Genomic DNA, 57,671 nt, shown 5'->3' with positions numbered 1-57,671 from the left:
ACATTACCGTTACTGCTAGCATTCTGTGCCTGTACATTCTTCCTGAGTAACTCTTTGCCTTCAGGATTTATTCCGGCTGAAGATCAGGGAATGATCTATGCTATTATCCAGACTCCTCCGGGATCTACATTAGAAAGAACCAATCAGATTGCTAAAGAACTTTTAAGAGAATCTGAAGATATTGACGGCGTGCAGTCTGTTTCATCTCTGGCAGGATATGAGATTTTGACAGAAGGTACCGGATCCAACTCTGGAACTTGTCTGATCAACCTTAAAAGCTGGGAAGAACGTAAAGAATCCGCCGCTGAAATCATAGAAAAACTTGAGGAAAAAGCGAAGAATATCCCAGGTGCCAATATAGAATTTTTCCAACCGCCTTCCGTTCCGGGATATGGAGCTGCCGGTGGGTTTGAACTTCGTCTGCTTGATAAAGCAGGAAGCGGAGACTATCATAAAATGGAGCAGGTGAGTAATGACTTTGTGAAGGAGCTTAAAAAACGTCCGGAACTTGGATCGGCATTTACATTCTATTCCGCGAGTTTCCCACAATATATGCTCAAGATTGATAATGATCTTGCAGAACAAAAAGGAGTAACCATTGAAAAAGCAATGGACAACTTATCTACATTGATCGGGTCCAACTATGAGACGAGTTTCATCCGTTTTGACAGACCTTATAAGGTAATTGTTCAGGCAGGACCTCAATACCGTGCTCTGCCAACAGATCTGTTGAAACTGTATGTTAAAAATGATAAAGATCAAATGGTTCCTTACTCAGACTTCATGCGATTGGAAAAGGTATATGGACTGTCTGAGATCACAAGACATAATATGTATAACTCTGCAGAGGTGAGTGGAACTCCGGCACCCGGATATAGTAGTGGACAAGCGATTAAGGCTATTCAGGAAGTCGCAGATAAAACACTTCCAAGAGGTTTTGGTATCGACTGGGCGGGTATTTCAAAAGATGAAGTAAGCCGTGGAAATGAAGCTGTATTTATCTTCCTGGTATGTTTAGGATTTGTTTATCTGATTCTTTCTGCACAATATGAGAGTTTTATCCTTCCGCTTCCGGTAATTTTATCCCTTCCGGTAGGTATTTTCGGAGCGTTTTTATGCTTAAAACTTTTAGGATTGGAAAATAACATTTATGCACAGGTGGCCATGGTCATGCTCATCGGGCTCTTGGGTAAAAATGCGGTGTTGATTGTTGAGTTTGCCGTACAGAAAAAAGCAGAAGAAGGAATTCCTGTAGCAAAAGCGGCTATTGAAGGTGCAGCCATTCGTTTCCGTCCGATTCTGATGACATCGTTTGCATTCATTGCCGGTTTGATTCCATTGGTTATTGCAACAGGGCCGGGAGCAGTTGGTAACAGGACAATTGGTACTGCAGCGGCAGGAGGGATGTTGATCGGAACCATTTTCGGATTGATGATTATCCCAGGATTATATTACATCTTCGGAACGATTGCAGACAAGTCCAGGCTGGCGAAATATGAAGAAGAGAATCCTTTAACAGAACAAACTGAACCTTATGAACATGATGGAAAATTTGAAGACTAAAAATATAATCACAGCCATTGCCTTATCACTTGTTCTTGCAAGTTGTAAGGCACCCATGGCGACTGTCATAAAAGACGAAGTAAAAGAAAATATTCCTCAGAACTTTAATCAGGAAGAGCAGCAGGATGCCAATAACAATAGTGGAACAACTCCATGGAGACAATTCTTTACGGATCCAAACCTGGTAACCCTGATTGAAACTGCTTTAAAAAATAATCAGGAACTATTAATTACCCTTCAGGAGATTGAAATTGCGAAAAGTGGTGTTTTAGCTAAAAAAGGAAGGCTTACTCCTACTGTTTCTGCGGGAATAGGTGCCGGGCTAAAAAAAGCTGGCCGCTATACCAGTGAAGGGGCTGGCGATGCTACTACAGAAATAGAGCCTGGGAAAGAAATGCCAGATCCACTTGGGAATTTTGAAGCGGGATTAAATGCAAGCTGGGAAATTGATATCTGGAAAAAACTCAGAACTGAAAAGGAATCTGCAGTAGCTCATTATCTTTCTACAGTAGAAGGGAAAAACTTTGTTCTGTCTAATCTTATTGAAGAAGTTGCAGACAATTATTATGAATTACTGGCTCTTGATAATCAGTTGGATATCATACAGCAGTATATCAAACTTCAGCAAAGAGCATTGGAAATTTCCAAAATTCAGAAAGAAGCTGCAGCTGCAACAGAGCTGGCAGTGAAAAAATTTGAAGCAGAATTGGCGAAATCTAAGGCTGCAGAATATACAATCCGCCAACAGATCACTGAGAAGGAAAACGGAATTAATGCGCTTTTGGGAAGATATCCACAGCCCATTGTGAGAACAAAGGAAAACTTTATGTCTACGATTCCTCCGACAGTCTATACCGGAATTCCATCACAGCTATTGGCAAACCGTCCTGATATCAAGCGGGCAGAACTGGAATTAAAAGCATCAAAGCTGGATGTGGAAGCAGCAAGAAAAGAGTTTTATCCTTCTCTGGAAATTTCTGCAACATTAGGGTTGGAGGCTTTCAAACCATCTTATCTTGTTAAATTACCTGAATCCATTGCTTATAATCTGGCAGGTGAATTGGCAGGACCACTTATTAACAAAAGTGCCATAAAAGCGAATTTCCAGACAGCAGATGCAAAACAGGTTCAGGCGTTGTACGAATATGATAAAACCATTTTGAATGCTTATCTGGATGTTGCCAATCTGATGTCAAAGGTTAAAAATATAGATCAGTATTATCAGTTGAAATCACAGGAAACCAAAGCCCTGGATCAGTCTATTGATATTGCCAATCAGTTATTCCGTAATTCCAGAGCAGATTATCTTGAAGTTCTTTTGAATCAAAGAGATGCTTTGGATGCTAAAATGGAACTTATTGAGGCAAAACAGAAACAGCTCAGCACAGTAGTTGACATCTATAAAAGTTTAGGTGGAGGCTGGAAATAAAACATCATAATTCTATCAATAAACAGTTAATGTTTTTTGGAAGGGTCAATTCTTTTGAGTTGGCCCTTTTTTGTTTTTAATGCGACAGGTTTTGTCGCAATGTTAAGATAGTTTTGTAATAGAATAAGACAAGTTTAATATGTTTTAAAGAGGATTTAACAATAAATAGTATGATTTACAGCATACCACATTAAAATAATTTTCATGTCTTAAAAAGTGTTAAATTCGCGCAGTTTTAAGAAACTAATTACTAACTCAAAAAACAACAATACGGGAATGAAAAAAATCTACCTCGGTGCATTCATCTTATGCACGGTCCTGAGTATCTCTGCCCAGGAAGTGGTATGGCAAAAAGATATCAAATCCTCTACTCAGGATTTTCTTAGCCAGGTCACCACAACTATTGATCAGCAGTATCTGATAACGGGAAGCTCGATTCAGAGCGACAAATTACAGCAAACGAGCAAACAAAACAATGGTTATGATTTCCATCTGGTAAAATTGAATCAGCAGGGAGAAGAAGCCTGGGAGAAATACTTCTTGGGATCAAATCATGATTATTTATCAGCAACAGTAACCACACAAGATGGTGGATTTTTATTAGCCGGAACTTCCTATTCAGGAAAGGGATTGGATAAAAAAGAGGACTCGAAAGGCGGGTCAGATATCTGGTTGATCAGAATCAATGAATTTGGAGATGAATTGTGGCAGAAAACTTTAGGAAGCTCCTCAGACGAAGAAGCAAGAGCTGTGATTCAAACTACAGATTTAGGATTCTTTGTTGCAGGGAATGTTCAAAACTCTTCAAAAGGTTATGGTTCCAAAGACGTCTTAATTACCAGAATCGATAAAAACGGAAAAGAACTCTCCCAATTAGTCTTAGGCGGAAAAGGCTTAGACGAAGTAGAAACGATGATTCCAACGAAAGATGGAGGAGCATTGTTAGGGATCTATTCGAGGAGTTCCGAGGTTCGTATTTCGGGATCTGAAAAGGGTTCTGAGATGCGAGGTGTGGGTTCTGTGTCAAACGTTCAAAACTCGAATCCCGTATCCCGAAACTCGAAACAAACTGAAAACTTCGGAGAAGGTGATTACTGGATCGTAAAACTCGATAAAAATGGAAAAGTAGAATGGGAAAAGAACTTTGGAGGGAAAGGAGATGATCACATCAGAACGCTAGCTCTAACTTCAAATGGCTTCATCATTGGTGGAGAATCCAGATCAGAAAGATCAGGAAATAAAACTGTAGGTATTGAAGAAGGAACAGATCTTTGGCTGATTTCTTTAAATGAAAGAGGAGAGGAGCAGTGGCAGAAATCTTACAACTTCAAAAATAGGGATATTTTGATGGGAATCAGCGTTCTTCATTCAGCAGATGATAAGTCTTCCAAAGGAATCCTATTAGGAGGCTATACTCAGGCAGAAGGAAGAATACAAGCCGATGATGAAACTTTCTGGATGCTGTATTTGGATCAGAATGGCAATGAACAGTGGAGAAAGCATGTAAAAGGAGAATCCAGACAAAAAGAAGAAAGACTTTCTGATTTAAAACTGAACAGAGATGGTTCTATTGTTCTGGCAGGAACAAGTGCAGAAGAATTAGGCAAAGAGAACTGGAAGATTGTAAAGCTGGGAGACAAGCAGGTTGATCAGTTGATGGAAAAATACGATATCAAGATCTATCCAAATCCTGTGTCTGATTATGCTTATGTAGAAATCGGCTTTGATTTTAAGGATGCTGATATTCTGTTGTATGACATGAGTGGAAGACAGCTTCAGAACCTGAAAACTAAAAATAAAGTAACTAAGATTAATACTCAGGCTTTGGTGCAGGGAGCTTATCTGATTACTATAAAAACAAATGAAAATAAAACTGCTAACGCGAAGTTGATCAAATTATGAGAAAATTAGTATTAATAAGTATATTCTTTGTGTCATTATTTAATGTTCAAGGACAATCATCACAATACGTTCCAAAGCCTATTGATATAAAATCACCGCAAACCTACGAAATGGAGAGGTTCGGAAACACCCCCGTAAATCTTTATTCGGGCAGTGTTGATGTTGGTGTCCCACTATACAGCACAGAAATACCTGGAACTGGAGAAAGCTTTGCTCTTAATTTAGCATATAATTCCTCAGGGTTTATTCCTGCTAAGCAATCTAATTATGTCGGGCAAGACTGGTTTCTAAATTATGGAGGAGCAATTACCAGAACTATTAACAATGTTCCTGATGATGTTAAGCATAGTCCAGTTACAGACGGGGATCACACAGGTGGAGGGTATCTTTTAGGTGCAAGAACAGTCGAATCTCTAGGGCTCACAAATCAGGATGTTTTCGATATACAATATCCTCGCTCCTCAGTTTTTACAAGTCCACCATATTATCATTTTCCATATTTAAGTCCAGAACAGAAAATAGGAAAGTTTTATGAACTAGAGCCCGATAAATTTAATTTTAATTTCATGGGAATTTCTGGTTATTTTTACATTGGTATTGATCTAAAGCCTGTAGCAGTATCCAACGATCCTAATCTAAAAATAGATATATCTGGAATTACTATTCAAAATGATCCCAACGCTTTCTGTAAGCCCGATCCTTCTCAGATTATTATTACTGATGGAAAAGGAAACAAATATTATTTTGGAGGTGATATTGATAATCTAGAAGTTTCCTATGATTTAGGAATTTTAAACGAAACTCCAGAATACACACCTTCCTATAATATGAAAATAATGTCGTGGTATTTATCCAAAATTGAATACGTTAACAGTCGCAATGTTATTATTGAAAACAAAAAATATGGCTCTAATTGGACTACGTTTTGTCATGGTAATTATTTTCCTCCCCAAGATTATAGTGAAAATACGTTCAAAGGATTAAATCAGAGTTTTTTTGACCTGACCTTTTATGTATCAGGTAGAAGAGATATTAGACCTGGTAAAACTGAGACCAACTATTATATGGGACCTGAAGGTAATTTTAAAGGTGCGCTGAGTATGAATTTGGTTAAAAAGGTATTCCCTGCGAAAATAATCATTGATAATGTGGCAACGATCACGTTTGATTATACAGAGTTTCCTGCTTACACTTCATATATTGATCATTATGGGGCTCCATATGCTTATGGATATAAATCTTTTAAATTAAATAAAGTATCTGTATTCAATAATCAAAATAAAGAAATAAAAGCTATTAACTTTAACTACAATAGGATAAAAGATTATTTTTTCCTTTCTTCTGTGATGGATGGTGATAAAAAATATTCATTTGATTATTATAAAACTTCCAATCTGCCCAACCATGCTACTTTTGGTATTGATTTTTGGGGGTATTGGAATGGTAAACCAGAAAATAACCAATTAACTCCTGATTATGTATTTAATAATTCTTTATTAAGTTCTGATATTGTTGGGGATCAAAGGAATCCAAATCCTGAATTATGTGACGTAGGACTACTAAGAAAAATTGAATATCCTACAGGGGGACACTCTTCTTTTTATTATGAGCCTCATATATATTCAAAAACAATCTGGAGAGATACAAATTCTCATTTCTTACAGTACATGAGAAACCAAACAGGTATTGTTGGAGGTGCAAGGATAAAAAAAATAATTGATTTTGATGGAAAAGAACAAAATATCAGAGATTTTACTTATGAGAGGGATGCTGATAACGGTTCGCTTTCAGCTAAAAGCAGTGGTATTAATAACTCTTTCTTTACTTATGTTTATTTGGATCACCCCCAGATATATATGTTTCTTAATCCTGTTCTTGATATTACAAGGCCAAATGAATCAATAAATAGCATAAATACTAATACATATACGAATAATCCTGTTAATTATTCACAGGTAAATGAATGGGTCAATAATAAACTCTATAAAAAAAATTATTTTTCAGATTTAGAGAATATTCCTGATGGAATGCCAGATAAAGATATTAAAAAAGATTATGTTATTCCAGATGTTCAGGATAGTTATAAAAATTTAACACTTAGATATGTAGATTATGGTTATTACAGAGGGAAATTGCTAAAAACGAACTATATGGGGGAGCAAGGAATCCCTGTGAAAAAAGTTGAAAATCAATATAGTATTATCAAATTACAAAATAAGGATCAATTTGTAACATGGGGAGCTTTTGAGCATCTAGTATATAACAGGTATTACAAGATCAATCTTAATCAGCAACTTCTGACTTCTACAACGACTACAGATTTTCTAAGCGGAAATATAATAAGTACAAAAACTGACTATAACTATGATACTAACCTAACCAATAACTTAAAATCAGAAGAATCTATTTTTGCAGATCAGACAAAATCAAAAACAACTTATAAATATGCTAATGATATTTCAGGTTCTGCAGATCTTATTCAGAAAAACATGTTAAGTATTCCTTTGGAAACAACAATTTATAAAAATAATGTTCCACTCGCTAAAACCAAACTAAGTTATAGTACAAACTGGAATGGACATACTAAACTTTTACCTAAACAGACGCAATCTATACTATTAAATACAATTGATACTTCTTCTGAAACATCAGAAAATGAGATTATATATGACCAATATGATACAAAAGGAAATCTTTTGCAATATCATACAAAATCAGGAACCAATACAAGTATTATATGGGGATATGATCAAACCTTGCCTCTAGCGAAAATAGAAGGTCTTGACTATAATTCGTTATTAGCAATATCTGGAATGTCTAATATCATAACTGATTTGCAAACTAAATCTGTTGCAGATGTGGATGATTTAACGGAACAAACTCTCAATAATGCTTTGAATGATTTTAGAAAAAATCAATATTTGACCAACTATCAAATAACCACTTACACTCATAATCCGTTAATAGGAGTTAGTAGTATTACTCCTGCTAATGGAATCAGGGAAATATATAAGTACAATACTAATACTAATAGACTTGATAAAATTATTTCAGCAGATAATCAGGTACTAAAAGAATACCAATATAAATTTAAACAACCTGTCAGTGGGCTGTTCTATAATGATGAAGTATCAAACTACTTTATTAAAAAAAATTGTACTAGTGGTTTAGTTGGTGAACGCTATTTATATATCGTTCCAGAGAAAAAATACAGTTCTACTATTAGTAAAGATGATGCAAATCTACAAGCTTTAGCTGATTTAAAGAATAATGGACAATCGCAGGCAAATTTATATGGTAATTGCGTAGCCGCTACTTGTACTTTTAGCTCTTCAGATGCCATTCCTTATTGGTCTGTAGGTGTGTCTAAAATTTCTCCTGTTACCGTTCAGTTGACTTTTGATGGCATATTTATAGACGATGATATTGTGATAAAAAATCTTTTATCACAAGGTGTAAAAGTTGGAAAAATTAATGGAAACTGCGTACCTGCTGTAAAGCGTTATGGAGAAATCACAAGTAGAAACAGGGTGTGGTCGATTTCTGTTGAATCTAATGGTGATGTCATGTTGAAGTTTTTATACGAAACAGCCGCATATACCCCTTCTTCAATTGTTAATTTTACATTTACATACGATTTATATTATTATAATGCGGAACAGAAACAAAACTTCACCAAGAATAACTGTACAGTTGGAACTTTTGCTAATCCTTACACTTATGTAGTTCCTGCTAAAACATATATGTCTGAAATAGCTCCATGGGATGCAGATCAGAAGGCTCTGGATGATATCAGCGCTAATGGGCAGAATGTAGCTAACGCAAATTCTGTCTGTTTATATTTTAATATAGAAAAAAGCCAAACCTTCACTAAGAACTGTCCACCAGGAGGTATTGCAAGCTATACTTATATTGTACCTGCAAAAAAATATTCCTCTGATATAAGCCAGGCAGACGCAAATCAAAAAGCGTTAGATGAAATCAATACTAATGGACAAAATCAGGCTAATGCTGTGCCATGCTTTTATAATGTAGAAAAAAGTAAAGTATTTACAAAAAATTGTTCTGCAGATGCAGAATCAAATACCTATTTCTATGTAGTGCCTGCAAAAAAATACTCTTCTGATATTAGCCAGGAAGATGCTGATCAAAAAGCAATGGATGATATCAATACCAATGGTCAAAATGAAGCCAACAACAGTCCATGTACTTATATTGGATGTGATATAATGTCACAGAACGGGATTACACTTGGAGCTAGTTCTTTTGTAACCCAACCAAGTTCGGGGCATTTTAAAGCAAATTTGAGTATAATTGCTCCAAACAATACCTATTGGTATAATAGTACAATGGCAAGTATTCCAGCTTCTTGTAGACCCAATTCCACAAAAGTCATCAATAATGTTATAGAATATGGTACACATACTTTATGGAAAGTTACAATAAATACAAACGGAAGTATTGTTTTAACTCCAAGTGTAACTGATCCTGGTCCTAACCATGGCGGAATGGCAATTGCGGGTAAAGGAGCTTCTTTTGTTTTTGAATATGATAAAAATTAAAAACTGATGAAAAAAATAATAATTCTGATAAACATTTTGTTTATTACAGGAAAAGTGCAGGCACAATTGAACCCGACAGATAACTATATTCAAGCCAAAACTTATCTTGATTATAATGGAACTTCAGTTACAAAATCCTCAGAAACAGTTCAGTATTTTGATGGTTTAGGAAGGCCCAAGCAGATTGTTAATGTAAAAGCTTCCCCATTAGGACGAGATGTGGTTACCCCCATTAAATATGATTCGTTCGGAAGACAGGTTCAGGATTACTTACCTGTTCCCCAGGGAGGAACTTTGAATGGGGCAATTACCCCTGATCCTTTAAGCAATGTAAGCAGTACCCCCTATGGCTCAGAAAAGATTTATTCAGAAAAGGTTTTAGAAAACTCACCTTTGGGTAGAGTGCTAGAACAAAAGCAAGTAGGTAATGATTGGAACGGAAAATCTATTAAGTTCGGATATGAAGCCAATTCTACCTTAGACAAGGTCAAAAAGTTTACTGCTCTTACAAAGTGGGTAAATAATGCTACAGAGTCAGATATCGTTGATAGTGGAATGTATGCAAATGCCCAGTTGTATAAAAATACAATAACGGATGAAGACGAAAACAAAACCATAGAATTTAAAAATGGTAAAGGACAGGTTGTATTGGTAAGGAAGGTTATCAGTGCTACCGAAAATGCAGATACATTTTATGTTTATAATGAGTTTGATCAATTAGCATTTGTTGTCCCCCCACTATTATCTAAATTAGACACTTGGACAACAGCACAGCGTGATGACTTAGCATATCAGTACCGATATGATACAAGGGGCAGACTAGTTGAAAAGAAGCTTCCCGGCAAAGGCTGGGAATATATGGTGTATAATAAAGCGGATCAGCTTATCCTGACCCAGGATACAGTGCTCAAAGGAAAAGGGCAATGGCTTTTTACCAAATATGACCAGTTTGGAAGAACTGTTTACACTGGGATCACAAATAATACTGCCAGCAGAGCATCAATGCAAAACAGTGTTAATGCCAATGCGAATTTATATGAAACTAGGACTGCGACAGCGGGGCTGACCTTAAATGGCATGCCGGTATATTATACTAAGCTTTCGACCCCTACCAGTGTTACTCAGATCTTAAGCGTTAATTATTATGATACCTATCCTGGATACAGCTTTAATCCTGCACTACCAGCGAATATACCTGATATGACCGTCTTAACGGAAACCCCTACCCCTGACGGTAGAAGTACCAAAGGCTTACCTGTGATGAGTTTTGTAAAAAATATTGAAGATGATAACTGGACAAAGAACTATACTTATTACGATCAAAAGGGGAGGGTTATTGGAACTCATTCCATCAATCATTTAGGAGGTTATACCAGAACAGAATCCGAGTTGGATTTTACCGGAATACCAAAGAAAACGGTTACTCTTCATAAGAGATTAGCGAATGAACCTGGAGTTACCATCACAGAACGTTTTGAATATGATAATCAGAACAGATTACTGGTTCATAAGCATCAGGTAGATGATAAACCGGAACAAATCCTGACACAAAACAGCTATAACGAGATCTCACAGCTTACAAACAAAAAAGTAGGCAATAATCTTCAAAGTATTGATTATAATTATAATATCAGAGGCTGGCTGACTCATATTAATAAAGGTCAGATGACAGTTCCTGATTTAGGAGGAAAGCTATTTTCCTACGAAATCAAATACAATCAGATGAATGGAATAGAGAATCCTGATCCGGCATTATTTTCCGGGAAAAATGTAAAGGCGAAATACAATGGTAATACAGCAGAAGTAGACTGGAGAGCCGTAGAATCTATAGGAGCCAATCCTCCTATACAACCTAAGAGATACGGTTATGCCTATGATGCGTTGAACAGACTGTCAGCAGGGTATTATCAAAATCCTGTGAACCCTTACAGCAAAGAACATACAGAATCCTTAGCGTATGACCTGAATGGGAATATAAAAAGCCTTTACCGTACTGCTGCTTTGGAAGGAAATAATACAACCGCTACAGTCATTGATGAATTGGAATATATTTACGGATCCAATAATCTGACCAATCAGGTATCCATCATTAAAGACCACAAGAATAATCCATCAGGATATGAAGGCGGAGGTGGTACTATCCAGTATGACCTTAATGGAAACATGTGGCAGATGCCGGATAAAAACATCAGCAAAATCACCTACAACCATCTGAACCTTCCCAATAAAATAGAATACGGGAATATGGGACTTTCGGGGATGCATAATTATCTTTACAGGGCTGATGGTATTAAGGTTCAGAAAAAGCTTCCTATGTTTGAATGTGGAATTATCAACTGTTATACTGTAACCCAAATCACAGATTATCTCGATGGATTTCAGTATTATCACAGTGAGTCCGATAACAATGGCGGAGGTGGTATTGAAGGACTCCGTATGATGTCCGAAAAGTTGAAATATGCCCATGAACAGCAGGCTTACAGTGTAGAAAGTGGAATTGTCACCGCAGAGAACCAGCAATTGAATACTCCTTTAGGAATAACAACAGTTAAGACTCCCCAACTCATGTTTTTTCCTACAGCAGAAGGATTTTATGATTACGGAAAAGATCAGTATATTTACCAGTATGAGGATCATCTTGGAAATGCAAGGATAAGTTTCGCAAGAAATAGCGCAGGCGCTCTTGAAATCACAGATGCTAATGATTATTACCCATTTGGGATGAACCATCTGAAGACTGGAAACGCATTCTATGGACCGGGAAGTTATAAGAATTATAAGTACAACGGAAAGGAACTTCAGGAGACAGGGATGTATGATTATGGGGCAAGATTCTATATGCCGGATTTGGGAAGATGGGGAGTAACGGATCCTTTGGCAGAAATGTATAGACGATATTCACCTTATAACTATACCCTAGATAACCCAATAAATTATACAGACCCCGATGGTAGGTGGGTTAGAGGAGCAGGTTTTTTTAATAATCTTTTCAAATCAGATGCTAGAATTCATGCTGAGCAGTGGGCTGATAAATTAGGTTCAGGTTCTTATGGTATAGCTGTTAATAAAGGAAGTAATGGAACATGGAATGTAAGTTCTCATACTACTAACTTAAGTATTACAGATATTTTTAATTCAAAAGGTCATGTTAGTACATTTTATGTTGGAAGTGCTGGAGGAGGGGGTATAGGTACCCCACCATCATCTGGTGATCCTTGGGGATCTACATTTGGTTCTGTTCCTGAATCACGTGGTAAAACGGAACTACAGATGCAGGTTTCTGAGAATCCATTAGTACAAGGTGCAGCTATTGATTTGCTTACTGGAGGTACAGGAGCCGCTATATCTTCACTACGAACTGCTAATAGGATCAGGAGATTGAGCTCTCGAGTTGAAAGGACAGCATCTGATATCTATGCTTCTGGAAGTGCACCATCGGCAGTGGTGGGAGCAGAACTAAATGGACAAACAGTAATTGGAATTAGTGCAGATGCTCCGACTGAAATTGCACCACAATTACAAGATGTAGTAGAAATGCTAGGTGGAGCTGGAACAAAAAATATTCATAAAACATCAGTAGCATGTTGTGCGGAATTTCATGCTGGAAATGAATTGCTCCTAAAAAATCCACAAGCCTTTCCATCACAAATTAATTTTACAGGAGCAATACGACCTAGAACAGGAAAAGTTGTTCAAATGTGTGGTAATTGCAAAGCAACTTTTGGAAAATAAATATTTTTTATGTATACAGAGATAGAACAACAAGCATTAGACATCGATTGGTTTTTTACAGATGGTAAATATATAGGTTTTGTTGCATCTGGTGGAGGAAAATTGCCTAAAACGGTTGCTAATTCATCAGTAAACAATAAAAAACTATTATCTTATTTTAAGGGTTTATCAACAATATCTGATCCAATAGTAAATCCTTTGTTAGATGAATTATTAACTAAAATATTTGGAAGTGGTGTTGATGAAAGATATTTAAGAGATTTTATCTATTTTACTCAAAGAGGTCTTTATTCTTTTGATAAGACTAATTTAAATGATTTTATAGATAATCAGTATCATTTGGTTGCTACTCCAATAAAACCCTTAGAAATAATTGATTTACCTCCGGATATTTTAGATATTTTGATGCAAACTAAAATTGAAGGTGATATAAATTTGATAAGCGATTTGGATGTTAGTAAAATAACATAAGCAAAATATCCCCACTGGCGCGAGCATCTCGCTCGCCCACAAAGAATAAAACCACTGCAAAAGCAGTGGTTTTTGTTTTAAAAAGTCCTCGTACATCCTATCAAAATACCATAAACCACTTTATAAACACCCGTTAGCCACCTGGAAAGTACCTCTAGCCACTATAGTAAGTATCTTCAGCCCCTTTATAAAGTGGCTGGACCCCCTTCGGAACAGCCTCCAACTACTTCATTAACGGTCTCCAGACCGTTCTATAAGTACCTTTACCCACTTATCAAAGTGGCTGGAGACCGTTAATGAACCCCCTCTACCCCCTTACCCAAGGGGGTAGAGGGGGTAGAAGGATATTAAAGTACCTGATAATTTCATTTTTCGATACATGAACTTTTGGAATTAAAACAAATCATCTCAGAATATTTTAATTTCCTAACTTTGTAGTTCTCAATAACAATCAAAACAAAACTATGTCAATCACGACCGAAGATCAGATGATCGGAATGCAAAAAGTAAGTGAAGCCGTTGCCTATACTTTGAAAAAGATGATGGAATATGCTGAACCCGGCATGACCACAAAAGATCTTGATGAATACGGAGCCAAAATACTGGAAGGGTTCGGGGCAAAATCTGCTCCTTATCTAACGTATGGATTCCCAGGCTGGACATGCATCAGCGTGGATAATGAATTCTGCCATGGTATTCCGACTGATCAAAGGATTTTGAAAGAAGGTGATCTCATCAATATTGACGTTTCTGCTGAACTTGGTGGATATTGGGCTGATAACGGAGGCTCTTTTGTCATTGGAAAAGATATTCATGGGCATCAGAAATTGGTGGAAGCATCTAAAGAGATTTTAAAGAAAGCTATTGACAATATAAAAGGCGGAGTGAAAATTGCTGACATAGGGCATTTAATGGAAACAGAAGCGAAGAAAAGAGGTCTTAAGGTCATTAAAAATCTTGCCGGACATGGAGTAGGAAGAAGCTTACACGAGCAACCCGATGAATTGCTGAACTATAAAAACCGTTTTGATTCCAGACGTTTTAAGAAAAACTCTGTGGTGGCTATTGAAACTTTTATTTCCACTGATTCCAATCTTGCAGTAGAATTGAAAGACGGATGGACAATGGTAGGAAATAAAGGCGGCTATATGGCTCAGCACGAACATACCATTGTAATAACCGATGGAAAACCCATCATTCTCACCGAAATGAACGAAATCCTGAATTAAACTAAGATTGTTTATCTCATAGTAAGTAAATCGCAAAGGCACCAAGGTTTTATCACAAATTCCTTGCTGAAAATCTTTGATTTTCTAGCACCTTAAAAACGTATCAGGATAAAAACTTGGTGCCTTTGCGTTAAAAGCAAAATGATAAGCATCATTAAAACCACAAAGCTTCATCCAATCAACTTGTTGATTCCTTCTTTGCTTCCTAATATTAAGTATTACCAATAGAAACCTTTGCGTTTAAAAAAATCTACTTTATACAGTTCATTTACAGAGTTATAAATCTTTCAAAATACCTTCATAATCCGCTGTAAAACCATTTTCCATAGTCCCTTCAATACGATAGGTTTCCACATCTGTAATTCCTGTATAACTTCTGAAAACATCTTTGAGATAAGCCGAAATATAATCAGTAGCCCCATTAATACTTCTTCCGCCAGAAGCAATCGCAAGATATACTTTTTTATCTTTAAACTGTCCCACACGATTCCATTGTTCATCAAAAACATAAGTAACCCCTGCCCGGATCAGCTGATCCAGCCACGCCTTCAAAGGAGTTGAGATTCCCAGGTTAAACATAGGCGTTCCAATGACGATAATGTCTGCCTCACGTACTTCATCCACAATTGTATTCGCATAGGAAAGAAGATGCTTACTGTGTTCATCATATAGCTCAGGATGTTTATAGAACTCATGAATAGATACTTCATCAGCATGAGGTGGCGTTTCCTTAATCAGATCCCGTACAGTGATCTTTTTGATATTTCCCTGTTGTAAAAGTTTTTCCACAATGGCCGAACTCAGATTAGTACTATAAGATTGTTCTCCTCTTGCGCTGGAAATAATGTGCAGAATATTCTTCATACTTTTTTATTCTAATGACGATTAAACTTTCATTATGGGGACATGATGTTTCATTTTTGTCAGGTTAAAATTTTAAACAGCAGTATTCAATACTTTCTTTGATTGAAAAAGCCTGGTTTTAAATTGTTAGGCACCAAATACTTTGCTATATTTATAGGATCAAACCACCTCACAAAACTTTCTGCTATGAAAAAAGTTCTTTTAATCCTTCTGGGAATCATTGTCATTCTGGCCGCTGTAGTATTGATTAAAACATATACTTATCCCTTTAAAAAAAATAATATCGGAACAGGGGAAGGATGGAAACCTGTCAGAAATGATTCTGCAGTTATGAGGCTTTCAGGAGGGATAAAAGTTCCAACCGTTTCTACAGGTAGTTTAGGGGAATTTGACTACGCACCGTTTGATCAGTTTAAAACTTATTTAAAAACATCCTATCCATTAGTCTATCAGAATACGGAAAATGTTGAGGTGAACCAATATGGGCTGGTGTTCAGACTTAAAGGAAGCAATCCTGCCCTGGAACCCATTTTATTTCTTTCCCATATGGATGTTGTTCCTCCGGGAGAAGCTGATATCAAAAATAATGAAGAAATTATATTCCGGCCGGATGATAAACCGCTGGAACCTGTTTCAAAAGTAGCGGAAGACTGGGATTTTGCTCCTTTTTCCGGAGCTGTTGCCAATGGAAGAATCTATGGAAGAGGAGCAATAGATATGAAAGGAATGCTGTTCTCCCTAATGGAATCTATGAATTCTATGATTAAAAACAAACAGATTCCGCAGCGTGATATTTATCTTGCTTTTGGTTTTGATGAAGAAGTAGGTGGGCAAAAAGGAGCTATTCAGATTGCGGATTATTTTAAGAAAAAAGGATTAAAGTTCGATGCTGTTTATGACGAAGGCGGATTGATTATGCGAAAAGGAAACGTTGCAGGGATAGATACTGATGTCGCTGTCGTTGGATGTGCTGAAAAAGGCTTTCTTTCCGCAAAAATAAAAGTAAAAGGACTTGGCGGGCATTCTTCTATGCCTCCTATGGAAAGTGCCATCGGGAAAGCCGCGGTTATTATGCAGCGTTTGGAAGATGATCAGATGAAACCTGTGATCACTCCGTTGATCAAAGAATTTTTTAATAATATAGGAGGTGAAATGCCTTTTACGACAAGAATGGCCCTGGCCAATCAATGGCTTTTAAAACCTGTGTTGATTTCACAGCTTACCAAAAACAATACAACCAATGCTTTGGTAAGAACTACCACAGCTCTGACGATGATGAAGGGCAGCGACGGAACCAATGTGCTTTCTCCTGAAGTTGAATTTGTTGTTAATTTCAGATTACTTCCCGGAAATTCTGTAAAAGATGTGCGTGATCATATTGCCAAAGCGACTGAAGGTTTTGATGTTGAAGTAGAAGAAATTGATAATACAAGAGAAGCCTCTGCGATTTCTCCTACCAATACAAAAGCCTTTAAGATGATAGAAGCCGGAGTGAAAGAAATACATCCCGCAGCGATTGTTACTCCATATCTTACCATGGCAGGAACAGATGCCGGGAAATATGAGATCGTAAGTAAAAATGTTTACAGATTCATGCCGATCAAAATCAACAGTGCGGAACAACAGAGTATCCATAGCACCAATGAATATCTCAGTATTGAAAACTACCTGAAGATGATTCATTATTTTGAATACATCATGAAGAATTATGACAAATAAACGTCAATGATGAATGGTCAATTCGCTACGCTTGTGATTTAATGCGTATAACTAAATTTTTATATAAAGTGAGCATATTCTTAAACGCAGTGTTCGCAAAGCTTTCTATGATGTTTATTTTTTTTTGATAGCAGAGGTGTTTCACTCAGCAATGTATACACTAAGGTCCTGGCTGAACGAAGTGCCTTTGCGAACAAAATATAAAACGTTATCCAACAAACCTTGCGATCCTTAGCATTAAAATCATATTCACTATTGACTTTGCGAAGCAAAAATTGACTATTGATCAAAAATCTTTTTACAAAAAAATATATTGCGTCAAGTTTTGACGCATTACAGATATAGCTTTGTCATATCAAAATTACAGAGCTATGGAATTGCCATTTTACTTAAACTTTAACGACTTTGAAAGTAATTATTATGATAACCTTGAAAAATGGTTTGAAGAGTATCATAACACCAGCGAAACAGATTATCTGAATGCTCTTGCTGAGCTTTACCGTCCGTATGTTTATTATAATTTTACTGATGACATGCTAAAGCCGGATGCTTCCATTGAAGTGAAAGACTGCTTTTTTCCTTATCATGAAAAAATCGGGATTTCTTTCTGTATTGATTGTGAAAACGGAGCTTTACCAGCCAATGGCATGAATCAGGTTTTTGAATTTAAAAATATTTCCATGATGGAGTATGCCCAGCATATTCTGGATAAGATCAATAAGTTCTGTTCAAAAAATGCACATGCTTTGGACGGTACCAGAAATATTCAGGATTATATTAACAACTATACTATTATTACCTCAATGGAAGGAGTAGGGTATTGTATCAGCTACAACCGTCATCAGAAAGCAATTCCTTTTTTAAAAGCTTATCTTCCGTATTATGGCCAGACAGTCAATATGGCAATATACAGAGATTTTCTTTTTTCTGTTGTCCAGATTGCTGAATTCATAGATCAGAAACTGAAAACGGTACATGCTTTTAAACAGACCATTTACGCCCGTTCAAAAGCAGAAGCGAAATTCAATGTGCAGTTGAGCCGGCAGTTTTTGACGTTGTGCAACTAAAATTTTACACCAAACATTCATACTTAATTATATTGCGGAAAAACTTATGTTTTTCAATCAAAAATCCCGGTCAGCAATGATCGGGATTTTGTATTTAAATTCATTTAAGAATATTGTCTACCTATTTTTATAAGGAATATTCCAGATCAGATCCGCTGCCAGATAATGAACACCACCATGATGAATACTTCTGCTGTCTCGGATAAGATCATCCATATATCCTACATCTACGGTAAAAGGTGAATTAGGGATTGTAAACATATAGTAGGCTGCAATCCGCATTTCACGATACCCGAACGAACCCCACTCGGAATTTGGTTCATTGAGATGACTTATAGAAAACAGTGCTTCTGCGCTAAATGCCAGTTTCTGATTGTTTTTAGAAGATAAATTATAGGTCAGCTGGCTTTTGATACGGGTTCTCAATTGAAAATCTTCTTCTACCTTATGAAAGTCTGCATCGAAAAACTTTCTGAATTCCTGTCGTACTGTATTTTTTAGTTTCCAATTTTTTCCAAGATCAAAAGTATAGGCATATCTTCCGTAAATTCTGAATTCCTGTTCCGTATTTTCCTTATCATAAGGAGCCGTATTTTCGTATTGTGGCTGCCGACGGTAACTCAAGGCATAGCTATACTGCTGGTGCGGAGCAAAGGAATGGTAAACTTCATGATTCAAGACAATAATAGCCTGTTTTGAAAATAAATTATGATCATCCGGACTGCTTTTTCTCCCGATTGCAATATAGCTCAAAGCCTGTTTCTTACCCAAAGAATCCAGCTGTCGTTTTACTCCAAAGGCTCCCCAGAATGCAGTATTGGCATCACCTAATCCCGGTGGGCTGATCTGTGCTTTGACAGATGTTCCTATACATTCTAATAAAAATAATGCTGCAAAAATTTTTTTCGTGCTCAACATGATGGGTAGCTGCTTTACTGTTAATGTTAAATGACTGCGAAACCATGAGATGGAAAAAAATACCGTTGAAACGCAGAGAGAATATTTCGTGATCGCAAAATTATAAGCTTTGTTCATAGAATGTTTATTCAAAATCTTTTAATACTGTTTAAAAACATGACAAAATAAACATCTGATTTAGGATAGATTTAGGAATAAAATCCATTGTTAATAAAATGTGGATAACTTGTGGAAAAGTGGATAACTCATTATTAATTTTATATTCAATCACTTTTACAGTCGGCTGTACACTATTGTTTTAATATTTCAATTTTCAGGATGAAAAAACTATTGATTAAAATTTATTTAGAATAATTCAAATTAATATTGTGGGAGAGTTTGCTATTGTCTTATTTTGCACTTTTATTTATAATCACTTTAAATAAGGCTGAAAAAAATGATACAATCAAATGAATGTATGCTCTCTTCAGGGCATATGAATCACTCTGGAATGACTACACAGAATGCTATATCCATCCATTACAACATACAATGGTCTCAACAATTACTCATCCTTTTCTTCTCGTTGCTGAGCTTTACAACTCTGTATGCTCAGGATGTACATGGAGGAATAACAGGGAAAGTAAGTATGGTAGACGGGCAGCCTTTGAGAGCAATATCAGTCTCATTGCTGGAGACAGATCGCCAAACTCTGACGGATGATGAAGGGAATTATCATTTTGAAAACCTTAATGCAGGTTCATATACCCTAAAATTACAAATTCTGGGAAGTAAAGAAATCCGTCTTCCTGTTGAGGTTAAAATAGGTGAGGACACAAAACTAGACTATCAGCTTACCAAAGAAAATATTCAGGCGATACAGGAAGTGGTTATCATGAAAAATACAAACAGGTTTTCTAAGAAAGAAAGTGGATTTGTAGCAAGATTACCCCTGAAAAACTTAGAGAACCCTCAAGTATACAATACGGTTACAAAAGAACTTTTTCAGGAACAGGTGGCTGTAGATCTGGGAAGCATTTCTAAAAATGTACCGGGAGCGGGAGTTCCTATGATTGCCAACCAGGGAAGAGTAACATTCCGTTCAAGAGGTTTTGAAACAGAACCTAATGCGAGAAATGGAGTAGCAGGAGCAGCATTCTCAGTGATTGATCCCGTAAATCTTGAACGTATAGAAGCTATTAAAGGGCCGTCAGCTACATTATTCGGGAAAAGTGTAGCCAGCAGCTACGGTGGAGTCTACAACAGGGTAACGAAAAAACCTTATAACAATTTTGGCGGCGAAGTAGGCTACGTGGGAGGAAGCTGGAGCTATAACCGGCTGACAGTAGATGTGAATACTCCCGTAAACAAAGATAGAACTGCTCTTTTCCGTCTTAATGCAGCTGGAACTTTTGAAAAGAGCTTCCAGGATCTTGGGTTTACCAATTCTTTAGCAATTGCGCCTAGTTTCTCTTATCAGATCAACGATCGTATGTCACTCCTTCTTGACGTAGAGTTTAATCAGGCAAAAGGAACATCTGTTGTCCGTTTTAATCCTTATACAGGAAGCAATAAAACTCAGTCTATTGAAGATATGAAGTTTCCGTATTATAAAAAATTCTTAGGTGATGATCTGGCGTACGAAACCCAGATGATGAACATCTTTGCCCAACTGAACTATAAAGTTTCAGAAAACTGGACATCCCAGACCATATTATCCCGTGCAAGATCAACAATCAAAGGATACATTTCTGCGATTAATGGAAAGACAGATTCTACAGCAAGTGCTCAGGTAATGGTAGGGACAACGTCGTTTATTGCTACCAATATCCAGCAGAATTTCATCGGAGATTTCCATATCGGACGATTCAGAAACAGAATGGTGGTGGGATTGGATTATTATAACAATTCCAATCATTTCGACCGTTATCATACCAATACCAAAGTATTCAACTTTGTTCACCCTTCAGCAGATTTCAGAGTTAATCAGAATATCATTGATGCTCTTACAGCAACTTCTGCTTTCAGAAAAGAAAATAATAGTGATAATACCTATGCTGCGTATGTATCAGATGTATTCAATATCACAGACCAGCTTATGGTGATGGCCAGTTTGAGGGTAGACCGGTTTCAGTTTAAAGGAGTTTATGATATCACTACAGGAGAAATTAAAGGAGGATTAAGCAATAGCGGAACCCAGTCGGGACCTTATGGGCAGACTGCTTTTTCTCCCAAGGTGGGAATCGTGTATGAAATATTAAAAAATAAAGTTTCCTTATTTGGAAATTATATGAATGGTTTTAATAATGTAAGCGGTGTGGATATCAATGGAAATACATTCAGACCGGAATATGCCAATCAGTTGGAGTTTGGGGTGAAGGCAGATATTTTCAATCACAGATTGGTAGGAACATTAAGCTATTATAACATCCGTGTGGATAATATTTTAAGAACCAATCCTGATGATGTTAATTATTCGATACAGGACGGAACACAGTTAAGCAAAGGGATAGAAGCTGAAATTACTGCCAATCCGTTTGATGGATTTAATATTGTGGCGGGATATGCTTATAACGACAGTAAATATACCAATGCCAATCCTTCTGTTGATGGTTTAAGACCTGCATTGTCAGGACCTGCCAATATGTATAATTTTTGGATCAGCTACCGTATTTCTGAAGGTAAATTAAAAGGACTTGGAATAGGTGGAGGTGGAAATATGGGATCATCTTCCTACCAAACCAATACACAAACAGCAAAAGTGATTATTCCATCTTATAAAATGTTTGATCTGGGAATTTTCTATGATCAGCCGAAATATAGAGTAGGATTGAAATTTGACAATATCACTAATGAAAAAGCATGGTCTGTACGTTTGACACCACAGGCTCCGGCACGTTTTCTTGGAAGCGTTTCTTTAAAGTTTTAAATAGAATATATAATAATTGGAAAATCCCGGACGTAAGTCTGGGATTTTCCAATTATTATAAGATAGATCAGTTGATCCAAAGGCAGTAATTATTCCGGTAGCGTATTTTTCCATAAGAATTCCCCTGAAAAGTTCCCGGAGTAGTATCATTCCAGTCCTGTCGGATTACATACAGCCCAGGGAGGGTCGGTTTAAAAACAGCTTGGTGATTTTCATCAATAGAAATATTCTTCTCCCAGTTTTCGGGGTTGAATATTCTGATTGGAGCTCCCTTTTCTACGGGTTTCATATTTCGATATGGAGAAACGGTATAGACACCATTCTTTTCCTGAAGAATAATATCCATGAACTGGGCTGGTGACATACTCTCCGAAGGTTTCCCGACATGATAAGCACCACACATAAAATCAATAGGGCGTACATTTTCATCAGGATTTTTAGAACGCAGAAGAACAGGCAGTTGGTCATTCATGCCTAAAATCCGGTAAGTTCCTTCACTATTAGGGGTAAAAGTTGCTTCCCAGTGATCTCCCTTCATTTTCAATTCAAGTGTGGATTTTTCTCCTCTGGTATTAAGAATAAAGAAACGGAAATTTTTGATCTCCCGAAATTCTGGTCCTGTAGTCCGGTGACGTTCACTAAGATCATCAATAAAACCATAAAAGACCTGAACTTTGACAGGATCTTTTAATTTTCTTGATCCATGAATTTCCATCCAGTAAGCACTGGCTTTTGCCCATTGTGGAAATAGAAAGAAAGCTGAAAATAACAGCAATAAGAATACTGTTCGGAATTTATACATATTGAGGAATCATATTTGAATAAGCGAATTTAGTGAAAAAGGAAATAAACAAATTCTTAGAATTAATAGTTTTCTGACCACTGCTCATTTTAAAAGTGTTGTACTGATCCTCTCCGCAGGAATAATAAATTGCCACAATATATAAAATACTGTGGCAATCTGGTTTTATGGACTGTTATTTACATTTAGTTCTGTCTTACTCCGCACATAGCATCCCATGTTGTCCAAAAATGAGCATTAATGGCTCCGATAGGAGGGTTTGTACTGTCTGCAACGATGCCTACCATAGAAGCACAGTTGGAATTACAGCCTATTTCATTATGACTTCCCTGTTGTGGTGGAATCTGACGCCATGTACCGGTAGATCCGCTTAATAATTCTACTTTAATTTCAAATATCCCTGAAAGATTAGGGGTTTGAATTTGTTTGGTAGGATTCTCACTTGAGATGAAGTCGCTCCAGTTTCCCTGAGAAAAAGTTACACGCCATGTAGAAATCATTTTAGATGTATCATTTTGCGGGGAAAGATACACCCAGAACTGTGCTCCGTTTCCAAGTACCAGCTGACCTGAAGAATTTGCATTTACACTTGTTGATGTCATATTGATTTGGATTTTAGATGGTTAGATTGTATTTCAAAGTAACGAAGAACAGAGATTATATTTTATAGTATAAATTACCAATTGTTGTCTTGAGTAGAAATACTTAGAGAAAATAGGCGAAGTATTTTAACTAAAAAATCCTGTGCTAATGTAAGCACAGGATTTTATTTTCTTGCAGAGAGGAAGGGATTCGAACCCTCGATACAGTTACCCGTATACTACCTTTCCAGGGTAGCTCCTTCAACCACTCGGACACCTCTCTTTTTGAGATTGCAAAAATAGTGTAATTTCTTTAATATCCAAATTATTCTTGCAATTTAATCCGTAATTTCTCCACAAAGGCTTCTGGTGAAATTATCAGCAAAGCTTCCGGAGTAGCTTGGATTATCAATAAGGTGCATTGCTTTGGTAATCGCTGTTTCCGCAGTCATATCTCTTCCGCTGATTGCTCCGATCCTTGAGAAAATATTACTGTTTTCATACTTCCCAAATGAGATACCTCCTGAAATACACTGGCTTACCACTACGATTTCCGTTCCGTTATTTCTGATTTCCTGAAGTGTTTCCTGAGTTTTTGCACTGCTGAAAATAGTTCCTGAACCGAAAACCTGAAGAATAAGAACCTTCATTTTAGGGATTTCTCTGAAATGGCTTAAGTGCATTCCCGGAAAAATTCTCCAGAATAAAATATCTTCGGAAATATGTTCATCCACATGGAATTCCACCTCCGGATTACAGCGGAACAAATTATCTTTAATAATATTCAAATGAACTCCGGATTGCCCCAAAATAGGATAGTTCGGACTTGCATACGCATCAAAATACTCCGCAGAATATTTCAAGGTTCTGTTTCCTCTTAATAGTTTATATTCAAAATATATGGCAACCTCCTGAATCACTGCTTCATCATTCTCATAAAGACTGGCATAATAAAGGCTGGTCAGAAGATTTTCTTTCGCATCAGTTCTCAAGTCACCAATCGGCAGTTGAGAACCCGTCATGATCACCGGTTTTCTTAATCCTTTAAGCATGAAACTTAATGCTGATGCAGTATAAGACATAGTATCTGTCCCGTGAAGAATCAGAAAACCATCATAATCATTATAATTTTTTTGAATATAATTGGCTATTACTCTCCATTCTTCAGGTCCCATATCTGAGGAATCTAATGGTTTGGCGAAAGGATGAACGAAAACCTCACATTCCATGAGCTTCATTTCAGGCATTTTTTCAAATATATTACCAAAATCAAAGGCACGGAGACTTCCGGTTTCATAATCTTTTTCCATTCCGATGGTTCCACCGGTATAGATGAGCAGGACTTTTCGCTTCATGTACTATTTTTAATTAAGAATTGGAGCCCGATTAGGGTTCATAGGTCAAAATTACGTTAATTTGCAAAGATTTGAAAATGAATGAAACGCTTAGATTAAAATTTTATAAAAATAAAATGGAAATTGCAGACGTTTTATGGGGCTATTGAAAAAAATAACTGAATGCGGATGAAAGACTTAGCGCAAACTTTTGAATATTTAAAACAGTTTTTAACCGAAGAAAGACTCGCGAAAATTGAACATTTTTCCCAGGAAAGTTCAGATTTTGTACTTCCTGTTGTAGAGGATGTTTATCAGTTTCGAAATGCAGCAGCAATTGTACGTTCTGTGGAAGCCTGTGGTTTTCATAAAGTAGTGGCTTTGCAGGAAGAATACAGTTTTGAACCGAATCTTCGGGTAACAAAGGGTGCAGATACCTGGGTTGAAGTAGAAAAGCTTCCCCGAAATATGGAATCCTTTCAGAGTATTAAAGACAGAGGATACAAAATTGTGGTGGTTTCATTAGAAAATAATGCTAAAATGCTGCCTGAATATGAAATTACAGAACCCATTGCCTTAGTTTTTGGAACAGAGATGGAAGGGGTTTCTCAGGAAATCTTAGATTTTGCAGATGAAACGCTGGCAATTCCGATGTATGGCTTTACGAGAAGTTTCAACGTTTCTGTAGCCGCTTCAATCTGTATGTATGAATTGAAACAGAAGCTGATAAAATCTGATATTGATTATAAACTGAATGAAAAAAAGCTTTTAAGAATGAAAATCCTTTGGGCGGTCAACTCCATGAGAAGCGGACAGCAGATTTTTGAGAAATATCTGAGAGAAAATAATATTGACTGGAAATAATATTCAGAAATAAAAAAGAGAAGGTTTCTGGCCTTCTCTTTTTGTTATCTATATCATATTATAATAATTCCATGCGGCTACAAAAACGCCTGCGGTTTCAGTTCTCAGTCTTTGATTTCCGAGGGAGACCGCTTTTACTTTATTTTCTGCCAGAAATACAATTTCCTTTTCAGAAAAATCACCCTCAGGGCCTATTAGAAACGTAAGCTGTTCCATTTGGGGAATGTTTTTAAGATCAATTCTTTCCAGATTTTCATGACAGTGTGCTACAAAAGTATGTTCCGGATCAACGTTTTTCAGAAAATCCGTTAGTTTTACAGCATCATTGATGATCGGGAAATGAAATCTCAGACTTTGCTTAGACGCGGCAACAGCCTGTTTTCTGATTTTATCAATATTGATATTTTTACGTTCTGTTTTCTCTGTTACAATAATACTGATCTCAGAAACACCCATTTCCACAGCCTTTTCTACAAAGAACTCGATTCTGTCTATATTTTTGGTGGGAGCAATCGCAATATGAAGTTTCGGATTGAATTCCGGTAGGTTTTCTTTGATCTCAGAAACTTCAATACCTGCTTTCTTCCCTTCTATAATAAGTTTTCCGGAAGCCAGCTTTCCTTTTCCATCCGTCACATGAATATCTTCACCATCTTTCATACGAAGAACTTTTACAATATGTTGCTGCTCTTCATCGTTGATGATCACTTTTTGATCTGCTATTTCTCCGTAAAATAATTTCATATATCCTGACTTATAAATGCAACTCCTGTTTTAATGGTTGTGTATATGTCTGTATCACACTCCCTGTAAGAACACATGTATATTTCTTCTATCCAGATATTATTAATAAAAATCAGATTTAAATATTCCTGTTTTCTCAAATTATTTTTGATTGATAAATAATCTCCTTCTTTTGGAGTATAAGGAAAACTAAAAAGATGTTCAGAATTGATTAATTTTAAAACTTCATCTTTTATATCCTGAATATATCCTGTCTCAGAACTTCCTCCGGTAAACTCTGAAAAAGTTTCTGATCCCTCGTGCTTTCCTGTGACAGTTTCTAATACCCAGTAATATTTTGAATTCTTTTTAGACTGTGTCCCCAGTACTTTTTCTTCTAAGAGTATTTTCATAAATCGTATTTTGCCGTTGCGGAAGTTCTTAAATCTGTAAATTCTCCCCGCTCAAATTTCAGCTTCGCTACCATGGCAATCATGGCTGCATTATCTGTTGTATATTCAAATTTTGGAATGTAGATATCCCAACCCAGTCTTTCTTTGTTGTCTTCCATTGCTTTTCTAAGGGCAGAATTAGCCGATACACCACCTGCAATAGCCACCTGATTTACATTGAGATCTTTGGCCGCTTTTTCAAGCTTATTCATCAGAATTTCGATGATGGATTTCTGTACAGAAGCACAAAGATCATTAAGATTTTCCTTGATGAAATCCGGATTTTGTCTGACTTCTTTCTGTATGAAATACAACACGGAAGTTTTAATACCACTGAAAGAATAATCGTAGTTTTCCAACTTCGGTTTGTTGAATTTAAACGCATCAGGATTCCCTTCTTTCGACAATCTGTCGATAATAGGTCCTGCTGGATAGTCAAGGTCAAAAATCTTTCCGATTTTATCAAAAGCTTCTCCTGCGGCATCATCAATGGTTTTCCCGATGATTTCCATATCGAAATAGTCTTTTACCAGTACAATCATGGTATGTCCGCCACTTACCGTAAGACATAAGAATGGGAAAGTAGGCGGCACAGGATTTGCATCTTCGATGAAATGGGCCAGAATGTGGGCTTGAAGGTGATTTACTTCAATCAAAGGTACATTCAGGCTCATAGCCAAAGACTTAGCAAATGATGTTCCTACAAGAAGAGATCCTAAAAGTCCCGGTCCGCGAGTAAATCCTATAGCAGAGATAGCATTTTGTTGTATATTTGCTTTAGAAAAAGATTTTTCAACAACGGGGATAATATTTTGCTGATGGGCTCGTGAAGCCAATTCAGGGACAACACCACCATATTCTTTGTGGATGGCCTGGTTCGCGGCAATGTTTGAAAGAATAGAATTTCCCTTGATGATAGCTGCTGAGGTGTCGTCGCAGGACGATTCAATACCTAAAATTATAGAGTCGCTCATAATAATGGCAAAGTTAGAGAATAATAACGAGAATGAGAATAAAAAATCAGTAGCTGAAAACCTAGGTGATCAGGTACAGAAAACTGTCGAAAATGTAGAAGAAAAAGTTCGGGAGACAGTAAAAGAAGCATCTGAGCTGGCTTCAGATGCCATACATCATCCTGTGGAAACGGCTGAAGAGTTTGGGAAACAGGCTGTGAAGGATGTTACCAGCTATACCTGGTGGGCAAAACTTCTCTTAATTCTCTTTTGGCTTGGTATTTTTCTTGTAGGAGGAGTACTTATTGCCGTCAATCTTCCGGTAACGAAAAAATGGGCAGCAGATCAGGCGCTAAAGCTTGTTAATAATGATTTTAAATCTGATTTTTCTACAGAAAGTGTAGACGTAAACTACTTCGGTGATGTAACAATAAAAGGGTTAAAAGTAAAAGACTATAAAGGATTTAATTTTATCACAGCCCGCGAGTTTCGTGCAGATTCAGACTGGATATCTCTTGCTGTAAATGCCATCTCAGGAAACAGTAATTCTTTAAGTTTTAACTCCCTGGCTCTGGTAAATGCTGATGTAAAAGTGATTACTTATAAAGGAGACAGCATATCAAACTTTGTAAGATTTGTTGACCTCTTCGATAACGGAAAGAAAAGAGACCCGAAAAAACCTCCTTTTCAGCTGAATTCCAGAATTCAGATTATTGATTCTAAAGTTTCCATTATCAATGAAAATTCTCCCGGAGAACAAGGGAAGTGGCTTACGGCAACAAAATTCAACTTAAAAGCACCTAATGTAAAAGTCAACGGACCGAATGTTTCGGCGTTGATCAATAATATGTCTTTTGTGACCTCAAGATGGGGAAAATCTCATTTTGTCGATACTTTTTCAACAGAACTGTCTCTAACGAAGCAGTTTTTGTCGTTAAAAGACCTTACGCTCAATACAGATCATAGCTTACTTCAGGGAGATATTAAATTTAATCTTCATGACGGGTCCTGGGCAGATTTTGCAGACAAAGTGCGTTGGGATATGAATATCCAGCAGGGAAGCCAGCTTAGCGGTTATGACATCAGTTATTTTGTGACGAACTGGGATAATATCAAGCCATTCAACCTTGCGGGGAAAATGACAGGGCCTCTGAACAAATTCCATCTGGAAAATTTCCTGATCAGAAATCCTGACGTCAATATTGCAACCAAAACAATGAAGGTTGATAACCTGCTGAAAGGACATTTTGCCATTGAGACAAAAGATCTTTCCGCAGATTTTACTTATAAGGATTTAAAAGCAATGATGCCTTCCTTTATCTCCAAAAAGATGAAGAATTTTGCAGATGATTTCGGGAAATTAAAGTATAACGGAACAGCAAAAGTAAATCCGGATCAGATCTATGTAGAGAGTGGGAATTTAATGACGGGAATAGGGCAGGCTAAAATATCCAAACTTACCTTATCCGGTTACAGCACTGCAATGCCTAAATATTCCGGTTATCTTGATGTGAAAGACCTTAATACATCTGTTATTACAAAGAATAAAACAGTAGGCTTGATCTCTGGTAAATTTGATCTTAATGGTCAAAGCTTTGATGTTAATACCATGCGTCTGACAACTAAATCTCAGATTGCAAGCATTGAAATTATGGATAAAACGATCAATAATCTATACCTGGACGGATTATTGGATCATAAAAAATATAACGGACTTATTACTGTTAATGATGAACAGGCAAAAGTAACGATTAAAGGATTAATAGATTTCAGTACTTCAAGAGTTGCTATGGATGTGAACGCGGATGTCACCTACCTTAACATGAATTACTTTACCAATAAACCTGGCAGTCAGGTGGTAAGCGGTCAGGTAGAAGGAAAGATGGCCATGTCTTCCATTAATGATCTTACTTTAGATGTCAATGCCAATAATCTGAATTTTGCTACGGCAACTCAAAAATATACTATTCCGAATGCCAAATTAAAGACATTCGTGGAAGCGGGAGGCCGTGTGATTGATGTAGATGCTCCGGGAGCTGCTACAGGAAAGATATCGGGAAGATATAGCCTTGCAGATCTCGCAGGCATGGTAGAAAACGGAGTGGGAAGAATATTGGTGGGGCCACCACCGAGAAAATTATACCGTGGACAGAATTTTGCTTTGAAGTTTGATGTTCAGCAGGGGCTTGTAAATTACTTTTTACCGGAACTTAAACTACCACAGGGAGCTTTAGTGGAAGGAGAATACGACGGAAATTCAAACAACCTTATTCTGAATCTGGATGCTGCTTCTTTGAAATATATAATGACGAAGGAAGAGGAAATTACAGATGCTGATAAGGCCCTGGCAGATTCCAATCCTGATTATAAAGTTAATGACCGGAAAAATCTTAACAGAGACAGTGCAATGGTGGATAGTGTTAAAGTGAGAATTAACACAGCAGATCTTAGCCAGCAGTTGTATGCAAAGATTAACAGGGTAGTTTATAACAAAAATGTAATCAAAGACTTTGAGCTTAAAGGAAATAATGAGAATGGAAATACTCTTCATTTAGCTACCGTATTTAAGCATGGAAGTCCTGATGATGAAATTAATGAAAAGCTTAAAGAATATGCTATTAATGTAGATCAGTCTACCGATGCAGCGGGTGATTATGTATTCAGATTTGAGCCTACCGAAGTGAAATTCAATGAAGTGACCTGGGCTATAGATACAAGTCCGGAACTGAATCACTCCATTACCTATAGAAGGAATACAGGAGATTTTGATATCAGAAACCTGAGGGTTTATTCCGATAAAAGTGCTTTGCTTATTAAAGAAGCACAATTTAAATCGGCGAAAGATTTTTATGTAGATGCTGATATAAATGATTTTTCTGTAGAAAAACTCCTGGAAATGCAGTCAGGGGGAAATACAATGGGTATAAAAGGCCTTGCCAATGGAAGTGTCAAGATCAAAATGGACAAAAGCACTCTTCAGCCACTGGTAGATCTTACTATTGATGATATCAAGATGAACGGCAATGATATGGGGGATATCTCTATCTCTGCTACCAATGGTTTCTCACTGAACGTTTATGATATAGATGTAAAAGTTCATTCTGCAGGAGTCCTTGGAAATAACAGTCTTAACCTTACAGGAACCGTTAATAATAATACCTCTTCTCCCATCATTGATCTTACGGCGGAAATGCGTGATTTTGATCTTTCATTTACTCAGCAGTTTGTACAGACTATTTTCGGAAATCTTAGAGGAAAAGCAACCGGAGATCTTAAAATCAATGGAAAGCTCAATAATCTGGATTATAACGGTGATATAGCTTTAAAAGATTTTGGATTAAAGCTTTTATTTACCGGAGTGGACTATTCGTTTGATGATACTGTGATTCAGCTGACCAAAGGACTAGCCATTCTCAACAATATTGAGGTGCATGATGGAAGGACTAATTCTAAAGGAAATGTTTCCGGGGCGATCCAGTTTGAAACTCTCTCTTCAATGGGGGTATCTCTCGTAATGAGGGCAGACAATCTGTTGATGCTTAATACTACTCAAAAAGATTTTGACCTGTTCTGGGGAAGAGTTTACGGGCAGGGAGATCTTTATGTAGATGGACCTGTTTCAGGACTAAGTATTACGACTCCTAATATGAAGGCCCTTAACGGAAGTACCTTTACCTTTAATTCCAGTTCTACATCTAATGTCGAAGAGTTCAAGATGCTGAGGTTCCTCAAAGAAGGAAAAGACGGTCTTATTACACTGGAAGAAAAGAAGAAAACAGGAGCCAATATGAATATTGATTTCAATCTGGCCGTAGATAAAGGAACTACCGTAAATGTACTGGTGGGAGATGATGTAGGAAATATTACCGTAAAAGGTTCTGCAGATCCGTTGAGGTTCCACATGAACAGACAGGGAAATATCGCCATGAGCGGTACTTATAAAGTAGATAACGGAACATTTGTCTCTAAGGCAATTCTTAATAAAACTTTCCAGATAGAAAGGAACAGTAGTATCAGATGGGATGGTGATGCTATGAAGCCTGCATTAGACATTAATGCCAATTATATAAGAATGGTGGCCAATGTTGGGGAATATCTGAGTATGGGAAAACTACAGCCTATCAGTGTTTTGTTACAAGCTCATATTACCCAATCTTTGGTAGACCCTCAGATTGATCTGAATGTAACTGCTATGGATGTGTCCAGCCAGGTAAGAGAAACGCTGGCTGCTAAAATGAGTCAGGAAGGCGAGAAAGTACTTCAATTCGGTTCGGTTCTTTTATTGAGTACCTTTAACGTATCCAATAGTGGTGGAGTAGAAGTAAATGTAGGTAACGTTGCAGAATCACAAGGGTATAATATGCTTCTTAAACAGCTGGGATCTGTTCTTAATACAATGAGTAATGAATTCCAGATTGACCTTAATTACGTAAAAGGAGATCAGAATTCGACAGTTGGTGACAGAGCGAATGCAGGAGTAAGTGTAGCACTTTCTCCTAGAGTTAATATTAAAACCGGACTGGGAATTCCTCTATCGAAAACAGATAACACACAGAATAACTATCTTTCCGGAGAAGGATCTGTAGAATATGACCTTTCTAAAAAGAATGATGGAAGTTTGATCATACGAGGGTATTCTAAACCTACCAATATCGGTATGGGAATGGTGAGTACAAACGGTTCTGCAAATCAAGCCTATGGAGGAGGTGTTGTGTGGAGTAAAAGCTTCAATTCTTTGTTTAAAAAGAAGAAAAAAGACAAAAAAACTTCAGATGCAAAAGGTGAAATAAAAACAGATTCTATAAAATCGAATAGTAAATAATTAGAATATTTTAATGATTTTTATCATCTGTGTTAATTATTGTTAATATTTGATATATATTTTTTAGTTAAATTATTTTTCGTAAATTTGCAAAAAATACATAGATTTTTTAAAGAAATTGTAATTTAACTAATATGAACTATCAACTGGACGAAATAGACAAGAAAATTCTTGATTTCTTAGTAGAAAACACAAGAATGCCTTTTACTGAAATTGCAAAGCAGATGGATGTTTCTGCTGGAACAATTCACGTAAGAGTGAAAAAGATGGAAGATGCAGGTATTATTTTGGGATCATCTCTTAATATCGATTATGGTAAGCTGGATTATCACTTTACAGCTTTCATAGGGATCCTTTTGACAAAATCAAACCGTACTCAGGAAGTATTGAAAGAATTGTCAACTTTACCTAACGTCATTGAAGCTAGCGTTATTTCAGGGAAATATAATATTTTCTGTAAAGTAAGAGCTAAGAATACGGATGATGCTAAAAGAATTATTTATCAGATAGATGACATTCAGGACGTAATGAGAACTGAAAGTATGATTTCTATGGAAGAATTCTTAAGTGACAAAAACAGACTGATCAACGCTATCTCTGTATAAGTCAAATTTTAAACGAATAATTATAAAAGAACTTATGAAATCTCTCATAAGTTCTTTATTTTTGTAGGTATGGAAGAATACAGCTATTTTGACGAAGATCCGAAGAAAGGATGGGGATTTGTACTGGCATTTGCAGCCTTAATGTTGTTTACTATAATGGGACTTGGAATAGATGTGGATGAATATCTGCAGCATGAATATCTGGAGATCCCAAGGTGGTATTTCTATGTTATTTTTTCAATTGATGTATTGATGATGATCGGGCTGGTACTGATGTTCTTCTACAGAAAAATAGGAATCTTCATGTTTCCGGCTTTACTGGTGATGCACTTCTTTATGCACAATTATTACCTGTCTACATTCTTATATACAGATGTTACCAACCTTTTTCTGTTTACAGGATTCGGAATGCTTGCCATTATCCCGAAATGGAAGTTTTTCAAATAAGGAATAATCACTTTATAAATAAAATAATAAACGGCTTTTAAATAGAATTTAAAAGCCGTTTTTGAATATAAGGGGGATGAGAAATACTATTTGAGTTCTAGCGAATTAAATTTTTTTTGCTTCAAAGGATTTTTTGTCCAGTCTTCCCAGTTTCCTGTATAGGGATTATAGCCGCATTTCAGAGGTTTTGATATATTGAGTCCTTCTTTGTTTTTTTCTGCATTTTCGGTATACGCCCTGCAGTCTGTGCAGACATAACGGAACTCGCAGTCTTTACAGATTTCTATATTGTCTTTGGTTAGATTCCAGTATTTTTTGAAATCAGGTTGGGTGATAGCTTCTTCAAGGTTGTTATTCCGAATGTTTCCAAAGCTTTCAGCCATCAGCGGACAGTTCTTAATGCTGCCGTTTCGGTCAATACCTATCTTTTTATACAGGCAGGAATTATGGTTCATCGCTTCCAGTACTTTTGGAAGGTTGGTGTTGAAATATTTCAGTTCCACTTTTCCACAGGCAGATATTTTCAGGTCATCTTTCAGGAAATTCAGCGAGAATCTATATTCATTTTTAGCTTTGAAAGGAGGTCTTAAACAATTGTAAAAAATGAGACTGTATATTCTGACAGTATTTTTTTGAAGAGCCTGTATAAAAGATAGATTGGTTTCCTTATGAAACGGAGAGAATATTTCTATTCCCGAAAGCACGGAGGTTTTAAATACATCATCAATTTCTATGAATTCATTTATTGTTAATGGTTTTAAACTGTAAATAACCAAATGTTTAATGCCAAGGTTTTCTATAGATGGTTTTATTTTTTTCAGCAACACAATATCTTCCATTTCTATAAAGAGATCTGTAATGATACTGGGCTCATGGTATTCATAAGAAAGAGGAGGGAAGTTCCTGTCCCAATCGTTTTCAGTAATAAATCCGTATTCTTTTTCCAGCAGGAGATTGATATATTCATGAACAATTGCTGTGGATTCTTCATCATAATCTTTTAGAATGTCTTCAAGAGAATGATTTTTCATATCTTCTACAATCTCGTACAATTCCAGAGGAAATAGTTCAGATACATTTCTATGCAGATCCGAAATGAGAATTCTGCTGGCTCCTTTGGTGATCAGGATTGTTGAAAATAGATTAAAGTATTTCATAGGCTATGTGAAATTTTAACAAATGATCTGTATTATTTTTTCTTTGAATTATTCTTTAAAAATTCTTTTGTTATTTTTCTCCTAACTTTGAGACTTTGTAGCCCGATAAGTTTTCTATTGTAATTAATGTTCACAGAATCCTTTATAATTTCTTCATCAGTACTTTTTACACCATATACAGGTTTTAAATGATTAACCTGAACATGTCTTTCTACCATTTCTACATAATCTCTCGGTGGTAGATCACCGGATTTTATATAGTTCAATAGTTTGGTTTTGAAATACTCATAATCTTCTATTTGTGCCATATGATTTAAATAAATAAACATTGGCATAAAAACGCCATCATCTGTTTCAAGTCCTATTTTTTGCATTGATGGATAGCCATAGTTTGCTAATGTCCACTTTAGCAATGCAGCATTTTTTCTGAAATTATTTAATGATTGTTGACCAGTTATTGAATCCTTCGCCTGATCCCTGATAAATGCGATCCTAAAAGAATCAATAAGTTGCTTGTTTAATGAATTTTTCCATTTCACTACCTTCTGCTCTACTGTAATACTATCAATACCATATTTTTTATATAGTTTAAAAAAATCTGTATCTTCTCGTTTGAACTTCCAATATGGAGCAACTAAGGGTATAAGTTTATATAGACTTTTTTTTCCTCCAAAATTTTTATTGTATTTATCTGAAAACTTAATATAGTTTTCGTATTCTTCCATTCTTTCATCATTTCGGGGCTCAAAATTTCGGAATACTCTTTTAAATTTTTTTATAGCAGTAAGAGTATCATTCTTCATTCTGTAGATACTGTCAATTTCATTGACCTTATTATAATAGGAAATATAATTTCGATTTTTGCAGGCACAAAGAAATAGGCAAAGAATCAAACAAATTATGTACAGTAAATTAAAGCCCTTATTATGTGTTTTTATATTAAAATACTTCATAATAGCCGGTTCAGTGATTTCATAGGTTTTTCCCTTATGTAGAAATTAGTCTGATATTTTTCACAGTCTAAAACATAAATAATATCATTGGCTTTTTTAAGCTTCTGATCATTAAAGGTTTCAATATACCAGAAAGTAAGTGGCAGTTTATTTTTTTCTTTAATTTTAATTTTCATAAATAGTCAGCTATTAATTTGTCCAACGAATAATTACAGGTATGAGACAACCCCAGGAACTGTCCGATAGTATTGACTTCTAGAAAATAGAATTTTCCATCTTTTCCTTTGATAAAATCCAGTGACCCACAATTAAGATCTAATGTCTTCATCAGAAGATGGATTTTTTGCTCAATGTCAACACTAAGTTTGTAGGGGATATTTCTGTTTGGTTTTTCTAAATTATATTTTCTGAAATCTGTCTTGGTCTGCTCGTCATTTTGAGAAAAAATAGCCATTGAGTAACATTTTCCATTAAAATAGAATGTTCTGACTTCAAACTCTTTGTCAATTTTATGTTGAAAGAATGTTGTAAAGAACTTCATCTTTTCTCTCTTATGTACAGTTGAGGTATACATGATACCATTTAAATCTGTATCAATATTATCCAAAATAGGGTTTCCACCAATTGTTTTTACAATAGTTGTATTCAGAGATACCTGATCTGTGTTGTCTGCTAGAAAATATTCCGGAACCTCTAGTCCTGCTTTTATAGCTTCTTCCAATATCAATAACTTATTAACATCACTGTTACTCTCTTTATTGATATGTTTCTTGGATTCCAGTTTTGTTCTTACATAATCTTCAAGCCAATGCTGTACTTCGTTCATATGGGCATTCACAGAACTGTTTTCATACCGCAGACGTCTGATCTTTAATCTGCCTCTTCTGTACCACACACTGGTGATTTCATCCAGAAAAAAAGAATTTCTGTCGCTTTCTAAAAAAATCTTTTTGTTTTTAGTTTTAATTTCAAAAACTTCATCTTCATGGATGCGGGTAAATTTCTTTTTCAAGGCAATAAGCCATTTTATAATCATCATGGTGGTCCTTTCATTGTTGTTAGAAATAATAAGTATCATTTCACAATTTGTTTGACTTTTAAACGTCTTAACGGAGGTAATCCAATTCTCTTTCTGTTTTGGTTTATTTTTATAGTATCAATGACAGCAGTATAACTAGGATAAGAGCCATAAAGCATTTCTTGTTTACTGATTTGGAGATCATGTCTGTCTACCATATTAGCATAATCTTTTGGAATGCAATCGCCAGATTTTATATATTCCAGCATTTTCGTTTTGAAATAATTATACTCTTTTGATTCTATCATATGGCTGAACAAGGGGTGCATGGGCATAAACACGCCGTCATTTCCGAGAAGTCCGATTTTTTGTATTGAAGGATAACCATAGTTTTTAAAGGTCCATTTCAATAGTTCTGCATTTATTTTATCATTCTTTTCCATGAGCTGAGGATTTCTTCTGCCTTCAGCCTGATCACGTACAAAGGCAATACTGAAAGAATCTACCAGTTGTCTGTTCAAACCTTTTTTCCAGTCAGCAATTCTTTGTTTTACTTCGGTACTATCTATGCCATATTTTTGAAACAATGCAAAATACTTTTCATGAGAACCTTCATAAGGAGCAATCAGAGGAATAAGCTTGTAAAGACTCTTCTTTCCTCCGAACCCTTTTTGATATTGATCAGCCAGTTTAATATACGTCTCATATTCTTCAATACGGTCCTGATTTCTCGGATTATATTTCCGAAATAATTTCCGGTATTGTTTTATAGTTTCTTCAGGTTGATTGGCTATACGGTATATACTGTCAATTTCATTTACTCTATTGTAATAAACAATATAATTATTGTTTTTACTTTTACATGAAAAGATAAAAGGAATAATGAACAATGGTCCTATATATTTCAAAATTAAATTTTGTCTCATTTTATAATCGGTTTTTATTGATTCAATAGAGTATACTTATTTGTAAAAGGAGGAAATAATTCCTCCCTTACAATGTGTGATAGATAAAGACTAAATTTTATCCAACCTCTAAAGTTGAAGAAAGCTTGTGGTCTACCCAGGTTTCTTTGTCATATACTTCTCCTCTGTTTGTAGAAACATAGTTGATAGCAGTTTGTTCTCCACCTTTGATAGATTGAAGATCTTTCATCTTTTTGTTTTCCAATGAAGAGAAATCTCTCTTCATACCGATTAATTTTTTCATTTTGATAATTTTTGTTGTGTTGTATAAAATCATTTTTGCCATACAAACCCTGACATTGGGGTGAATAATTCTTTTGTTTATCATATACTGTACACATACAATTTAAACATGCAGAATCTTTTCGTCAACGTTGATGTTTTCAAAACTAAAAAATATCACATCACTTCAATGGGATATAATGTGTAAATGATTTGTATTTTACTCTATACACAAATGCAAATTTTGCTATGAATGAGAGCTGAGTTTTGGTGAAATATTTGAAATTTGAAAAAGTATAAATTACATGATGATTATCTAAAGAAAACTACAGTCTTTAACCGGAGGTTGTATGGTAATATTTTCTATTGTACAATATAGAAGAATAAGCAAATTTATACTGAAAATAAGAGGTTGACGAACTCATTTTTAAAGAAATTTGTATATTTCTAATGATGTTGTTGGCAAAAAAGTAATGGTTTTGAATAAAAAACGATCTAGAAATCGTATAAATTTTCACAAAAAAATCTTATTTTACACTTACTCGTATCTAAGTGGCTATGATAAGTCATAAAAATGAAGCTTTTGACCTAAATAGAAAAACTTTAGTGATTTAAAGTATAAAAGTAAATGCAGTCAGAGTTTATTTATAAAATACTCTTGAAAAAGTCTAAAAACATATTTTCATTGAACTAAACTTCTTTTTTAATGGATATTTTATCATTCTACACTTTTCTGTCTTGTGCATTGTGGATTAATCAAAAACAGGGGCTATATGTGGGAATGCCCCAAACAACTGATCATAAAATTATAAAATACAATAGCTATAATCATGAATTTGGCTGTACTTCTAAAGAATATAATGTTCTGATTTGATAGGATTAAGGTATTTTTACCGCCCATTTTAAAAAAGAATAGAAGTATGGATTTTGAAATTTTGAAACAGCGGATTGAAGACGCAGCCAGGAAAGCTTTTTTAGAAGTGTATGAAAAACATGGAGCAGAGGGGATTTATAGTTTTGCACTGTATAGTGATGAGGGGGCAATGACGGTTTGCCCCGCTGCCAATACATTGAAAGTAATGGAGAAAGCAGATGAGGACGATGCTCTTTATTATAAATATGAACCGGCAGAATGGGCCTATGAAATGGAAGGAGCCGATGAAGAATTCAATAAAATCTGTACTCAGCTGAGAGCAGAACTGGATAAGCATGATGACGATGATCAATGGTTTGAAAGTTTTCAGGCTAAGTTGTATTCCATTTGTATTGAAGTACTGGAAAAACTTAAAAATGAAAACTTTTTCGCAAAGATCACAGGCAAAGATATTTTCCTGATTTTCACAGTTTCTGATTATGAGTTTGAGAAAGAAGAACTGAAAAACCTTATCACCAAACTTAACAATAATGAATACAAAAGTGAATATCTGAATTGGATGGCTACCTGGGGCAATTAAAAGAATGACGAATTAAAAAAACACTTTAAATATATACATATGAAGCCCGATAAAATAATTGTCTCAGATGCCTCTTATAAATCACTGTCCCTATAAGTCGTTTTTATACCATCAAATCAAAACTAAAATTTAAACAACAATTACATTAATTATGAATAACTACAAATTTTACAAACAGGAAGGAAACCAATATATTTTTAAAAATCAACCAGTGTTTATTACGGTGCTCTGCATTATCTTCCTGATTGTAGCTGGATTACTCTTTAACAGCGTAAGGACTCTTAGCTATGTAATCATTGCCGTGGTAGCACTTATTCTGGTGAATTTTTTCACTAAGAAATTTATCATTGATATGGATCGCATGACGATTACAGGGAAACATACCATTTTTGTCCCGGCCAGAACCTATCCGATAGAGAATTTCAGCAACTTTCATGTGCTGGCAACAAAGTATATGGGCTTTATCACCACCAATGTAATGCTGTCTGTTTATTTTGTAGTAGATGGTAAAGAAAAACAGCTTACAATAGGCCAGGCGCTTACTCAGAAAGGGATACAAAAGATGGTGAATGAAACAGAGGATATTATGAATATTAATAATCCTGAGAATGGACATCCAAGACCGTTATAAGTTTGAAGAAAATGGAAGTGAAATAAGCTTCATGCCCAATTACAGTTTCCTGCGTACTTTGGTATGGTGGATGGCATTAGGGGTAATTGCTCTTCCCACGATTATATATTATTTTATGGATAAAATGTCCGGAGACCAGTTCAAAATTGCATTGGGATTGTGGGCAATTTATATGGTCTATTTCCTGTTTGATCTGTTTTTCAGAATTCCTGTGAAATTTATTTTTGATAAATCAGAGAAGTGCATCTACAGAAAACTTTTACGGTCTAAAAAGCTGATGAATTTTAATGAAATGACCTATTTTATCAATGATGAAAGAGGGGGATACTATTATTCAATCGGGAAAAAAAGAAATCAGTTTGTGAAAAACTATAGAATAAGCCATTACTTTTCTGGTTCAAAAGCATCCAATAGAAGGGAAGATGAGTATGTCGAAAGAATCTTATGCCCTATTTTGATCGCGGTTGGAATTCCCCTAAATCAGCTACCAGAACAATAACAATACAGGGTAAAAACTAATACTACGATAAACAGGTGTATAGCCATTCCCCTCCTCCGGAGGGGTGGCAAAAATTCAAAGAATTTTTGACGGGGTGGTCTATAACGCAATAGTAAAAAATTTTTTATAATTCTGTCAACAAAAACCCCGGCCGGTTCAGAGAACCGGCCGGGGCTATATTATTATTGCTAATTCTTAGTTCGCTAAAATTCTCTTTACAGCTTCTTTCACTGCTGCAGCATCAATTTTATACTTCTTCATCAGTTCTGCTGGTGTTGCAGATTCTCCGAAAGTATCATTTACTGCTACAAATTCCTGTTTTGTAGGTCTTTTTCTTGCAAGCATACCTGCAACTGATTCTCCTAAACCACCAAGATAGTTGTGCTCTTCAGCCGTTACAATTTTACCTGTTTTTTCAACAGATTTTAAAATGATCTCTTCATCAAGAGGCTTAATTGTGTGGATGTTGATTACCTCACAAGAAATACCTTCTTTTTCAAGCTCATCAGCAGCAACAAGAGACTCCCAAACAAGGTGTCCTGTTGCAACAATTGTTACATCAGTACCTTCCTGAAGCATAATTCCTTTTCCGATCTCGAAAGGCATATCTTCCGGGATGAAAACAGGAACTACCGGTCTTCCGAATCTTAAATATACAGGACCTTCGAAATCCGCAATCGCCAGGGTAGCAGCTTTAGTCTGATTGTAGTCACAAGTGTTGATAACCGTCATTCCAGGAAGCATTTTCATCATACCAATGTCTTCAAGAACCTGGTGAGTAGCTCCATCTTCTCCTAAAGTAAGACCTGCGTGAGATGCACAGATTTTTACATTTTTGTTAGAATAAGCGATAGACTGACGGATCTGATCATATACTCTTGAAGTAGAGAAGTTAGCAAAAGTTCCTGTAAAAGGAATTTTTCCTGTAATGCTAAGACCTGCAGCAATCCCCATCATGTTAGCTTCTGCAATCCCTATCTGGAAGAATCTTTCCGGAGCCTTCTCAATGAATTTCTCCATTTTCAAAGAACCGATAAGGTCTGCGCAAAGTGCTACTACATTAGGATTTTTGTCAGCTAGTTCTGCTAATCCTGCTCCGAATCCTGAACGAGTGTCCTTTTTTTCTGTATATGTATATTTCATTTTTATTGTATTAATCGAGATGTTAAGATATTAGTAATCAGCTGGAGCTTCTAGGTACAATTGCTTGAATGCTGTGTCTAACTGCTCATCATTAGGAGCTTTACCATGCCAAGCATGAGATCCCATCATATAATCAACTCCGTAACCCATTTCTGTATGAAGAAGGATGGCTACCGGTTTTCCTTTCCCAGTTTCTGTTTTTGCTTTCTCAAGGATTGCAATCACAGCTTCAAGATCATTACCGTTCTTTTCTTCCAAAACAATCCATCCGAATGCTTCAAGTTTTGCATGAAGATTTCCTAAGCTTAATACATCATCTGTATCCCCATCAATCTGACGACCATTGTAGTCAATTGTAGAGATGATATTATCTACTTTTTTAGCAGCAGCATACATTAATGCTTCCCAAACCTGACCTTCCTGAAGTTCACCGTCTCCGTGAAGAGAGTAAACAAGAGATTGATCGCCATCTAATTTTTTACCTTGAGCCACACCAAGAGCTACAGAAAGTCCTTGTCCAAGAGAACCTGAAGCGATTCTTACCCCTGGAAGTCCCTCATGAGTAGTCGGGTGCCCCTGTAATCTTGAATCTAGTTTTCTGAAAGTGCTCAGCTCTTGAACAGGGAAGAAACCGAATCTTGCCAGTGTAGAGTAGAATACCGGAGAAATATGCCCGTTTGATAGATAAAAATGATCTTCATTTTTGCCTTCCATTGTGAAAGGAAGTTTATAGTTCATTACCTTTCCATAAAGGGCTGTGAAGTATTCTGTACAACCTAAACTTCCGCCCGGGTGCCCTGAATTTACAGCATGAACCATTCTTAAAATGTCTCTTCTGATCTGCGTAGTAAGAGATTTTAGCTCTTCAATACTTTTACTCATTATGTCTGATTTATTTGCACGCGAATTTACAATTTTTTACCGGCTTATGGAAATGCAAAAATCCAGATCTAAAAATCCGGATTTTAATTGATTTGAATATTTTTCCGCTTTTAACAGCCTTCATTGAGGTAAACGGATATTTCTGTAACAATATTATTAACAAATTTAAAGCTTAACAGCGTTCCTGCCTGACTGTCTTCAATATTAAAATAACCGGAATCTTTGATAGGTTTGCTATTGTCATCCCAATCCGGGCGCACACTGAAGTTGGGATAGTTTCTGTAAGCATTGATCAGATCATCTCTCGTACTTCCCACTCCAATTCCGCTTTTGGTCTTAAACTTTTTACTCGCTGTTGTCATGTAAGTAATGGAAGGAACACTCGGATTGGCTTCATTGATATAATTGTCGAAAAGATCAATCTGGATTGTTTCCCCATTATACTTTACGCTGTTTTTTTTCTCTCCACCAGAGTTCGTAAGTTTTGTTCCTGCTATTTTTTCAGCTTCAACCTTGGGCATAAAAACTTTAAACGGCCCGATTCTTAATGTTGAGACTTCAAAATTTTCCTGAGCATTCATGTAACTAAATGTTAATGCAAACATGAAGATTGAGATAATTTTTTTCATAGTTTTTTAATTTCTGTTTCTTTTTATTTTATTAAATTTTTGAATGAATTTATATAATTCTCATCAAAGATAATTAAAATGAAAAAGTCTATAAAATTAGTTATTTAAATAAAGAAAATTTACATATTGAGTTGAAGGCTTTGTGGTAGCTTGATTGTTGCTGTTTGTGCAAAAAAAACATACTTTTTTTAAATTTTCATATATAATATTTGAATAAATTTAACTAATTTTATAATTCAATATTATTTGATTTATGAACCTTTAACTGATTATTTTTTAGTTTTTGGTCTTGTTAGTTGAATTAATAAAAATTACAAACCATTATATATGAAAATTAAACAATTATTTTATTTGGGGATACTGGTTATATCTGTTTCCTCATTGAAAGCACAGGACTTTTTTACAGTGATCAGTGAGAGGTCCATCAAAGCAGATCCTAAAAACAGGACAGTACAACCGGAAAAGGCATTGACCTATACATTGGACGTGGCTGGAATGAAAAGTTATTTTAATTCTGTTCCGGAATTGAAAGACAACGACCGTAAAGATAATGCACCCATTATTGTGCTGCCAATGCCTGACGGTAAGAAAGCGAAATTCAAAATCTGGAAATCTTCAGTAATGGCTCCCGGATTGGCCAGCCAGTTTCCACAGATCATTACTTTTACAGGACAGGGAGTTGATGACCAATATGCTACTATAAAACTTGATTTTACCGAACTTGGGTTTCACGCGCAGATAAAATCTGTGGTAGCAGGTGATACTTACATTGATCCTTATGCAAAACAGGATATTAACAATTATATCATTTATAAAAAAAGTGACTTAATTGATAAAAATCCAAGATCGTGCGGAGTAAAAGACGAGGACGATTCTCCATTGGGAAAAAAAAACGCTCAAAAAACCGTAAGTCCAAGCGTAGGAACTCAAATTAGAGTTTTTAGGTTTGCTGTGGCTTGTACCAATCAGTATGCAAAAGCAGCAACAGGCTCAGCAACACCTACTGTTGCCCAGACTTTATCAGCAATTGTAACTTCTGTAAACAGAGTAAATGGAGTATACGAACAGGAAGTAGCTTCAAGATTGGTATTAGTGGATAGTGAAACCAATGTCATCTTTACAAATTCTGCAACAGATCCTTTTACCGGAAATGATGCCGCTGGTACATTAATTAATGAAAGCCAGACTCAGATTGATGCATTGATCGGAAATGCCAATTATGACATCGGGCATACCTTCAGTACCGGAGGAGGCGGATTGGCAGGCCTTGGAGTAATCTGTAACAATTCCAATAAAGGTAGAGGAATTACCGGTTCCCCTAACCCGGTGGGTGACCCTTACGATATTGATTATGTAGCACATGAAGTAGGACATCAGTTTGGAGGTCCGCATACTTTTAATGCAACTACAGGAAGCTGCGGAGGTGGAAACCGAAGTGCTACCAATGCTGTAGAACCTGGAAGCGGAATTACCATTATGGCGTACGCAGGAATTTGTGGAAGTACCAATAACTTAGCTGCTAACAGTATTCCTACTTTCCACACCAAATCATTCCAGTCTATTACAGCGAAAGTTCAGTCAACAACATGTCAGGTGACAATTCCTTCTAATAATTTTCCGCCTTCTGTAAATGCCGGAGGTGATTTTACTATACCTAAGAGTACACCATTTAGATTGGAAGGGTCAGCTACAGATATAGATAACAATCCACTTACTTACAGTTGGGAACAGAATGATGTAGGCCCGGCAGGTGATTGGAATGCCCCAACAGGTAATGCTGCTATATTCAGATCATATGTGCCTGTAACTGTTCCTTACAGATATTTCCCGAAACTTACAGACGTCATCAATGGAACTGTATCCAAAGGAGAAGTTAGACCATCTTATGCCAGAACCATGGAGTTCAGACTGACTGTAAGAGATAATAACGCAGGTTGTGCAGGAGTTACCAATGATGATGCTATCATTACTGTTGATGGAAATTCAGGGCCGTTCAATGTCACTGCACCTACTACAGCTGTAAACTGGGCGGGTAATTCTACTCAGACCATAACATGGGATGTAGCCAATACAACTGCCTTCCCTGTAAATTGTGCTACTGTAAACATTTTCCTTTCTACAGATGGAGGTCTTACATACCCTACGCTTATTTTAGGTTCCACTCCGAACGATGGCTCACAGACCGTTACCATTCCTAATGTAACGACCACACAGGCCAGAATTATGGTGGCAGCAGAGACAAATGTATTTTACAATATTAACCCTATTAACTTTACCATCACTCAGACATTGGGAGTGAGCGAAACAGCTTCAAACAAAGATGTATTCGTTGTATACCCTAATCCAAGTAAAGGACTTCTGAATATTAAATTTACTAATTCAAATGAAGTGTATGATATGACGGTATATGATGTAAGCGGAAAATTAGTATTCACTCAAGCCAATAATAAATTGAACCATGATAAAGTAGGTACTTTTGATTTGTCACAATTGGTTAAAGGTGATTATCTGATCAAAGTTAAATCTAAAAATTTAGAGAAAACATTCAAGTGGATTAAAGAATAAAAAATCCATTCATTAAAAATAAAAAAGGCTGTCCTGAAGACAGCCTTTTTTTATTTTATAAAGATTAAACAACTTTTAAATAGTTTTTGTTTTTTACCAGCCACAGACCTATAAAGGTCAGTAATCCGTTAAGAACAATCAGTTCCACGCCGATTTTGTAATCGGTATAAGTGGTAACCGCGAGGTTGATCAGATAGGTAAGTACAGGCGCTAAAATAGTCACTGCAAGGATGGAATATTTTCTGGAGATCTGAAACTTCGTGAAAATTCCGAAAGCAAAAAGCCCTAAAAGCGGCCCGTAAGTATATCCGGCAATTTCCATGATGAGATAAACAATAGATTTGTCATTTAATGTTTTGAAAACCATGATCAGGATAAAGAAAACTACTGTGAAAATCAAATGTACTTTCATACGAAGGCGTTTCTTCTCTTTTTCAGTTTTGGTTTTATCCTCATTAAGATTTAATAAATCTACACAATACGAACTTGTTACAGCCGTTAAAGCACCGTCAGCAGAAGGAAATAATGCTGAGATCAGTCCGATAATAAAAATAACGGAAATCATCATTGGGAAGTATCCCTGAAGCGATAAGGCTGGGAAAAGGTCATCTCCCATTACATTTTTAATATTTCCTGCAGCATCTTTAAATCCGAAAATATTAGTTATCGTTTCAGAGTTTAGAGTTCCATATTCTGCTCCGTGTTGCAAAGCAAAAAGATATAATAATCCTCCAAGGAATAAGAATGCAAGGTTTACTATAAGAAGTGTTCCTGCAAAAGTCAGCATGTTTTTCTTTGAATTCTTAAGATTATCTACAGAGATGTTTTTTTGCATCATTTCCTGATCCAGTCCTGTCATAGCAATTGTAATAAAAATTCCACCCAGAATTGTTTTCAGGAAAAAGGTTTTGGAATTCGGATCAAAATTGATAAAATGGGTGTAGTTTTTCTGTTCCAGAATAGTATAAGCTTCCCCAAATGATAAATTCAGGTTTGATAAAATATAAACAATACATGCTACAAGACTGATAATCATAAAAGAAGTCTGCAGTGTATCTGTAATGACAATCGTCTTTACACCGCCTTCAAAAGTATACAGAAGTACCATCAGCAAGAGAACAAGAGAAGTTACCCAAAACGGAACTCCCAGTCCTTCAAGTAAAAATATCTGTAAAACGTTAACTACCAGATATAATCTTGCCGTAGCACCAATCGCTCTTGAAATAATAAAAAAGATAGAACCTATTTTGTGAGCTTCTACATTGAATCTTTTTCCCAGATAGGTATAAATAGACGTCAGATTCATCTTATAATAAAGCGGGAGCAATATTGCTGCCACAATAAAATATCCGATGAAAAAACCGATTACCATCATATAGTACTCAAAACCTCCGTAGATATATTCGGAGCCGGTCATTTTTCCTACCGTTCCCGGAACAGAAATAAAAGTAACCCCGCTTAAGCTGGTTCCTATCATCCCGAATGCAACGAGCCACCATTTACTCTTTTTGTTACCGATAAAAAATGACTGGTTATCAGAATTTCGGCTGGTGAAATAAGAAATCACCAAAAGGCCGATAAAATAGATGAAAACAAATAGCAAAAGGATAGTTCCTGAATTCATGCTTGATTTTTAAATTTTAGCAAATATATAAAAAAGATCAGTCGTGAATCATGAATTTAAAATACTGTTGGTTTCAAAACAAAGTATGATTATAAATTTGCTTTACAGTCTGTATTTTGTATAAAAATAAAAACCCTTCCAGAAATTTTTCTGGAAGGGTTGTATGGTAAGGTTAGAATACAGTGACTAATTCACTAAAACATCCTGAAGTTCCTCACTTTTCTGGAAACTTGCCTTAGCAAAAGGGCAGAGGGGAATAATCTTCTTATCATTTTTTCTGGCAAAATCTACTGCTGCCAGAAGCATTTCCTTGCCTACACCTTTTCCGTTGTAAGCTTCTTCCACCTCGGTGTGGTCTATAATAAATCTTTCTTCTCCGGCCCAGGTATACGTCATCATTCCTGCGCGTTTTCCATCTATGAAAGCTTCAAAACTTCCGTGTTTCTCGTCGTTGTTTTGTTTTACTTCGATCATGTTATGAGAATTTAGTTAGTATTTCTATGTCGTTGGTTAATATTTTATGAACTGGGCATGCATCAGCAATGGTGTGCAGTCTTTTCAGCTGCTCATCATCCAGAATTCCGTCAAAGCTGATATCTCTTTTGAAAACCGCTCTTTTTGTTAATGGGAAATTTTCAAGCTCTACTTCTACATTGATGTTTTCTACATCCCATTCCTTTCTTTCAATATACATTCTCAAGGTAGCTGCTGTACAGCTTGCCAGTGACGTAGCCAGAATTTCCATTGGATTAAGACCTTTGTTTTGTCCGCCTTTATCAATCGGTTCATCCGTAATGATTTTATTTTCGCCGGCTGTTACTTCTGTATAATATTTTATTTTTCCTAAACTTGCTTTTACCGTTACCGCCATTATTTTTCTGTATTGAATTTATAACTTAATGCACCTGAAGGGCATTGGTCTATCTGTGTTCTGAGTTCTTCCGGGCTTGCATTCTCTGCTTTTATCCAAGGTCTTTCTTTAGGATTGTAGACTTTGGGAAGCAATTTTACACATACAGCCGAGTGGATACACTTTTGAGGCTGCCAGATGACGGTGATATTACCGTTGGGATATTCGTGTGTTTCCATATCAATTTTCTTTTAATGATTTTTCGATTCTTCTGTCCGGAATCAGCCATATGAGAGCCACGATATAATAAAAACCTATGGCAATATAAGGATAAAAAAATGAAGTAGCGATTCCCAGGACATAAAATACAATAGAGATATATTCTTTATATTTTGAATGAATAGCTTCTTTCAGCTTTGAATCTTCACCCTCGCACCGGATAATGACATGCTCCAGAATGGTATAAGCAATTGCTGCCATAATGAGCCCGATACCATACACTGCAACAGGATTTTTAGCAAAACCGGTTGTTCCGATCCATTCCGTAGCAACAGGCATCAGAGAAAGCCAGAACAGCAGATGAAGATTGGCCCAAAGAATACTGCCATTTACTTTTTTTACCGTCTGAAACAAATGATGATGGTTGTTCCAGTAGATTCCTACATAAATAAAACTGAAAATATAAGCCAGAAACTTAGGAAGGAGAGGTTTGAGGCTGGCCCAGCTATTTCCTTCTGGTACTTTCAATTCCAGTACCATAATGGTGATAATAATAGCAAGGACACCATCACTGAATGCCTCTAATCTTCCTTTAGTCATTCGCTTTAACCTGATTTTTAAAGTTTTGTATTTTACCCTTCAGATCATTCAGCATATCCGGATTGATGACTCCGCTTTCCATGTCAAAATTTTCATAAAACTTCGGCAGTGAAAAAGTATCTTTGATATCTGCTGCAAACTGTGGGAAAAATGTTTTTGCCGTATTCATTACATTGCCTCCGCCATAGCCTCCCGGAGAGGTGCTCATCAAAAGCATCGGCTTATTCTGAAACACTTTTACATTGATCCTTGAAGACCAGTCAAAAACATTTTTAAACGCTGAACTGTAAGAACGGTTGTGCTCCGCAAGAGAGCAGATGATCACATCACATTCTTCAATAACTTTTAAAAAATGATGGGCTTCATCCGGAAAACCTTTCTTTTCAAGATCTACAGAGAATACAGGCATGGTAAAATCGTTGAGGTCAATCAGATTGATTTCCTCGTCCTGAAAATCTTTCAGAACAAATTTTACCAGTTCCCTGTTGATAGAAGTGGAAGATGTACTTCCGGCAAATGCTAATATTTTCATGGTTGATACTCTGAACTGAAATTATTTTCTGTTTAAAATAGCCTTAGGAAGCGGAACATATTCATTTTCATCTCCCGGGACCAAAGGAAATGCTTCGTGATTCTGGTCATTCCAGTTTACTTTTGCCTGATCCAGTAATTCTTTATCAGAGTTAACGAAATTCCAGAATATAAAACGCTCCTCATCGAATGGCTCACCACCAAAAAGATAAACTGTTCCGTTTTCGCTCATATCGAATTCGCAAAGTTTGGTGTCTTTAGCAATCATCAGCTGTTTTGAACCATAGGAATTTCCTTCTGTGGTAACTGTTCCGTCCAGAACATACATTGCTGCTTCTCCATAAAGATCTTTCCCTATGCTTATTTTCTTAGCTTCTTTTGTTTTTATTTCGATAAAAAATAACTTGCTGTGTACAGGAACCGGAGATGTTCTGCCAAATGCTTCACCGGCAATTAATTTATACTGAATACCATCTTCTTCCCAAACCGGAATCTCATCTTCTTCGATATGATGAAACGTAGGTTCAGACTGTTCTAGGTGCTTCGGAAGTCCTACCCAGATCTGGAATCCGTGAAGTCTTTTATCTGTGTGTCTTAAATATTCAGGCGTTCTTTCTGAATGTACAACTCCTTTTCCGGCACTCATCCAGTTGACAGCACCTGGTTTTATCTCAAGAGCACTTCCAATACTGTCTCTGTGGAAAATAGAACCTTCCAGCAGATACGTTAATGTGGATAAGCCAATATGCGGATGTGGCGGAACATCAAGGTTCTGATAATCCTTCAATTCTGAAGGTCCCATATGATCAATAAAAACGAAGGGGCCAACTGCTCTTTTCTCACGGAAAGGAAGAAGTCTTCCTACCAGGAAATTTCCGATATCTGCTGCTTTTTCTTCAATGATAAGTCCAATATTTGACATGATGATGTGATACTTTTTAAAATGTTATTTAAATAAACTGAGTGGTTCTGCTGAAGGTTTAAAGTTTGTCATATCCTTCAAATTTCTCATCTACGATACGTTTCCATTCAGGGTGCTTCTTTATGAAAGCAAAAACATAAGGACAGAATGGAAGAAGCTTTTTTCCGCTTTCTTCAATATAATTCAGGGTTTTCTCTACTACAGCTGCTGCTGCACCTGTTCCTGCCAGTTCAGGTTCTGCTTCAGTGTGTACCAAAGCAATCTGATGCATTGTTTCACGGTAATCTATGAATGCATAATGTCCGTTGAACTCTATTTCAAATCTTTTTTCTGCTTTTACGAGAGGTATATTTTCAAATTCTGGTTTCATAATTTTTTTGCATTAGAGGTGTCTGTTTTCCAAATGGAATAAACAGAGCATATTCATTATAATAGTTAAACCTTACAGGTTTCTGAAACCTGTAAGGTTTGTTTGCCATCATATAAAGTTAATAAAAAAGGAATAATTAAAGATTACGATAAATTTAATTCTTTTAATCTTCAAGGTACCCGAACTTTCCGGTGTTAAAATCCTCAAAAGCCTGCATAATCTCTTCTCTGGAATTCATTACAAAAGGGCCGTGGGGATAGATCGGTTCATTGATTGGTTCACCACTGATGATTAAAACAACAGTATCTTCTTTTGCTTCAATAGTAAAAGTTTCACCTTCGTTTTTAAATAATGCAAGATGATCAGTTTTCACTGTTTCTTCACCATTGACGATGATGCTTCCTTCAATAACCAAAGCTGCGGTATTGAAATGAGCCGGAAAATTAAAATCAGCCTTTCCACCTGCTTTAAGTTTGGCATTCATCATATGAACCGGAGTAAAAGTACTTGCAGGACCTTTATGTCCATCATATTCGCCGGCAATTACTTCCACAAAACCATTTTCACCTAAATCTACTCTTTCCATTGTAGAGTTTTCAATAGCCTGGTATTTCGGGCAGCTCATCTTGTCTTTTGCCGGAAGATTCACCCAAAGCTGAACCATCTGAAAAATTCCTCCTTCTTTTGCCCATGCCGTTTCATGGTATTCCTTATGAAGAACTCCTTTTGCAGCAGTCATCCACTGAACGTCACCTTCTCCTATAACACCGCCGCCACCAGCGCTGTCATGGTGTTCTACTTTTCCGCTATATGCTATCGTTACTGTTTCAAAACCTCTGTGTGGATGAACTCCCACACCTCTTGGCCTGTCGGAACCATTGAAATGAAATTTTGAATTGTAATCCAGCATAATAAACGGGTCCATTCTTTTCATATCCAATCCAGGTACTCCCGGAATGAAATTGTGAACCCTGAATCCATCGCCTACAAAGTGTGCAGGTCTTGGAGATACTACGATTTCTATTTTTTTAGTTGCCATCACATTGTTGATTATGTAAACAAAATTACCATAGTTATATGCGAAAAGCATTGATCTGTGTTAAGTTCGTAGGAAGGGTAGAATGGCAAAATGTAAAGAGCGAAACTATAAATTGACCCTTTTAAGCTTTATTCTTTAATCTTCCTTGGATTTCATATTTTTTCCATCCGAAATGTGCAGTCTTCTGAAAACAAATCCTGATAAAATTGTTAATATTCCTACCGAGAGAAATGTAAGTCGAAAAGCATTGTGGATTTCGCCATTAATAAGATCTGTATTTTCAAACAACTTTAAAACAATCAATCCGAAAGCAATTCCGAAACCGATAGCCAGCTGTTGATTCACAGAAATTAAAGAGTTTCCGCTGCTGGTCTGGAAATTCCGGAGATCAGCAATAGAAATAGTGTTCATAGAGGTGAACTGTATAGAGTTGAAAAAGCCTAATACCGCGATAATGGGAATAAACCAATATAGTGAGGTGTGTATATCAGGTATGGCGAGCAGGCATATGAGTGTTCCGATGATGAATGTATTGATCATCAAAGTCTGGCGATAGCCATATTTATCCAGAATTTTAATCACAGAAGATTTTCCGAAGATAGCTGTTAAAGCCATGGGAGCAATGATCCAGCCTGAAGTTACTGCAGATTGTTTGTATGCAATCTGAATCATCAGGGGAAGTAATAGCGGAACAGAGCTTATCCCTAATCTGGTGGCCAGATTTCCCACAATACCAACCCGGAAAGTTCTTACCTGAAAAAGGTTTAACGGGAAGATCGGATTTCCTCCTCTTTTTGCATGTTTGTAATAATAGTACAGGAACAGAAAGCCCATAATAAATACAAGTAAAACAGGAGTGATATTCTGCATATCTCCAAAAAGTTCCAGTGAAACGGAAAGCAGGAGAGAGGCAGCTGCAAAAATTAAAAAGCCTTTTAAATCAAAATCAACATCATCAGATTTATAATTGGGCATGAATTTTAATCCTAAAAGAATTCCTAAAATTCCAATTGGGATGTTGATCAGAAATATCCAGTGCCATGAAAGATAATCTACCATATAACCACCGACTAAAGGCCCCAGTACAGGACCAATAAGTGCCGGAATAATGGCAAAGTTCATCGCTTTGAGCAGTTCACTTTTATCAAATGTTTTGATGAGTGCCAGCTTTCCTACAGGAGTCATTAAACTTCCTCCAACTCCCTGGATAACCCTTGAAATAACCAAATGAGTGAGATTTTGAGACAGGGAGCAAAATAATGAACCTAAGCTGAATAATACCAACGAGAAAATAAATACTTTTTTGGTTCCGAACCGGTCTGCCAAAAATCCACTGGCAGGCATGAAAACAGCTAATGTAAGAACATAACTGATAATGGCGTTCTGCATGTTAAGCGGAGATTCGTGCAGATCTTTTGCAATAGAAGGCAGGGAAGTATTCAGAATGGTTGAATCCAGCATCTGCATAAAAATAGCGGTAGCCAGAATCAGAGGTAATATTTTCTTTATGGATGTCTGTGGTGTGCTTGCTTCTGTCATTTCGTATAGGCTGAACCTTTAAAAAACGTCCAGACTTATTTTATTTGAAGAACCTGCTTGCTTTAAGCAGTTTAATCTTTAGATAAAGAAATCCATATAAAATTAAAAAAGTCCTGTGAGATTTCACAGGACTTTTTGATTTATTTTCTAGGTTTTTCTACTCCTTTCCATTCATCACCGGCTTTTCTATACTGGCTTAAAGTGAAAGTTTTGAAATCCTTTGTTTTGTATTCGATGTTATCAGTGTTCTGCTCAAATGGCATAATGTAATAATATTCGATATCTGTCTTATCAGATTTGTTTCCTTTTTTTACACTAGGAACATATTTTGAAAACTTGTAGCTTGGAAGATATTGTTTCAGCCTTGCGTAGAAAGCTTTGTCTTCTTTTTCGCTAGGAATGATATCTACAATATTCAAATCATCTTTTTTCTTATCAATCCAAAGGTAGTAAGTCTTTTCTTCTCCCATATTTCTGTTGAAAGAGTTGAAGGCAAATAATTCTTTCGGTACAAGTTCCTTGATTTTCTCTGGATCAACCTTTGTGTAGTACTGGCCTTTTGAAGGATCCACATAGGTTTCAAGGTTATACATTAGAACAGAATTGTTTTCAAATTTCTTATTTTTAAAATACTGATTCAAAGATAATTCTGCAGTTGCTCTAAGTTCTTTGCCTCTGTCATCCAATTTCTTTGTTGGATTCTGAGGGTTTACATATTTTACAAATTCATATAAAACAACTGGTTTTATATCTTTAAGGTGAGGATACGTTTTTAGCTGCTCTGCTTTTACAAGCCAGTAGAATTGTTGGTAGTAATCATCTTTATCTTGATCTTTCACACTCTTATAAGCCAAAGCAAGCTTCTTTGAATTCAGATATTTGCCATATTTTCCTTGTCCAAAAGCAAAACTTATGGCTAATAAGGCAAATAAAACAGTAAGGTTTCTTCTCATTTTTTTATAATTGATATTTTCGTTTTCCAAATATAATTATTTATTAGATATTATTTTGGATTGTCAGTTAAATTATGCCATATTGTTATTGTTAATTCAAAAGAAAATCCTGTATTGCTACAGGATTGATAAATTATAACTGAGGAAGTTAGGTGTTTCAAGCGATGAAATTAAATATCAATAGTCAATTTTTGCTTCGCAAAGTGAATGGTGAATGACATGCTATCGGTTAGAAAACGTATCTGTTATTGATTGCTTGTAACCTCGGACCGCGAACCATGTAACACATTAAGCATAGCGGATTGACGATTCTAGATGGTCAATAGTCAATTTTTGCTTCGCAAAGTGAATGGTGAATGATTAACCGCAGATTAGAAATACCTCCGTATTGAGTGTTCTTAATCTCGAATCTCGCAACCCGAATCACGCCACAAATTCACAAGCGCAGCGGATTGACCATTGACTATTCACTAATCAACCCCTCTAATACGAAGTCTCATGTACCTTCACAGCTCTTCCGCTCGGATCATTCATTTTTTTGAATGCTTCATCCCATTCTAAAGCAATAGGTGTGGAGCATGCTACAGATGGAACAGATGGTACTGTAGCCGCAGCTGTTTCGCTTGGGAAATGTTCTTCAAAAATAGTTCTGTATCGGTATTCTTCCTTATTTTGAGGAGTATTCAAAGGGAATCTGAATCTTGCGTTAGCCATCATTTCATCCGTTACTTCTTTTTCAGCAACTTCTTTTAAAGTATCGATCCATGAATATCCCACACCATCTGAGAACTGTTCTTTCTGTCTCCAGACAATAGAATCAGGAAGTAGGTCCTCAAAAGCTTTTCTCAATACCCATTTTTCAATTTTCCCTTCAGCTGTATTGATCATTTTATCTTTTGGGTTAAGAGTCATGGCAATATCCATAAATTCTTTGTCAAGGAAAGGCACTCTGCCTTCAATTCCCCAGCTCATTAGCGCTTTGTTAGCTCTTAAGCAATCGTAAAGATGAAGTTTCCCTAACTTTCTTACTGTTTCATCATGAAATTCTTTTGCGTTCGGAGCTTTATGGAAATATAAATAACCTCCGAATAATTCATCAGAACCTTCTCCTGAAAGTACCATTTTTATCCCCATAGACTTGATTACTCTTGCAAGAAGATACATCGGGGTGGACGCCCTGATTGTTGTTACGTCATAGGTTTCCAGATGGTAAATTACATCACGTACAGCATCCAGCCCTTCCTGAACGGTAAAGTTAACTTCATGGTGAACAGATCCGATGTGTTTTGCAGCTGTTTGAGCAGCAGCCAGGTCTGGTGAACCTACAAGTCCTACAGCAAAACTGTGAAGTCTTGGATACCAGGCTTCCTGTGTATCACCACTTTCAATTCTCTGGCGGGCAAATTTTGCGGTGATCGCTGAAATCACTGATGAATCCAAACCTCCGGAAAGAAGTACACCATAAGGAACATCACTCATCAGTTGTCTGTGAACAGCATCCTCAAGACCTTTTCTTAATTTTGCAATGTCTGTTTCGTTTTCTTTCACATGATCATAGCTGTCCCAGTCTCTTGTATACCATTGCTGAAGCTCAGCGCCGTCCGGACTGTAAACGAAATGTCCCGGTAAGAATGTTTCGATTTTTTTACATACTCCTTCAAGGGCTTTCAATTCGGAAGCTACATAATAGTTTCCGTTTTTATCCCAACCTTGATAAAGAGGGCAGATTCCCATATGATCACGGGCAATAAGGTAGATGTCGTTTTCAGTATCATATAATGCGAATGCGAAAATCCCGTTCAGTTTTTCAACGAAATCTTTTCCGTACTTTCTGTAAAGTGCAAGGATTACCTCGCAGTCAGATTGAGTCTGAAACTCATAATCAGGAAATTCTTCTTTTAATTCTCTATGGTTGTAGATTTCACCGTTCACAGCTAATACTACTTTTCCGTCTTTTGTAAATAAAGGTTGTTTTCCAGAAGTAGGATCTACAATGGCAAGTCTTTCATGAGAAAAAATTACTTTTTCGTCCTGAAAAACTCCACTCCAATCCGGTCCTCTGTGACGGATTTTTTTTGACATTTCCAAAACCTGAGGTCTTAATACTTCAGTTTTCTGTTGGGCATCAAATAAACATACAATTCCACACATGATTTTTATTATTTATGGAACAAAAGTAGAAGGGATGTTTATAAATAACAATGAAAAATATTTAAAAACGAAAATTTTTAATCAATTAATATTTTAAAGTTAAAATTTTTAACTATTTCTTGAAATTAACATGTTTTTGATTAATTTTTTTCGTTGAGCCAAAATTGATGGTTTTTCCATACAAAATAAAAATGACATATTTATTAATCTATGGTAATTAATTATATGAATTTTAACCCTTACTTTGTGGCTCGAAATAATTTTTTTTCATCATTTGTGTTTTTACCTTCTTGCAATTCTCATGCAAGAAGGTTTTGTTTTTATTGTACCCCAAGTAACGTTCCCGAAACATTCCATGAGCTGAAACTTGTGCCTTCGGAAGCTCCCTGAGGAATTTTTATCTGAACTGTATGTTTTCCTGCTTTCAAGTCTCCAAGAGGAATGAAGTTAGGATTGGTAACCGTTCCCGGGCACCAGTTTGATCTGCTGAGATCTGATGAAGAAAGTCCGTCCTGGAAATTTCCTGAAGCCGGATTGTACAAACGGTATGAACCGCAGTCTGTTCTCCATGGGGTGAATGAAAATATCAGATTTCCATCAACAAAAATAGAATTGGCTTTAGGAACAAATTCATCCCCATTTTCCCAACCTCCGTGTCCGGTAGTGGTATATCTTAGCTGAGCGTTTTTTAAATCTTTATTTAAAGTGAAATTAACGAGAAGCCCTTTATCCTGATTGAACATCGTAGAGTAGTCCTGTCCGGCCATTTCCATAATGTTTAAAGTATTGAATAAGGGTATCGCTGTAT

The 57,671-nt window shown here is 36.2% G+C and carries 48 protein-coding genes and 1 tRNA gene (2 of these 49 running past the window's edge); 18 read left to right on the top strand and 31 right to left on the bottom strand.

Annotated features, from left to right (window positions below; genetic code table 11):
- The 7 genes from OL225_RS17570 to map all read left to right on the top strand — a co-directional run.
- A protein-coding gene (locus tag OL225_RS17570; RefSeq protein ID WP_047377866.1) for an efflux RND transporter permease subunit crosses the window boundary here: on the top strand, window positions 1–1,563 show its end. It extends 1,629 nt beyond the left edge of the window; the window shows 1,563 of its 3,192 coding nt (coding positions 1,630–3,192); its start codon lies off the left edge, out of view; the stop codon is at window positions 1,561–1,563.
- Window positions 1,535–2,992 (top strand): TolC family protein, encoded by a 1,458-nt coding sequence (locus OL225_RS17565; RefSeq protein ID WP_264519091.1) that lies wholly within the window; start codon window positions 1,535–1,537, stop codon window positions 2,990–2,992. The genes OL225_RS17570 and OL225_RS17565 overlap by 29 nt, the downstream gene beginning before the upstream one ends.
- Window positions 2,993–3,268: 276 nt before the next feature.
- Complete coding sequence (locus tag OL225_RS17560; RefSeq protein WP_264519090.1) at window positions 3,269–4,894, top strand: T9SS type A sorting domain-containing protein; 1,626 nt, start codon at window positions 3,269–3,271, stop codon at window positions 4,892–4,894.
- Window positions 4,891–9,456, top strand: a complete 4,566-nt coding sequence (locus OL225_RS17555) for a DUF5977 domain-containing protein (protein ID WP_264519089.1) — start codon at window positions 4,891–4,893, stop codon at window positions 9,454–9,456. The genes OL225_RS17560 and OL225_RS17555 overlap by 4 nt, the downstream gene beginning before the upstream one ends.
- A 6-nt stretch (window positions 9,457–9,462) precedes the next feature.
- A complete protein-coding gene (locus OL225_RS17550) occupies window positions 9,463–13,188 on the top strand; it encodes an RHS repeat-associated core domain-containing protein (protein WP_264519088.1) in 3,726 nt (1,241 codons plus the stop codon).
- 9 nt (window positions 13,189–13,197) lie between these two features.
- Window positions 13,198–13,659, top strand: coding sequence for a hypothetical protein (locus OL225_RS17545; protein ID WP_264519087.1), 462 nt, complete (start codon window positions 13,198–13,200; stop codon window positions 13,657–13,659).
- Window positions 13,660–14,123: 464 nt separating this feature from the next.
- Entirely contained in the window at window positions 14,124–14,888 is a 765-nt protein-coding gene (gene map / locus OL225_RS17540; RefSeq protein WP_264519086.1) for a type I methionyl aminopeptidase, read from the top strand.
- A gap of 276 nt (window positions 14,889–15,164) precedes the next feature.
- On the opposite strand, the gene OL225_RS17535 is transcribed toward map, so the two are convergent.
- On the bottom strand, window positions 15,165–15,752 hold the full coding sequence (locus OL225_RS17535; RefSeq protein ID WP_264519085.1) for an FMN-dependent NADH-azoreductase: 588 nt from the start codon (window positions 15,750–15,752) through the stop codon (window positions 15,165–15,167).
- A 186-nt stretch (window positions 15,753–15,938) separates the two neighbouring features.
- On the opposite strand from OL225_RS17535, the gene OL225_RS17530 reads away from it, so the two are divergent.
- Together OL225_RS17530 and OL225_RS17525 are read left to right on the top strand one after the other, a co-directional pair.
- Window positions 15,939–17,471 (top strand): M20/M25/M40 family metallo-hydrolase, encoded by a 1,533-nt coding sequence (locus OL225_RS17530; RefSeq protein ID WP_264519084.1) that lies wholly within the window; start codon window positions 15,939–15,941, stop codon window positions 17,469–17,471.
- A 371-nt stretch (window positions 17,472–17,842) separates the two neighbouring features.
- Complete coding sequence (locus OL225_RS17525) at window positions 17,843–18,538, top strand: hypothetical protein (protein WP_047373639.1); 696 nt, start codon at window positions 17,843–17,845, stop codon at window positions 18,536–18,538.
- Window positions 18,539–18,655: 117 nt separating this feature from the next.
- On the opposite strand, the gene OL225_RS17520 is transcribed toward OL225_RS17525, so the two are convergent.
- Window positions 18,656–19,456 carry a DUF2490 domain-containing protein gene (locus OL225_RS17520; RefSeq protein WP_264519083.1) on the bottom strand — a complete coding sequence of 267 codons (801 nt, stop codon included), beginning with the start codon at window positions 19,454–19,456 and terminating at the stop codon, window positions 18,656–18,658.
- 436 nt (window positions 19,457–19,892) lie between these two features.
- Between OL225_RS17520 and OL225_RS17515 the strand changes: the two genes are divergently transcribed.
- Window positions 19,893–22,364, top strand: a complete 2,472-nt coding sequence (locus OL225_RS17515) for a TonB-dependent receptor (RefSeq protein ID WP_264519082.1) — start codon at window positions 19,893–19,895, stop codon at window positions 22,362–22,364.
- 67 nt (window positions 22,365–22,431) lie between these two features.
- On the opposite strand, the gene OL225_RS17510 is transcribed toward OL225_RS17515, so the two are convergent.
- From OL225_RS17510 to OL225_RS17495, 4 genes are all read right to left on the bottom strand, one after another.
- The gene (locus OL225_RS17510; protein ID WP_264519081.1) at window positions 22,432–23,166 is read right to left on the bottom strand and encodes a hypothetical protein; all 735 of its coding nucleotides are present in this window, start codon (window positions 23,164–23,166) and stop codon (window positions 22,432–22,434) included.
- Between the two features lie 185 nt (window positions 23,167–23,351).
- Window positions 23,352–23,768 (bottom strand): hypothetical protein, encoded by a 417-nt coding sequence (locus tag OL225_RS17505; protein ID WP_047373642.1) that lies wholly within the window; start codon window positions 23,766–23,768, stop codon window positions 23,352–23,354.
- A 175-nt stretch (window positions 23,769–23,943) separates the two neighbouring features.
- Window positions 23,944–24,030: transfer RNA gene (locus OL225_RS17500), tRNA-Ser, on the bottom strand.
- Between the two features lie 55 nt (window positions 24,031–24,085).
- Window positions 24,086–25,102, bottom strand: a complete 1,017-nt coding sequence (locus tag OL225_RS17495; RefSeq protein WP_047373643.1) for an asparaginase — start codon at window positions 25,100–25,102, stop codon at window positions 24,086–24,088.
- Window positions 25,103–25,264: 162 nt separating this feature from the next.
- On the opposite strand from OL225_RS17495, the gene OL225_RS17490 reads away from it, so the two are divergent.
- Window positions 25,265–25,945, top strand: a complete 681-nt coding sequence (locus OL225_RS17490) for a TrmH family RNA methyltransferase (RefSeq protein ID WP_413541858.1) — start codon at window positions 25,265–25,267, stop codon at window positions 25,943–25,945.
- Window positions 25,946–25,993: 48 nt separating this feature from the next.
- Here the strand turns inward: OL225_RS17490 and OL225_RS17485 are convergent, their stop codons facing one another.
- Genes OL225_RS17485 through tsaD form a run of 3 tightly spaced genes read right to left on the bottom strand, consistent with a single transcriptional unit; the run spans window position 25,994 to window position 28,094 of the window.
- Window positions 25,994–26,689 (bottom strand): RsmE family RNA methyltransferase, encoded by a 696-nt coding sequence (locus OL225_RS17485; protein ID WP_047373645.1) that lies wholly within the window; start codon window positions 26,687–26,689, stop codon window positions 25,994–25,996.
- The gene (locus tag OL225_RS17480) at window positions 26,686–27,081 is read right to left on the bottom strand and encodes a hypothetical protein (RefSeq protein WP_047373646.1); all 396 of its coding nucleotides are present in this window, start codon (window positions 27,079–27,081) and stop codon (window positions 26,686–26,688) included. Before OL225_RS17480 ends, OL225_RS17485 begins: the two co-directional genes overlap by 4 nt.
- Window positions 27,078–28,094, bottom strand: coding sequence for a tRNA (adenosine(37)-N6)-threonylcarbamoyltransferase complex transferase subunit TsaD (gene tsaD / locus OL225_RS17475; RefSeq protein WP_264519079.1), 1,017 nt, complete (start codon window positions 28,092–28,094; stop codon window positions 27,078–27,080). Before tsaD ends, OL225_RS17480 begins: the two co-directional genes overlap by 4 nt.
- Window positions 28,095–28,098: 4 nt before the next feature.
- Between tsaD and OL225_RS17470 the strand changes: the two genes are divergently transcribed.
- From OL225_RS17470 to OL225_RS17460, 3 genes are all read left to right on the top strand, one after another.
- Window positions 28,099–32,895 (top strand): translocation/assembly module TamB, encoded by a 4,797-nt coding sequence (locus tag OL225_RS17470; RefSeq protein ID WP_264519078.1) that lies wholly within the window; start codon window positions 28,099–28,101, stop codon window positions 32,893–32,895.
- Window positions 32,896–33,029: 134 nt separating this feature from the next.
- On the top strand, window positions 33,030–33,500 hold the full coding sequence (locus OL225_RS17465) for an Lrp/AsnC family transcriptional regulator (RefSeq protein WP_034696982.1): 471 nt from the start codon (window positions 33,030–33,032) through the stop codon (window positions 33,498–33,500).
- Between the two features lie 69 nt (window positions 33,501–33,569).
- Window positions 33,570–33,947, top strand: a complete 378-nt coding sequence (locus tag OL225_RS17460; protein ID WP_047373649.1) for a hypothetical protein — start codon at window positions 33,570–33,572, stop codon at window positions 33,945–33,947.
- Between the two features lie 86 nt (window positions 33,948–34,033).
- Here OL225_RS17460 and gwsS read toward each other — a convergent pair whose 3' ends face one another.
- The 6 genes from gwsS to OL225_RS17430 all read right to left on the bottom strand — a co-directional run bounded on the left by gwsS (window position 34,034) and on the right by OL225_RS17430 (window position 38,284).
- Window positions 34,034–35,104, bottom strand: coding sequence for a grasp-with-spasm system SPASM domain peptide maturase (gene gwsS / locus OL225_RS17455; protein WP_264519077.1), 1,071 nt, complete (start codon window positions 35,102–35,104; stop codon window positions 34,034–34,036).
- Between the two features lie 32 nt (window positions 35,105–35,136).
- A complete protein-coding gene (locus OL225_RS17450) occupies window positions 35,137–35,829 on the bottom strand; it encodes a hypothetical protein (RefSeq protein ID WP_264519076.1) in 693 nt (230 codons plus the stop codon).
- A 224-nt stretch (window positions 35,830–36,053) separates the two neighbouring features.
- Window positions 36,054–36,233: a hypothetical protein gene (locus OL225_RS17445; RefSeq protein WP_264519075.1), complete on the bottom strand. Its 180-nt coding sequence runs from the start codon at window positions 36,231–36,233 to the stop codon at window positions 36,054–36,056.
- Complete coding sequence (gwsG, locus tag OL225_RS17440; protein ID WP_264519074.1) at window positions 36,230–37,135, bottom strand: grasp-with-spasm system ATP-grasp peptide maturase; 906 nt, start codon at window positions 37,133–37,135, stop codon at window positions 36,230–36,232. Before gwsG ends, OL225_RS17445 begins: the two co-directional genes overlap by 4 nt.
- Window positions 37,132–38,001 (bottom strand): hypothetical protein, encoded by an 870-nt coding sequence (locus OL225_RS17435; protein ID WP_264519073.1) that lies wholly within the window; start codon window positions 37,999–38,001, stop codon window positions 37,132–37,134. The genes gwsG and OL225_RS17435 overlap by 4 nt, the downstream gene beginning before the upstream one ends.
- Before the next feature lie 97 nt (window positions 38,002–38,098).
- Complete coding sequence (locus OL225_RS17430; protein WP_264519072.1) at window positions 38,099–38,284, bottom strand: TIGR04139 family peptide modification target; 186 nt, start codon at window positions 38,282–38,284, stop codon at window positions 38,099–38,101.
- 898 nt (window positions 38,285–39,182) lie between these two features.
- On the opposite strand from OL225_RS17430, the gene OL225_RS17425 reads away from it, so the two are divergent.
- From OL225_RS17425 to OL225_RS17415, 3 genes are all read left to right on the top strand, one after another.
- Complete coding sequence (locus OL225_RS17425) at window positions 39,183–39,716, top strand: DUF4303 domain-containing protein (protein WP_047373655.1); 534 nt, start codon at window positions 39,183–39,185, stop codon at window positions 39,714–39,716.
- Window positions 39,717–39,867: 151 nt separating this feature from the next.
- On the top strand, window positions 39,868–40,347 hold the full coding sequence (locus OL225_RS17420) for a hypothetical protein (protein WP_052184537.1): 480 nt from the start codon (window positions 39,868–39,870) through the stop codon (window positions 40,345–40,347).
- Entirely contained in the window at window positions 40,325–40,846 is a 522-nt protein-coding gene (locus tag OL225_RS17415) for a hypothetical protein (protein WP_264519071.1), read from the top strand. Before OL225_RS17420 ends, OL225_RS17415 begins: the two co-directional genes overlap by 23 nt.
- A gap of 195 nt (window positions 40,847–41,041) precedes the next feature.
- Here the strand turns inward: OL225_RS17415 and OL225_RS17410 are convergent, their stop codons facing one another.
- From OL225_RS17410 to OL225_RS17400, 3 genes are all read right to left on the bottom strand, one after another.
- Entirely contained in the window at window positions 41,042–41,989 is a 948-nt protein-coding gene (locus OL225_RS17410; RefSeq protein WP_047373656.1) for a transketolase family protein, read from the bottom strand.
- Window positions 41,990–42,019: 30 nt separating this feature from the next.
- Window positions 42,020–42,874: a transketolase gene (locus OL225_RS17405; RefSeq protein ID WP_264519204.1), complete on the bottom strand. Its 855-nt coding sequence runs from the start codon at window positions 42,872–42,874 to the stop codon at window positions 42,020–42,022.
- Window positions 42,875–42,981: 107 nt separating this feature from the next.
- The gene (locus tag OL225_RS17400; RefSeq protein ID WP_264519070.1) at window positions 42,982–43,500 is read right to left on the bottom strand and encodes a hypothetical protein; all 519 of its coding nucleotides are present in this window, start codon (window positions 43,498–43,500) and stop codon (window positions 42,982–42,984) included.
- A 327-nt stretch (window positions 43,501–43,827) separates the two neighbouring features.
- Here OL225_RS17400 and OL225_RS17395 point away from each other — a divergent pair, with 327 nt between their 5' ends.
- Entirely contained in the window at window positions 43,828–46,065 is a 2,238-nt protein-coding gene (locus tag OL225_RS17395; RefSeq protein ID WP_052184538.1) for a reprolysin-like metallopeptidase, read from the top strand.
- A gap of 64 nt (window positions 46,066–46,129) precedes the next feature.
- Here the strand turns inward: OL225_RS17395 and OL225_RS17390 are convergent, their stop codons facing one another.
- The 13 genes from OL225_RS17390 to OL225_RS17330 all read right to left on the bottom strand — a co-directional run.
- On the bottom strand, window positions 46,130–47,689 hold the full coding sequence (locus OL225_RS17390; RefSeq protein WP_047373659.1) for a sodium:solute symporter: 1,560 nt from the start codon (window positions 47,687–47,689) through the stop codon (window positions 46,130–46,132).
- A gap of 186 nt (window positions 47,690–47,875) precedes the next feature.
- Window positions 47,876–48,163 (bottom strand): GNAT family N-acetyltransferase, encoded by a 288-nt coding sequence (locus tag OL225_RS17385; protein WP_174525205.1) that lies wholly within the window; start codon window positions 48,161–48,163, stop codon window positions 47,876–47,878.
- 1 nt (window position 48,164) lies between these two features.
- Window positions 48,165–48,560: an OsmC family protein gene (locus OL225_RS17380; protein ID WP_264519069.1), complete on the bottom strand. Its 396-nt coding sequence runs from the start codon at window positions 48,558–48,560 to the stop codon at window positions 48,165–48,167.
- On the bottom strand, window positions 48,560–48,778 hold the full coding sequence (locus OL225_RS17375; protein ID WP_047373661.1) for a (4Fe-4S)-binding protein: 219 nt from the start codon (window positions 48,776–48,778) through the stop codon (window positions 48,560–48,562). The genes OL225_RS17380 and OL225_RS17375 overlap by 1 nt, the downstream gene beginning before the upstream one ends.
- Window position 48,779: 1 nt before the next feature.
- Complete coding sequence (locus OL225_RS17370) at window positions 48,780–49,358, bottom strand: TMEM175 family protein (protein ID WP_047373662.1); 579 nt, start codon at window positions 49,356–49,358, stop codon at window positions 48,780–48,782.
- Window positions 49,351–49,890 carry an NADPH-dependent FMN reductase gene (locus OL225_RS17365; protein ID WP_264519068.1) on the bottom strand — a complete coding sequence of 180 codons (540 nt, stop codon included), beginning with the start codon at window positions 49,888–49,890 and terminating at the stop codon, window positions 49,351–49,353. The genes OL225_RS17370 and OL225_RS17365 overlap by 8 nt, the downstream gene beginning before the upstream one ends.
- Before the next feature lie 21 nt (window positions 49,891–49,911).
- The gene (locus tag OL225_RS17360) at window positions 49,912–50,811 is read right to left on the bottom strand and encodes a pirin family protein (RefSeq protein WP_264519067.1); all 900 of its coding nucleotides are present in this window, start codon (window positions 50,809–50,811) and stop codon (window positions 49,912–49,914) included.
- A 58-nt stretch (window positions 50,812–50,869) separates the two neighbouring features.
- Window positions 50,870–51,181, bottom strand: a complete 312-nt coding sequence (locus OL225_RS17355) for a GNAT family N-acetyltransferase (protein WP_264519066.1) — start codon at window positions 51,179–51,181, stop codon at window positions 50,870–50,872.
- Between the two features lie 163 nt (window positions 51,182–51,344).
- Entirely contained in the window at window positions 51,345–52,220 is an 876-nt protein-coding gene (locus OL225_RS17350) for a pirin family protein (RefSeq protein ID WP_047373815.1), read from the bottom strand.
- Window positions 52,221–52,355: 135 nt separating this feature from the next.
- On the bottom strand, window positions 52,356–53,759 hold the full coding sequence (locus tag OL225_RS17345; RefSeq protein ID WP_047373666.1) for an MFS transporter: 1,404 nt from the start codon (window positions 53,757–53,759) through the stop codon (window positions 52,356–52,358).
- 140 nt (window positions 53,760–53,899) lie between these two features.
- Window positions 53,900–54,742: a hypothetical protein gene (locus OL225_RS17340; RefSeq protein WP_047373667.1), complete on the bottom strand. Its 843-nt coding sequence runs from the start codon at window positions 54,740–54,742 to the stop codon at window positions 53,900–53,902.
- A 453-nt stretch (window positions 54,743–55,195) separates the two neighbouring features.
- Window positions 55,196–56,863 (bottom strand): asparagine synthase B, encoded by a 1,668-nt coding sequence (gene asnB, locus OL225_RS17335; protein ID WP_264519065.1) that lies wholly within the window; start codon window positions 56,861–56,863, stop codon window positions 55,196–55,198.
- 320 nt (window positions 56,864–57,183) lie between these two features.
- Window positions 57,184–57,671: the 3' end of a GLPGLI family protein gene (locus OL225_RS17330; RefSeq protein WP_264519064.1), read on the bottom strand. The gene runs 1,180 nt beyond the window's last position; only the last 488 of its 1,668 coding nucleotides appear in the window; its start codon lies off the right edge, out of view; it ends in the stop codon at window positions 57,184–57,186.

Origin of the sequence: Chryseobacterium viscerum (assembly GCF_025949665.1) — a bacterium.
Classification (GTDB): domain Bacteria; phylum Bacteroidota; class Bacteroidia; order Flavobacteriales; family Weeksellaceae; genus Chryseobacterium; species Chryseobacterium viscerum_A.
Note: the sequence above shows the minus strand (reverse complement) of the source record. Positions and strands in the feature narration are given on the sequence as shown.

Bases quoted from the DNA above. Each gene is read 5' to 3' on its own strand.
- OL225_RS17565 (WP_264519091.1), top strand. From the start codon at position 1,535: ATGAACATGATGGAAAATTTGAAGACTAAAAATATAATCACAGCCATT.
- OL225_RS17560 (WP_264519090.1), top strand. From the start codon at position 3,269: ATGAAAAAAATCTACCTCGGTGCATTCATCTTATGCACGGTCCTGAGT.
- OL225_RS17555 (WP_264519089.1), top strand. From the start codon at position 4,891: ATGAGAAAATTAGTATTAATAAGTATATTCTTTGTGTCATTATTTAAT.
- OL225_RS17550 (WP_264519088.1), top strand. From the start codon at position 9,463: ATGAAAAAAATAATAATTCTGATAAACATTTTGTTTATTACAGGAAAA.
- OL225_RS17545 (WP_264519087.1), top strand. From the start codon at position 13,198: ATGTATACAGAGATAGAACAACAAGCATTAGACATCGATTGGTTTTTT.
- map (WP_264519086.1), top strand. From the start codon at position 14,124: ATGTCAATCACGACCGAAGATCAGATGATCGGAATGCAAAAAGTAAGT.
- OL225_RS17535 (WP_264519085.1), bottom strand. From the start codon at position 15,752: ATGAAGAATATTCTGCACATTATTTCCAGCGCAAGAGGAGAACAATCT.
- OL225_RS17530 (WP_264519084.1), top strand. From the start codon at position 15,939: ATGAAAAAAGTTCTTTTAATCCTTCTGGGAATCATTGTCATTCTGGCC.
- OL225_RS17525 (WP_047373639.1), top strand. From the start codon at position 17,843: ATGGAATTGCCATTTTACTTAAACTTTAACGACTTTGAAAGTAATTAT.
- OL225_RS17520 (WP_264519083.1), bottom strand. From the start codon at position 19,456: ATGTTGAGCACGAAAAAAATTTTTGCAGCATTATTTTTATTAGAATGT.
- OL225_RS17515 (WP_264519082.1), top strand. From the start codon at position 19,893: ATGATACAATCAAATGAATGTATGCTCTCTTCAGGGCATATGAATCAC.
- OL225_RS17510 (WP_264519081.1), bottom strand. From the start codon at position 23,166: ATGTATAAATTCCGAACAGTATTCTTATTGCTGTTATTTTCAGCTTTC.
- OL225_RS17505 (WP_047373642.1), bottom strand. From the start codon at position 23,768: ATGACATCAACAAGTGTAAATGCAAATTCTTCAGGTCAGCTGGTACTT.
- OL225_RS17495 (WP_047373643.1), bottom strand. From the start codon at position 25,102: ATGAAGCGAAAAGTCCTGCTCATCTATACCGGTGGAACCATCGGAATG.
- OL225_RS17490 (WP_413541858.1), top strand. From the start codon at position 25,265: ATGCGGATGAAAGACTTAGCGCAAACTTTTGAATATTTAAAACAGTTT.
- OL225_RS17485 (WP_047373645.1), bottom strand. From the start codon at position 26,689: ATGAAATTATTTTACGGAGAAATAGCAGATCAAAAAGTGATCATCAAC.
- OL225_RS17480 (WP_047373646.1), bottom strand. From the start codon at position 27,081: ATGAAAATACTCTTAGAAGAAAAAGTACTGGGGACACAGTCTAAAAAG.
- tsaD (WP_264519079.1), bottom strand. From the start codon at position 28,094: ATGAGCGACTCTATAATTTTAGGTATTGAATCGTCCTGCGACGACACC.
- OL225_RS17470 (WP_264519078.1), top strand. From the start codon at position 28,099: ATGGCAAAGTTAGAGAATAATAACGAGAATGAGAATAAAAAATCAGTA.
- OL225_RS17465 (WP_034696982.1), top strand. From the start codon at position 33,030: ATGAACTATCAACTGGACGAAATAGACAAGAAAATTCTTGATTTCTTA.
- OL225_RS17460 (WP_047373649.1), top strand. From the start codon at position 33,570: ATGGAAGAATACAGCTATTTTGACGAAGATCCGAAGAAAGGATGGGGA.
- gwsS (WP_264519077.1), bottom strand. From the start codon at position 35,104: ATGAAATACTTTAATCTATTTTCAACAATCCTGATCACCAAAGGAGCC.
- OL225_RS17450 (WP_264519076.1), bottom strand. From the start codon at position 35,829: ATGGAAGAATACGAAAACTATATTAAGTTTTCAGATAAATACAATAAA.
- OL225_RS17445 (WP_264519075.1), bottom strand. From the start codon at position 36,233: ATGAAAATTAAAATTAAAGAAAAAAATAAACTGCCACTTACTTTCTGG.
- gwsG (WP_264519074.1), bottom strand. From the start codon at position 37,135: ATGATACTTATTATTTCTAACAACAATGAAAGGACCACCATGATGATT.
- OL225_RS17435 (WP_264519073.1), bottom strand. From the start codon at position 38,001: ATGAGACAAAATTTAATTTTGAAATATATAGGACCATTGTTCATTATT.
- OL225_RS17430 (WP_264519072.1), bottom strand. From the start codon at position 38,284: ATGAAAAAATTAATCGGTATGAAGAGAGATTTCTCTTCATTGGAAAAC.
- OL225_RS17425 (WP_047373655.1), top strand. From the start codon at position 39,183: ATGGATTTTGAAATTTTGAAACAGCGGATTGAAGACGCAGCCAGGAAA.
- OL225_RS17420 (WP_052184537.1), top strand. From the start codon at position 39,868: ATGAATAACTACAAATTTTACAAACAGGAAGGAAACCAATATATTTTT.
- OL225_RS17415 (WP_264519071.1), top strand. From the start codon at position 40,325: ATGGACATCCAAGACCGTTATAAGTTTGAAGAAAATGGAAGTGAAATA.
- OL225_RS17410 (WP_047373656.1), bottom strand. From the start codon at position 41,989: ATGAAATATACATATACAGAAAAAAAGGACACTCGTTCAGGATTCGGA.
- OL225_RS17400 (WP_264519070.1), bottom strand. From the start codon at position 43,500: ATGAAAAAAATTATCTCAATCTTCATGTTTGCATTAACATTTAGTTAC.
- OL225_RS17395 (WP_052184538.1), top strand. From the start codon at position 43,828: ATGAAAATTAAACAATTATTTTATTTGGGGATACTGGTTATATCTGTT.
- OL225_RS17390 (WP_047373659.1), bottom strand. From the start codon at position 47,689: ATGAATTCAGGAACTATCCTTTTGCTATTTGTTTTCATCTATTTTATC.
- OL225_RS17385 (WP_174525205.1), bottom strand. From the start codon at position 48,163: ATGATCGAAGTAAAACAAAACAACGACGAGAAACACGGAAGTTTTGAA.
- OL225_RS17380 (WP_264519069.1), bottom strand. From the start codon at position 48,560: ATGGCGGTAACGGTAAAAGCAAGTTTAGGAAAAATAAAATATTATACA.
- OL225_RS17375 (WP_047373661.1), bottom strand. From the start codon at position 48,778: ATGGAAACACACGAATATCCCAACGGTAATATCACCGTCATCTGGCAG.
- OL225_RS17370 (WP_047373662.1), bottom strand. From the start codon at position 49,358: ATGACTAAAGGAAGATTAGAGGCATTCAGTGATGGTGTCCTTGCTATT.
- OL225_RS17365 (WP_264519068.1), bottom strand. From the start codon at position 49,890: ATGAAAATATTAGCATTTGCCGGAAGTACATCTTCCACTTCTATCAAC.
- OL225_RS17360 (WP_264519067.1), bottom strand. From the start codon at position 50,811: ATGTCAAATATTGGACTTATCATTGAAGAAAAAGCAGCAGATATCGGA.
- OL225_RS17355 (WP_264519066.1), bottom strand. From the start codon at position 51,181: ATGAAACCAGAATTTGAAAATATACCTCTCGTAAAAGCAGAAAAAAGA.
- OL225_RS17350 (WP_047373815.1), bottom strand. From the start codon at position 52,220: ATGGCAACTAAAAAAATAGAAATCGTAGTATCTCCAAGACCTGCACAC.
- OL225_RS17345 (WP_047373666.1), bottom strand. From the start codon at position 53,759: ATGACAGAAGCAAGCACACCACAGACATCCATAAAGAAAATATTACCT.
- asnB (WP_264519065.1), bottom strand. From the start codon at position 56,863: ATGTGTGGAATTGTATGTTTATTTGATGCCCAACAGAAAACTGAAGTA.